We start from the raw sequence: 57,671 nt of genomic DNA on the forward strand, positions 1-57,671 counted from the left end.
AGAGCGAAGTATGACGAATATTTATTGATAAAAATAAATCATCGATACCCCACGTTACTATGATAAAAAAATATCATCTATTGAACCCTATTATACTGATATTATTACTATCTGATTTTAAGAAACATTTCCCCTTTGCTATTTTTCTAATGGTGTCTCTCATGGCGCAAGTGTCACGGGCAAGAAGCCTTGGCAAGTATTTTCTTTTGCTTGACAACATGTTGGTTGTTCTAGGCTTTTTTGTCGTTTTTCCGCTTATTTCTATTCGTTTTGTTGATCAACTGGGTTGGGCCGCTGTGGTGGTTGGTTTTGCCTTAGGACTTCGTCAATTTGTTCAACAGGGTTTAGGTATCTTTGGCGGTGCTATCGCTGACCGATTTGGTGCGAAGCCCATGATTGTCATTGGAATGCTATTACGTGCCAGTGGTTTTGCGGTGATGGCGGTGGCCCATGACCCTTGGGTTTTATGGCTATCTTGCGTACTTTCGGCACTGGGTGGAACCTTGTTTGATCCTCCACGAACCGCATTAGTTATTAAATTAACTCGCCCGTATGAACGTGGTCGTTTTTATTCTTTGCTGTTAATGCAGGACAGTGCTGGTGCAGTTATCGGTGCTTTGATTGGTAGTTGGCTACTACAATATGACTTCCATTATGTCTGCTGGGTTGGCGCTGCGGTGTTTATTATTGCTGCTATCTGCAATGCTTGGTTATTACCTGCTTATCGAATCTCAACCGTCAGAACCCCCATTAAAGAAGGCATGGGACGCGTACTGAAAGACAAACGTTTTGTAACTTATGTGGTCACATTGGCAGGCTATTTTATGTTGTCAGTACAAGTGATGCTTATGTTTCCTATTGTTGTCAATGAATTAGCAGGCACACCCACTGCCGTCAAATGGATGTATGCGATTGAAGCAGCGATATCTTTAACATTGCTTTATCCCATTGCGCGTTGGAGCGAAAAACACTTTCGCCTTGAACAACGGCTTATGGCCGGGCTATTTTTAATGAGTCTCAGCATGTTTCCGATTGGCATGACAACCTCTCTCAATACGCTATTCGCCCTTATTTGCCTATTTTATTTAGGTACGGTAACTGCAGACCCAGCGAGAGAAACATTGAGTGCCTCTCTTGCTGACCCTCGAGCCCGAGGCAGCTATATGGGGTTTAGCCGCTTAGGCCTTGCTTTAGGTGGAGCTGTCGGTTATACCGGCGGCGGCTGGATGTACGATATTGGTCACCAATGGAACTTACCTCAACTTCCATGGTTCTTATTAGGAATCATCGGTTTTATTACTTTATGGGCGCTACATAAGCAATTTAACCGCAAAAAAATTGAAACAGTCATGTTGAGTGGGCAGTAATGCGCTAAACTAGCGGTATTACTGTAAAAGGAGTCTCTATGAAGAAGTTTTTAATCGCCGCTATGGTAGGCTTTCTCACTCTCTTATCGGGTTGTAGTCAATTATCTGAGTTTAGTATTAGTGAGTCACAAATTAATAATTACCTTGCTAATAAAGTAAAATATGACCATAAGGTCGGTATTACGGGCTTTGCTGATGCGGATATTCAACTCGCTAATTTAAAATCAGAAATTGGCCGCAGTGAACCAGGAAAAGTTGCTTTAACGGGGGATGCAACCGTTAAATTAGACTCGCTGATTGGTAAAGCAGAAGCACAAATTAACCTGACACTCACTGCTCGCCCTTATTTTGACGCCAAAACAGGTTCAATTTACTTAAAAGAGTTGAATATTAGCAGTTACAAAGTGATGCCAGAAAATATGGATACAGCGATGTCAGCGGTTATTCCTTACTTGAATAGTTCCCTTGAAACTTTCTTTGAAACTCAACCTGTTTATGTGTTAAATCCTGATAATGGCGCGGCTGAAGCAACCGCGAAAAAACTCGCTAAAGGGCTTGAAATTAAACCGGGTAAACTGGTCATTCCATTAGTTGATTAATTTTAACCATAAATAATTTCGATTGATAAAAGCATTAAAGGCAACAGGAAAATCTGTTGCCTTTTATATTCAATCAAAATTATTAATCAATAGCGCTAACTAAAACATCAGTAACATCACCATAAAAAGTGACAGTGTCACGATTATTCAGTTTCTGAGTCAAGCTCATCACGCAGAGCAATGACTGCATCACGCGTAATTTGAGCTAAAGTACGGTAAAAGGTAGTGGTTGCATGCGCTTCAACTTTACCTAAAAAGCTGCCATACCAACTAAGAATATAGCTATCAAATAATTCTTCTTGAGCGGCGGTTTCATCTTCTGCCGCTTGGTCTTCTAACCAAGAAGCCGCGAGTAGCAACGCGCCAAAAGCGTCAGCAGGCGCATTCGTCAGGGACATTCCTCTAACGGTTAAAAATTCGCGAACTTCTGCTTCTGTAATTTCAGAATCGTAATCATTCGCTAACATTGAAACTGCAGGAGATTCCCCCGCAAATAGGGCTTGGTAATCCGCATTAACTGCATTGACATCGAGGTCTTTTGCCATGCGTGACCACAACTCATCTTGTTCCAATGGCCATGATGCTTTTAATTTATCTTGAGCAATCATATCAATAAGCGGTTTTACGAGGCTATCAGAGGGACTACGTTGAAATAGTGTCCCCAAAATACGGCAGACGATTGAAAATTCGTTCATATATTATCCTATTTTACAGATTCAGTAGTCACACCTCGTGACCAAAGCAGTTACTTTCAGTATATCGAAAAAATAGGAAAGATATTAGGGGGAGGTAATTGCAAGTGGTCATAAAGACCACTTGCAGCAAAGAAGTGACTAATAACCGCGTTGCATATCAACGACACCAGCAGGCGCTTGCCCTGCTTCGATACGTTGGATGTTGCTGACAATCATATCCATAGCTTCTTTCGGTTTTGTAAAAGCAGCAACATGAGGGGTGATAGCGATGCGGGGATGTGTCCAGAACGGGTGCATTTGCGACAACGGCTCACTGGCAAAAACATCAAGTGCAGCACCTGCAATTTGTCCTGATTCGAGGGCTAAAAGCAAATCCTGTTCAATCAGATGGGCGCCTCGTGCAAGGTTGATAACATATGCCCCTTGCTCTAACTGGCTAAATAGTTGCTGGTTTAAAATTCCCACCGTTTCTGGAGTACTTGGTAACAGATTAATAATTACACGGGTACCAGAAAGGAAATTAGCTAGCTGGTCATGACCAAAATAACTTTTTACGTTATCAAGTTGTTTTTCAGAGCGGCTCCATGTTCTTACATGAAAACCAAAGCTGACTAAGCGCTTTGCAACTGCTTGCCCTAATGCCCCTGCGCCCATCACTCCAATAACAAAATCTTCATGTTGGTAGGCTGGTAACTGCTTCCATTGGCGCTGTGATTGTAATTGGCGATATTCATCCATACGACGAAAGTAACTTAACACTTTTGCACAAGCGTATTCTTCCATTTGAATCGCCATACCCGTGTCTTCCAGACGCATTACGGGAACCCCAGCTGGCAGGGTCCCTGGTTTATCTTGTTCTTGTTTTAAGATAGCATCCACACCCGCGCCTAAAGCGAAAATTCCTTTTAAATCACTGCGACCAGCGAGACATTCATAAGGCGGTAACCAAACCATGGCGTAATCCGCACTTTGGTTATCCCCTTTTTCCCATTGGCGAATATTCACTTGTGGTAAGCGTGCTTTCATGCCGTCAATCCACTGTTTTGAATCAAAAAATGGATGGTAAAATAAAATATTCATGGCAACTCCTCTTTGGTTTCTAACAGAGTGTGCCGAATGGGATTTCTTTTCAAGTTAATCAAGCCGATACACTGTACACAATCAGAATTTTGTTAACTAGCTAACGGTTTTTACTTCTGTGACTTGCCGTTTTAAATTAACATTAAAAGTATTATTAACCTTAGCCGATAACATTTGAGATTAGATAATAATCAAATTGTTTTTTATTTAGCTAAACAGCAACAAAAGTCGGAAAAAGGATAAATAGGGAGTTGACGTAAGACGCTATTTTCCCTATAGTAGCGCCCCGTTGCAGAGCAGGTTTTTATTCCCTACTCCACAACAGATTTAGAAAAACGGTGAGGTGTCCGAGAGGCTGAAGGAGCACGCCTGGAAAGTGTGTATACGGCAACGTATCGAGGGTTCGAATCCCTCCCTCACCGCCATTTTTCTTCTAGTTTTTACCCTCTTCTTCTTGATATGCCATCCCTTTATTTTGTTTCTCTTTCGGTTCTATACCTATTCCTTGCGCATGGTATTCACGGCTAATATCTTCCCAGAGTTCTGCATTTTCTATTCCGGCCACTTTCGGGTCAAACACTGGATCAACACCTAATTTTTCCTGCCGTTCAAAGTCACGCAGTGCCCGTAGCGCCGGTTTTGACAAGAAGACAATGGCGATAAGATTAAGATAACTCATACTACCGAACCCAATATCGCCAAGGCTCCACATTAAACTGACTGACTGAACACTTCCCATAAAAACAATAATCAAAAATACAAACTTCAGTATCAGTTTTAGAATGGGGTAACGTAATTTTCTATCAAGGTAAACAATTGTGGTTTCTGCAATATAGTAATAGGCCATCAATGTTGTGAATGCGAATAAAAATACGGCGATTGAGACGAATCCCGACCCTGCGGAAGTAAAGACTGTTGATACCGCCATTTGTGTCCATGCGGTTCCCGCAGCAACCCCAGGAACGTATTCGACTAAGGCCGTTGCCGAACCGTCTGGAAAAACGTTATACATATTCGTGACAAGGATCATTAGACCCGATGCTGTACACACAACAACAGTATCAATGTAAATTGAAAATGCTTGAATTAACCCTTGTTTTACAGGATGGCTTACTTCGGCTGCCGCAGAACTAAATGTAGCTTCACCCGCACCTGCTACGTTGGAAAAAACCGCGCGGCGCACCCCCCATGAAACAGCCGTACCAATAATACCGCCGAATACGGCATCCATTCCCATCGCGCTACGGAAGATTAAACTGAACATTCCTGGCACTTGTTCGTAATGGCTACCCAAGATGATCACCATCATGACGATATAAGCTAACGCCATAATTGGTACGATTTTATCCGCAGCACTCGCAATACGTTTTACACCGCCAAAGATTAGCCATGCCATCAGCACTGTCACAATGCCGCCTGTCGCAATTGGAGGTAAGTTGAATGAAGTTTGAAAGGAGTCAGCTATAGTATTGGCTTGAATACCCGGAACTAGTACGCCATAAGATAGGCAAATAACAGCAGCTACCATAATGGCAAATGGCTTCAATTTTAACCCTTTCTCGATATAGTAAGGCGAACCGCCACGGTATTGACCATCAGAGCGCTGCTTGTATATTTGAGCGAGTGTTGATTCGATAAACGCACTTGCTCCACCTAATAACCCCATGACAACCATCCAGAAAATCGCGCCAGGACCACCCGCAGCAATAGCTGTCGCTACACCGGCGATATTCCCCACCCCAACTCGTCCTGATAATGCTAAACAGAATGCTTGGAAGGAGGAAATTCCTTCTTTTGACGCTTTATTTTCCTTTAACAAACAGACCATTTTAATGAGATAGCGAAACTGTACACCGCGAGTTGCTAATGTAAAATAGAGCCCAACACCTAGCGATAATACCACTAATGCATTACCCCAGATGTAACCAACGATTGTATTAACGATGGCTTCCATTTTGTACTCCTTCGTTATTGTAATTGTTTATTTGTATTTGCAGGGTAAAAAAAACCGGAGTCCACTAGGGGACTCCGGCCAACGTTTTATTGATGGATAAACCAGATAACCTTCGTTTGAGTATATTGTTCAAATGCCTCTAAGCCGTTGTCTTTACCGCCAAAACCTGATTGACGAAAACCACCAAACGGCGTTGTAATATTGCCCTCACTAAAGCCATTGACTGAAACGGTACCCGCGTTAATACGCTGTGCATTTTGCATGGCTCGGTGAATATTTTGGCTATAAAATGAGGCGGCTAAGCCATATTGAGTATCATTGGCTAAAGCGACCGCTTCATCATCAGTTTTAAACGATGTGACGGCTAAAATAGGGCCAAAAACTTCATACTTAAATAGCGACATTTCAGGCGTGACTTCATCAAAAATTGTCGGTTCGATATACCATCCAGCCCCCAATTCATGATGAATTTTTCCACCCGCAACTAATTTTCCTCCCTCTTTTAACGTGATATCTAAAAAGGATTTTACTTTCTCAAAATGAGCCTGTTCGACCATTGGCCCAATTGAAATATCTGCTTGCCTTGGGTCTCCGACTTTCCATTCTTTAATGGCGACGGCAAGCTTCTCTAATAGTATTTTTTTGATGCTTTCGTGCACAATTAAGCGAGAACCACAGCTACAATTTTCACTCATATTCCAGAAAGCCGCCGCCATAATATGTGGAATTGCCGCCTCAATATTCGCATCTTCAAACACTACTTGAGGACTTTTACCGCCACATTCGAGTACAATTTCTTTTAAGTTACTTTCGGCGGAATATTTTAAAAATAAGCGTCCCACATCTGTTGAACCAGTAAATGACACCATATCAACATCATGATGGCGGCCAAGCGCTTCCCCGACTTTTTCACCTAATCCACAAACGAGACTTAAAGCGCCTTTAGGAATACCGGCCTCATAGGCCAGCTCTACCATGCGATGCGCACTTAATGAGGTCAATTCGGCCGGTTTCACTATCACCGAGTTGCCTACAGCAAGAGCCGGAGCCACTTTCCACGCAAACATTTGAGCAGGGAAATTCCACGGTAATACCGCGCCCACCACACCAATAGGCTCATGCACTATTAACCCCAATTCTTGATGACTTGTTGGTGCAATTTTGCCAAACAGTTTATCAATCGCTTCGGCATACCAATAAAAGGTGTCAATCGTTGCAGGTAAATCAGTATTTAAGCATTCAGTGATAGGCTTACCTGCATCAATACAGTCTAGCGCTGCAAGTTCTTCACTGTGTTTTTCAATCAGATTAGCCCATTTAAGCATGATAGCTTTACGTTCTTGCGGCGATAACCCGCGCCATTCACCTTGATTAAACGTGCTACGCGCCACCTGTACCGCGACATTAATATCGTTAGCATCGCCATCTGCAATAAAACCAATAATGCTGTTGTCGATTGGGGTACGGTTTTCTAATCTATTTTGCTGTTCTGGGTGCCCTGCAATTAAATTGCCTGCCCACAGTTTTCCTTGTTTTGCACGTTCAAATACCTGCTGCTGGGTAAGAGTCATATTTCCCCCTAGCGCTTAATTAATTTAATAAAGTCATCGCGTTCTTTAGACGCTATATTTGACAGAGGCAAACGAACCGGACCTACATTGAATGTGCCATTCAAGCAACCCGCCTTGGCTTTTTGGTTATAATCCCCTGATTCCATTGAGTAAATTGCAGGGTAAATTTCATTCATAATCTGCTTGGCTTGTTGCCAGTCACCCGCTTGTGCAGCATTAAAAATAGCAACTTGCTCTGCTGGAAATACATTACCCGCTCCCGCAATCCAACTTTTGGAACCCCAAAAGAAGAAATCCACTGGTTGATCATCGCAACCACAAATGACCTCAAAATTTTTGAATGGTGTTTGTAATAAATGCAGTGCTCGACTAAAGTTCCCACTGCTTTCTTTGATAGCGACAATATTGTCAATTTCGGCTAGCTTAATGACCGTTTCAATGTCAATTTCAATACCAATCCGAGCTGGGAAATTGTACATAATAATGGGTAATGGTGTTGATTTTGCGACTTTTTCATAGTGGGCATATACCCCTTGCTGGTCCGGCAAACTATATGGCGGTGGCGACAGCATTAACCCTTCATAACCGAGTTCTTGAGCTTGTTTCGCACGTGCAATTGCCCCCTCGGTTGATAAATCATTAATACCCGCAATTAATGTCACTCGTCCTTTGGCAATTTTGCAAACGGTTGACAGCACGGTCTTACGTTCATCTTCGTTTAATGCGTAATACTCCCCTGTTGTCCCACAAACCACTAACCCCGTCACACCCCGCTCAATAAGTTTTTCAGTTAATTCAGCAAGTGCACTGATATTTAATGTTAAATCATCATGAAATGGAGTCACTAACGGAACAAGAATGCCATGGAAATTCATTTGAATTCTCCTCAAAATTAAAGAAATCGTTCAATGGAAAAAGGAGTACAGTCGATACTTGTCGGCTGATGATGGATAAAACTATTCACAATATCTGCGGTGATCGCCGCTTGGGTTAATCCCAAGTGTTGGTGACCAAATGCAAAAATATAAGGACCTTTATGGTCTAAAACAGGCAATGAATCAGACGTAGATGGGCGAAATCCCATCCATGATGTAGATTGTTGGCTATTTAATGTTTTCTTTAGCATGGGTTGCGCTAATGGGAGAAAATGTTGAGCTCGCTGCATATTTGCAGGACGTTTTAACCCTGCGTATTCTACGGTTCCTGCGAGGCGTAACCCTTGAGACATTGGCGTCATAATAAAACGCCTATCCATACTTGATACTGGTATCGATAATCGACCTAACTCATGGGGCAACATCAAATGATAACCACGCTCAGTTTCAAGTGGCACTTTGATACGACTCACCATTTTGACTAGCGATTTAGAGAATGCGCCCCCTGCAATCACTATTTTTTGTCCTGTAAACAGCCCTTGAGTGGTTGTCAATATCGCTTGTTGATTCGACGTTGATGTAATTTCTGTTACTTCACAGTGGGTTAATACTTGCCCACCCGCATCGATAAAAGCTTCTGTCAGTTTTTTGTGTAACACACATAAATCCACAACATGGCCTGTATCGGGGTAAAAAATGCCACCAATTTGGCTTTCAGATAAAGCAGGTTCGCGCGTTAATAGCGCATCTTGATCAATCAATTGATTAGTCACACCAATACTTTGTAGATACTCACTGTGCTGGCTTAGCTTATCGAGCGTCTCTTTTTTCTCTGCCACCAATAGTGACCCCTTCATTTTGACAAGGTCATTTAATTGCCATTTCTGAATAAATGCTTGCCATGAATCGAAAGCGGCACTATTTAGTGTCATCAATGTGTGATGAATATGGGTAAAAGGCTTATGGCGCATGTTACCCAACAATTTTATTAACCAAGGTGTTAGCGGTAATAAATAACGCCAGTCCAGGCGCAGAGGGCCCAGTGGGTCAAGTAACATTTTCGGAATTGATTTTAAAACGCTCGGATCCGCAATCGGAAAAACCTGTTCTGTCGCAATATGCCCTGCATTGCCAAATGAGGCTCCTTGGCCAATTTCATGTTTATCAAGCAACAGCACTTGTGAGCCATTAGCTTGCACTGTCAGTGCAATACTCAAGCCAATAATGCCGCCACCCACTACAATCACTGGATATTTGCGTTCCATTTCATTCCCCTATGCCACTGAAATTCCAAAACGAAATGGATCTTGTTCATCTATCAATAAGGTATTTTTCCCACTGATATAGGCATGACCACGAATAGTTGGAATAATGCCGTTTTCATCAGCCTGTTGATAACTGGCCTGAAATTGGCTGCCAATCACACTGGCTTGATGCCAGATGTCACCAGCCGCCAGCTTTTTATCCGCGGCTAAACAGGCAAGTTTGGCACTTGTTCCTGTTCCACAAGGGGAGCGGTCATAGGCGCCACCAGGGCATAACACAAAACTTTGGCTATTGGCCTCGGGGTGTGAACCGAATAATTCGATATGGTCAATTTCTTGGCCATCTTTACCGCAAATACCTTGATCAGATAAGGCTTGCTTAATCTTTAAACTGACTTCTGTCAGTAATTTAATATTTTGGTAATCAATAGCGACTGGTGACTGCTCAACAAGAAAGAACCAATTTCCGCCCCAAGCAATATCCCCGGTAATGGTGCCGAGTTCTGGAACATTAACTTGTACCGCTTTGCGATAACGATATGAATAAACATTCTGAATACTCACACTGCCATCTTGATGCAAATGAGCCGTGACATCTCCTACCGGGGTTTCGATAAGATGTTTACCGAAAGTGATATGGCCGAGAAAATGCAATGAAGCCACTAAACCGATAGTGCCGTGGCCACACATTCCCAAGTAACCTTGATTGTTAAAAAAAATCACACCGGCTGTTGCTGCTGGGTTTTGTGGTTTACACAATAGAGCACCCACTAAAATGTCATTGCCTCGTGGCTCTAAAATGGTGGTTTTACGCCATACATCATGTTGATGGCGTAATATCTCCAGTCTTGATGCGATGCTTTGCTGCCCTAAATCAGGGAATCCGTCGATAACGAGCCGAGTTGGCTCGCCTGCAGTATGGGAATCGATAACTTCAATTTTGTTATATTGATATTGCATTGGTTAGCACCCTATCTATTATCATTGTTAATAGAATGCTTGATTTTTGTTAACAACTCTTGATATCTTTCCAACAAACTTATGCGCTTTTCTGCACAATCTAAAAATATTTAACAGAATTAGTAAAATTAATTTAATATTTCGGAGCGCAGCATGATCAATCTAAATAAATTGTTATTGATTAGTCAGGAAAATATGCTGTTTCCTGTTGATAATATTGATGTTCTATTAAATCATTTAGGCTTAGTGATGCCCCTCATTAATACCTTGCCGAATGTGACTTTCTTTGTGAAAGACCATAATGCAAAGTATGTGTTGGCCAATGATAATTTAGCCACCCGTTGTAAAATCGATAGCGTTAATCATCTAGTTGGTAAATGTGCTGAGGATATATTTCATTCAGAACTAGGCCAAAGCTATAGTTCTCAAGATTATTTAGTGATGGAGAAGAAAATTAGCGTCATTAATAAACTTGAACTTCACCTGTATAAAGCGGGTTTGTTGGGATGGTGTTTAACGACTAAGGTTCCTATTTTTAATACACGTAACCAAGTTATTGGAGTTGCAGGTATTTCAGTGGATTTACAAGATGTGAAATCGGTCAGCCCTAAGCTAAACAACCAACTTAGCCGTGTTGAACGTTATATTAGTGAGCATTTCGATACCGCAATAAAAATGACAACTCTGGCTGACATATCTGGCCTCTCGCTTTCTCAATTGAATCGCCAGTTTAAAGCTATTTTTTTGATAACCCCTCAACAATATATTCAAAAAATGCGCCTTGAACATGCAATTGAACTACTCGACGATGATTTTTCAATTACTGAAATTTCCAGTAAGTGTGCTTATGCCGATCACAGCGCTTTCTGTCGAAAATTCAAAGAAATGACCACCATGACACCTAGCCAATTTAAACGAATGCGTTCAAAAATCGATAAACAGAGGATATTGGCCTGATCGAGTATCATATTGGTTAATCAGTTTTTCCTTAATACCAATAAATCCATTCTCTTTAGCTTTTATGACGTATTTTTTGCTTTTCTATTCAAATAGTTACCGTGGCATCGTCGATGAAATTACTAGATAACGTCCCTTGGTTATTTCCTAACTTAAGATAGCTCTTATTGCAGACATCCATCAATCGGGTATTGATATATCCCAATGCTGCATCTAAGTGCAGTGATGAGAAAGGAATACTCAATGACCATTTACGATCTGAAACCTAAATTTCAAGATCTTCTTCGTCCAATTGTTCGTAAGCTATTTAGTGCGGGTGTTACGGCTAATCAAGTCACTTTGGCAGCTTTACTTTTGTCTGTGATCTGCGGAATGCTATTACTGTTCATTCCAAACCCACACCTGTTTATTTTATTACCTTTCGTACTGTTTATTCGTATGGCACTCAATGCGATAGATGGCATGTTAGCAAGGGAGCACAACCAAAAAAGCCACCTTGGTGCAATCTTGAATGAGCTTGGTGATGTTATTTCAGATATCGCACTATACCTACCATTTGCGGTTATTTTCCCTCAAGCATTTTGGCTTATTTTATTCATTCTATTTCTTACGCTACTAACTGAATTTATTGGTGTTATCACTCAAACAATTGGTGCGTCTCGTCGCTATGACGGCCCTATTGGTAAAAGTGATCGAGCCTTTATTTTCGGTGCGTTAGGGCTGCTTGTGAGTATTTTTCCACAAATCATATTTTCTAGTTGGGTAAGTTATCTGTTTATCCTTTTAACTTTGTTGCTGTTTTATACTTGCTATAACCGTATTCGTCGTGCACTTTGTGAATTATCTGCATCGGCGAATAATAATTAAGGAAGAATTATGAACGCTCAGACAGATTATCTGACGCAACGTCCCGTTATTGAGTCCCAATTTACCACCAGTGACCATACTTCTCTTTTTTATCGACATTGGCCAACAGAGACTTCGACCAACAAAGCGATTATTTTATTTCATCGTGGCCATGAACATTCTGGCCGTGTCGCCCATTTAGTCGATGAACTCAATTTACCTGACTATGCGATGTTTGCATGGGATGCCCGTGGCCATGGTAGAAATGATGGCCCTCGAGGTTATAGCCCTTCACTAAGCACGTCTGTCAATGATGTCGATGAATTCGTACATCACATTTCCTCCCAATATAATATTCCCTTAGAAAATATCGTTGTTATCGGGCAAAGTGTTGGGGCCGTCCTTGTCTCCGCTTGGGTTCATGATTACGCCCCCAAAATTCGTGGAATGGTACTCGCCTCTCCTGCATTTAAGGTTAAATTGTATGTTCCATTTGCCCGAGCAGGGCTTGCTTTAATGCAAAAGGCTCGCGGTTTGTTCTATGTGAATTCCTATGTCAAAGCTAAATTTCTGACTCATGATGAACAACGAATTGATTCGTTTAATCGCGACCCATTGATCACTCGCCCTATTGCCGTCAATATTTTACTTGAATTATATAAAACAGCTGAACGTATAGTGGCCGATGCAGGTGCAATTACCTTACCAACTCAATTATTTATTTCAGGTAGTGACCACGTTGTCCACCATCGACCTCAACATCAGTTTTTTGAAAAATTAAATACCCCAATAAAAGAAAAGCATATATTGCCCGGTTTTTATCACGACACGCTAGGTGAAAAAGAACGCCATATCCCAATTGAAAAAATCCGTGATTTTATTGGAAAATTATTCGCCTTACCGCGCTACCAACATAATTATCAATATGAGGATATCTGGAGTGTCAGTGCTGAAAAATATCGTTCGCTCATGACTCCTTTGCCTAAATGGTGCCCTAAAAATCTTGCTTATAAAATTATGGGCAAATCAATGAGCACACTAGGCAAAGCTTCTGAAGGTATTCGCATTGGTTATGATAAAGGGTTTGATTCAGGTTCAACTCTCGATTACGTATACCGCGACGAAGCCCAAGGTAAAGGCTTATTTGGCCGTGTGATTGATAGGCAATATCTCAACAGTATAGGCTGGCAAGGAATACGCCAACGCAAAGTGAATATTGAAAATATTATTCGGCAAGCGATTCGTGACCTCACGGAGACAGGTACCCCTGTTCGAATTATGGATATTGCCGCAGGCCAAGGTCGTTATATCTTTGATGCAATTAATGATTATAGCAAAGTTGAGTCTGTCCTATTAAGAGACTATAGCCCTATCAATGTTGAACAAGGACAGTTACATATTAAGGAACGTTACCTTGAAGATAAAATTCAATTTACTGAAGGTAATGCTTTTGACGCCGATGATTTAGCCGCGGTTTCACCATCTCCAACAATTGGCATTGTCAGTGGTTTGTATGAACTGTTCCCCAGTAATGAAATGATAAAAGCTTCATTAAATGGACTTTCTCGAGCTATCCCATCTGGCGGGCTATTAATTTATACTTGCCAGCCATGGCACCCTCAAGTTGAAATGATTGCTCGGGTACTACCAAGCCACCAAGGTGGCCAAGCATGGGTTATGCGTTGTCGTAGCCAAGGCGAAATGGATACTTTAGTTGAAGACGCGGGCTTTGAAAAACTAAACCAATCAATTGATAACTGGGGCATATTCAGCGTATCCATAGCTAGACGACGTTAGTCTATTTATCTCGCATTGTGATTGATGCCACATTGTTGACATCAATCACTAACTTCAACTTTAGGTGATAGCCATTGTTTATTGCCCGCAAAGCACCTATGCTGCTTAGCGTTATTTATTTCCCTAATCATTTACTGATATCACCGCCAGTTCGTTGCCATTTAAAGGAATAGGATAAAGGATGATAACTGCAACCCGCAAACCTCAACAGGCTGTATCTCGACGCCAAATAATACGCTCTGGTTTGCTATGGCTAGTTTTTCTAGCACCTTTTTTCTTCCTAACTTATGGCCAAGTCAATACGTATACCGCAACGTTAAATCAGGTTCCTTCTATCGTTTTTTCTTGGGAAACCCATATTCCATTTCTCCCTTGGTCTATCATTCCCTATTGGAGCATTGATCTTTTTTATGGGTTATCTTTATTTATTTGCACAACCCGTAAAGAACAAATGATCCATGGCTTACGGCTCATCACGGCTTCGATTGTCGCTTGTATTGGTTTTTTGCTATTTCCACTTAAGTTTAGTTTCCCTCGACCAAGTACTGATGGCCTATTTGGCTGGATGTTTGACAGCCTAGAGCTATTTGACCTCCCCTTTAACCAAGCTCCTTCATTACATATTATTTTATTGTGGATCTTATGGTTACGTTTTCGAGCACATACACCAACAAAATGGCGCTGGTTGCTTCATAGTTGGTCGATACTCATTCTCCTGTCCGTATTGACGACTTGGCAGCACCACTTTATTGATGTCGTCACCGGCTTTGCCGTTGGCTTATTAATTAGTTATTTACTTCCTATACAAACTCACTGGCAATGGCATTACACGGGGTCACCTCGCAGTTTTAAAATGAGCAAAAATTATGGCATAGGTTCTCTTGTTTGCTTTATTCTTGCGTTTATCTTCCAAGGATTCGCTTGGTTACTGTTATGGCCCGCTATCGCTCTCTTTTTTATTACCCTTGGTTATTTAGGCGCTGGTGCTAGCGTTTTCCAAAAAACACCGGAAGGGAATATTTCCCCTTCTGCCGCTATTTTATTACTACCATACCGGCTGATTGCTTGGGGAACCTATCATTACTTTGCTAAGCACTGCGCACAACCCAGTATTGTGAATAAACACATTGTTTTGGGAGGGCGCCCACTTTACGCTTTGCAAACTCAAGCTGTGTTAGATATGACTTGCGAATGGCCTCGCAATTCTTACAGCAAAGGGCTTAAATATTGTAGCCAACCGCAAATTGATTTGTTACCACTAAGCGCGGAAGATATCGAAAAGTCAGTCCATACTATGGATGCACTGGTAAAACATGGGGCGGTATACATTCATTGCAAATTAGGTTATTCACGAAGTGCGACTGTTGCTGTTGCATGGTTGGTACATCATGGCGATGCTAAAAACACAGAAGAAGCCGTAGCATTAGTTGAACAAGCTCGCCCACAAGTGATTTTAAATGCAGCAACGATACAACAACTGAATAATTGGTATGCCGATTACCATCTAAGTCGAGTGAATAATGAATACATTGATGAATAAACAACAAGGTGAAGTTATCACTATTTTAACTCATAGTTGGCGTTATTTTGCGACTGGGTCTGTATTGGCATTATTTTGTCAATTCGCTTTGTATTTCCATTCTAATTACCCTAAATATATTTTATTCGCCAATATAATTATATTTATAACTTGCCAGTATTATATATATCGCCTATGGCTCGATAACCATTTTTTTAAAATTATCTACACACATAATGAAACAGAACATTTTGATAATGCATTAAATTTTTTATTTCCAAACAAAATCAAACATCACACAATGCAGCAAAGGTGGTCAGGGACTAAACGTCTTTTCACTCATGCTCTTGGGTTAATACTCGTGCAATGGATAGGGTTATTGGTAGCAATAATAGCAAGTTGATTGATTAAGTATTAGTCAATACTATTATTTATATTTACCGTTCAAAAAATAAAATTGCTATTACATATATGTAGCCTAAAACTAAAAAGCAGCTATATAAAATGTATTCTAATTGTTTTTCTTTATAATATAACGGTTTTTTACTTTTGTTACTGAAAACGTTATGATAATTGCAGATTCATTGATACATAACAGATTTTTTTCAGATTGCTAAGCGTATCCTTATAGGTACATCTTTCGTTTATTTTTCACCCTGTTATTTGGTAGGGTATAATGAGTACAAAAAAAATTAATAGGTTGCGCCCTTTTAGTGCGCTAATAGATTCTTGTTGGAAAGAAAAATATACAGCTACTCGCTTTATTAAAGATTTAATTGCGGGTATTACCGTGGGTATTATCGCTATTCCGCTCGCAATGGCTTTGGCTATTGCAAGTGGTGTTCCGCCGCAATATGGGCTATATACCGCGGCTATTGCAGGGATCGTCATTGCGATAACAGGTGGGTCTCGCTATAGCGTTTCTGGCCCCACAGCTGCATTTGTAGTGATCCTCTACCCTGTTTCACAGCAATTTGGGCTCAGCGGGTTGCTGGTTGCGACAATGATGTCAGGGGTTATCCTGCTTGCGATGGGCTTTGCTCGGTTCGGTAAATTCATCGAATATATCCCTGTATCTGTTACATTAGGCTTCACTTCCGGTATTGCCATCACCATTGCCACAATGCAAATTAAAGATTTCTTTGGTTTGCAAATGGTGCATGTCCCAGAAAACTATGTTGATAAGCTAATTGCTATTGGTAATACATTCCCCACGTTTCAATACAGCGACACACTAATTGGGCTTTCAACTCTTTTGGTGCTTATCTTCTGGCCTAAATTAAAATTAAGATTTCCCGGCCATTTACCTGCCCTGATTGTCGGGACTTTCGTCATGTGGGTGCTTTCATTATTTGGCATGGAAGTCGCGACTATTGGTTCTGAATTTAGCTATTTATTGCCTGATGGCTCTGAAGGTAATGGCATTCCCCCTATCCTACCGCAGTTTATTTTGCCATGGGAGCTCCCCGGAAGTGCGCCAATTAACTGGGCGATGATCACCGCATTAATGCCTGCTGCATTTTCTATGGCAGTGCTTGGTGCGATTGAATCACTACTATGTGCCGTAGTATTGGACAACATGACGGGAACCAAACACCATTCCAATAGCGAACTTATTGGCCAAGGAGTGGGGAACATTGTAGCACCTTTTTTTGGTGGTATCACCGCAACTGCCGCAATAGCTCGTTCTGCGGCTAACGTCCGCGCAGGCGCAACATCGCCCATTTCTGCCATTATTCACTCAATATTGGTGATACTCACATTATTGGTTCTGGCTCCAATGCTCTCTTATTTGCCATTAGCCGCCATGTCTGCATTATTATTGATTGTAGCTTGGAACATGAGTGCGGCGGGTAAAGTCGTTTATTTGATTAAACGCGCGCCAAAAGATGACATTATTGTATTAGTACTATGTATGTCTCTAACCGTTCTATTCGATATGGTTATTGCTATCACTGTCGGGATTGTTCTCGCGTCATTATTGTTTATGCGACGAATTGCCAATATGACCCGTTCAACACAACTAGCGGAAACAGATGAAGAGCGAAGCCGTTTAGTCGTAAGAATAAATGGCCCATTATTTTTCGCTGCTGCTGAGCGTATTTTTGATGAATTACGTGTCAAAAGCGCAGGTTATGAAACCATCATTATGCAATGGGACGCAGTACCGGTCTTAGATGCGGGTGGCTTAGAAGCTTTCGAAAAATTCATCGATGCCGTACGCAAAGATACCCATGTCTTAGTTTGTGACATTCCGTTCCAGCCATTAAAAACGTTGGCAAGAGCAAAAGTTACACCGATTGAAGGCGTGTTAAGTTTTTATAATTCAATGGATCATGCACTTGAAGCTGTTAAGGCTATCGAACAGGCGGGTTCTATCGACACAGAAAAGGCAACAACAGCGTCTTAATTAAGTCCCTTAACTAAACCGCCATGTTATTTTACATGGCGGTTTAACTGTTACTCATTGAAGCAAAACATCTCATTCCCCGCTTCTTTCCCTTTTTCGCAGGCTATTGCCCTTAATTTTTTTGCTTTTACTGGGTCGATAGCCACCGTTCCTGTGTTATCTTCAGAAAATCTAAATGCTGCCATCCATTCTGCATACCCTGGATAAGTCATCTCATTTGCCTTATCAAACCATTGTTGTGCTTGCTTTTCATCTTTTGCGACACCTTGGCCATCTAGGTAGATAACGCCAAGCAAAACTGGAGCAATAAAAAAGTCTGGGTTATTTAGCACGTTAACTTCCTTTAGAAGTTCTATAGACTGTTGATAATCCGTTTTACCTGCAATTGGGTTTATCAATGACTCTGCTAAACTGATTTTTCCCCGTGTACTGCCCATTTCAACCGCTTTAATCGCGTATTTACGTGCATCAACCAATTCCTGTGAAAAGTAACTATCACTTAATAGATTGATATCCGCCAATAACGCATAACCATCTGCATTACCATTTTTTGCGGATTCGTTTGCCCATAAACGCGCACTATTAAGATTTTGTAGAACACCTAAACCGGAAAAATACATTTGGGCCAGCTGATACTGAGCAAGGGCATCTTTCTTCGTTGCTTTTTGGTGAGTTTGTACAAATTTTTGTTTATCTTCAGGGGTAATATCAAGTTGAGCAATAGCTTGAAAAGAAAACGTAATTAGGGATGAAACGATAATAGCTTTAAAAAAGTTTGGTTTCATAATTGTTCTCATTAAAGAAGTCAAAGCGCAGAGCCTTGGCCTCCCCATTTTAAGAAGTATTGATATAAGTTATTCATTCCTACCCAATGGTTTTCACACCAGCTCGGGGCGAGTAACGTCGGTTTTCTGGCACTGGCACTAATACGGTGGTAGACAATGTCAGTTGGAGTATGACGCACCATTTCACCGGCAATTTGGGTATATTCATCAAGAGAAAGTGTTGCCAAGCGCCCTGCTCGCCAACTTTTTGCCATTACACTACCTTCAACAATATGTAGCGGGTGAAGTTTGATGCCATCCGTTCCACACTCAAGTACTTTATCCAATGTTTGCATATTCATTTGGGCATTTTCACCGGGTAGCCCACAAATCAAATGCGTACAAACTTTTAATCCAAGGCTACGAGCTTTTTGCGTTGTTTGTTGGTATGCATCAAAACCATGGCCGCGATTAATACGATGTAGCGTTTTATCATGAGCACTTTGTAAACCTAGCTCAAGCCATATTTCATAACCTTGTTGTTGGTAACAACTCAATAAAGATAATACCGCATCAGGAACACAATCAGGGCGCGTTCCAACACACAAGCCAATAATATCAGCCTGTTGTAAAGCGTCTTCATAGAGCTGCTTTAGCAGACTCACTTCTGCGTAGGTACTGGTATAGGCTTGGAAATAAGCTAAATAACGTTTTGCGCGGGAAATTCGGGTAATCTGTTGGTGAATTTGTTCACTGATGGTTTGAGATGATTGGCTTTCATCGGCAAAAGAAGCCACATTACAGAAGGTGCAGCCGCCTCGCCCAAGGGTGCCATCACGGTTTGGGCAATTAAAACCACCATGTAAGGTAATTTTATAAATTTTTTCACCATATCGGCGCTGTAAATCAGCGCCGAACATAGAAACGACTTCAGTGAGTTGCATAAACCGCCTAACTTAGCGACTTGTATCTAACTCAGGGAAGCTTTTTACAACTTCGTCGATTGCTTTCATTTGTTTTAAGAATGGCTCTAGCTTATCTAATGGTAATGCTGATGGACCATCACAACGCGCGTTGTCTGGGTCTGGATGGGCTTCAAGAAATAACCCTGCGATCCCAACCGCCATTCCCGCTCTTGCCAGCTCAGCAACTTGACCACGACGGCCACCAGATGCTGCACCAAATGGGTCGCGGCATTGCAATGCGTGGGTTACGTCGAAAATGACAGGACAGCCTTTTGATGCTTGAACCATGACATTAAAGCCAAGCATATCAACAACTAGGTTGTCATAACCAAAGTTTGCACCGCGGTCGCAAAGAATAATTTTATCGTTACCACCTTCGATAAATTTCTCAACGATATTTCCCATTTGTCCTGGGCTGATAAACTGAGGTTTTTTGATATTAATTACCGCATCTGTTTTAGCCATTGCTGCAACTAAGTCCGTTTGACGGGCTAAGAACGCTGGTAATTGAATGACATCAACAACTTCGGCAACAGGGGCAGCTTGTGCTGGCTCATGAACATCCGTAATGATTTTTACGCCAAATGTTTGTTTCAGCTCTTGGAATATTTTCATTCCTTCTTCAAGACCTGGACCACGGTAAGAGTGAATTGATGAGCGGTTAGCTTTATCAAATGACGCTTTAAATACGTAAGGGATCCCCAACTTTTGTGTCACTGTGACATAATGCTCACACACTTTCATCGCCATATCACGGGATTCTAATACATTCATCCCACCAAATAACACAAACGGCAAGTCGTTCGCGACATTGATATCACCAATATTGACTACTTTCTGTTGCATACTCTTACCTTTAATATTGAAACAGGAAAATTGGCCTGTATGTTAATTAATGTAATACGACTGGATGGTTATCCAGCGAATAAATTTGTATTTTAATCATTTCAGAGACTGGGTCTTCTGGGCAATGTTCAATAAAATAATTGAGATCGCTCAATGCCACATGATTACAATCTAAATGCGCAAGAATTAACCCTCTGTCACGAATTTCGTAAGGGTCTTCAGGATCAAGAGTCAAAAGCGTTTCACAAACCCGTAACGCTAACTCCATCTTTTTTTCTTCCATTAATGCAGCTTTGAGCGTGTCAAAAATTTTACGAATAACAATGCTGTTTTCTGCTGCCTCAAGTTGGTCGTAGTAAAACTCAGAAAAAGGATCAACGGTTCCTTTGAGCCACAAATTTAACGTGTGTAATGATAAAGACTCACCATTAACAGGGTTAATTACCCATTGGCTGCCATCATTTCTTTCACTAACAAATAATAATTGAGTAGGGAAAATAGCGGGATAAATCGCAATATCAAGGCGTTCGGCAATATATAAAAAAATAGCACCGAGTGTCACAGGCGTACCTTGTTTAGATGACAATACTTTGTCTAGCCACAGCATATCCGATAACAAATAGATCCCTTCAGCTGCGCCAAACGACCACTCTTGGTAAAAAAGTGAGGCCAATTGCTGAATTTTTGTTTCGTTATCAGCGGTTAAATCGATACGAGACTTGGCTGATGAGACTAAGCTATCTAACTGAGCTTGCACTTTCATCAGCGGGAAATCATGACGGATACATTGTGAAACAGTCATGATCCCTTCACTTAAAGGGAGTTGATTAAATTCTATATTCGCTATGGTTTTCATTACATTCCCACTGCTATGCCACTTAACCATTCCATTGACCGAGTGAAATTCGCTCTCTTCCACCATAATCAAGACAGGTCTCAATTTTGGTGTACCCATGTACTTCAAATAAATCACGCACCGCAAGACCTTGTGTCCAGCCATGCTCAAGAAGCAACCACCCTTGATTTTTAAGATATTTTTTAGATTCTTGAATGATATGCATTAAATCAGCTAAGCCTTCATCCTTAGCCACTAGAGCGGTTAACGGCTCAAATCGCACGTCACCTTCGCTGAGATGCGTATCATTTTCATCAATATAGGGTGGATTACTGATAATCATATCAAATTGTTGAATTGATAGTGAAGCAAACCAATTACTTTGTATAAAATTGACATTTGAAATATTCAAACGCTGCTGATTTCGTTGTGCTAAAGCAACTGCATCAGGGTTAAAATCAACACCGATAACCTGACTTTGCGGCATTTCAGATGCCAAGGCTAGTGCAATTGCTCCTGTCCCAGTACCTAAATCTAAAATTTGATTTTTTTGCTCTGTTAACCTAGATAAGGCTTGTTCAACAATGCATTCGGTATCAGGCCTAGGTATTAATGTCGCAGGAGAGACGTAAAGAGGAAGGGACCAGAACTCACGTTCACCGATAATATAGGCAATAGGCTCACCTTTCTCACGGCGTTGCAAAAGACATTCAGCTTGTTGGCATTCTTCGGCATTGAGTTCTGTCTCACCAAATGCAAAAAGATAGGTACGGCTGCGACCTGTGACATGTTCCAGTAAAATTTCAGCATCTCGCTTCGCGCTGTCACTTGCAGACAGTCTGTTGACTGCCTGCTTGACCCATTCGATATACTGCATTATTCCTGCTCAGACAACGCAGAAAGTTGGTCTGCCTGGTATTCATTGATGATAGGTTGGATAAGTGAATCCAATTTCCCTTCCATCACTTCATCCAAACGATATAACGTTAAGTTAATACGGTGGTCAGTCACTCGGCCTTGTGGAAAATTATAGGTACGAATACGGTCAGAACGGTCACCGGAACCTAGCAGATTACGACGCTCAGATGCTTCTGCGGCTTGGCGCTTATCCATTTCGGCTTGGCGAATACGCGCACCTAATACAGACATCGCTTTTGCTTTATTTTTATGCTGCGAACGTTCATCTTGGCACTCAACAACAATGCCCGTCGGAATATGGGTAATACGTATTGCTGAATCTGTGGTGTTAACGTGCTGCCCACCCGCACCCGATGAGCGGAAAGTATCAATACGTAAATCCGCAGGGCTGATCTCAGGTAATTCAGCTTCTGGCAGTTCAGGTAAAATCGCTACAGTACAAGCGGATGTATGAATACGGCCTTGAGACTCCGTTTCGGGAACACGTTGAACACGGTGACCACCTGACTCAAATTTTAAGCGACCATAAACGCTATCACCGGAAATTTTCGCGATGACTTCTTTAAAACCGCCATGTTCGCCATCGCTCGTGCTCATTAATTCAACGCGCCAGCGGTTGTTTTCTGCATAACGGCTATACATACGGAATAGATCACCCGCAAAAATTGCCGCTTCGTCTCCCCCGGCACCCGCACGGATTTCAACGAAACAGTTATATTCATCATCAGGATCTTTCGGAAGCAGCAACAATTGTAATTGCTGTTCGAGCTCTTCATTGCGCGCTTTGGCTTCTTTAAGCTCTTCTTGAGCCATTTCTTTCATTTCAGGATCGTCTAACAACATTTCAGCTGTTTCGATGTCATCCTGTACTGTGCGCCATGCGCTAAAGCATTTAGCGACATCAGACAATTGGGCATATTCTTTTGATAAAGCACGAAAACGGTCTTGATCGGCAATTACACCTGCATCAGCAAGGTGCGCTTCAATTTCTTCGTAGCGTTCTTGTAATGCTTCTAATTTTGCGACAATAGAAGGCTTCATTCGTTATATAAGACCTATGATTAAAATGTGGTTATTGATGGTCCAGCCCTAGGCTGTCCCTAAGTAGATTTAGACGCTCGACATCCCCATTACCTGCAGCTTGCTGCAAAGATTTGGTTGGAGCGTGAATAAGGCGGTTGGTTAATTGTTGCGATAATTGCATGATCACTTGCTCAGGGTCTGCGCCTTGACGGATAGCGGTCAACGCTTTTTCAGTCATGTTTGCCCGAATGGCCTCAGCTTGTTCTCTATAATCGCGAATTGTAGACACTGCCGCTTGTGAGCGCAACCAATCCATAAAGTGGCTACTTTCTTGCTCAACAATATATTCAGCTTCAACGGCTGCGGCTTTTCGCTGAGCAAGGTTCTGTGCAATGATAGATTGCAAATCATCCACAGTATAGAGATAAACATCTCTTAATTTTTCAACATCTTGTTCGATATCTCGAGGAACGGCAATATCAATTAATAACATCGGCTTACTACGACGTATTTTCATTGCACGTTCGACCATCCCTTTCCCTATGATGGGTAAAGGACTCGCCGTTGAGCTAATGACAATATCTGCTTCCGCTAAGCGGTTATCAATATCCGATAACGAAATGACTTGTGCATTGACCTCATTGGCCAATAATTCCGCCCGTTCACGTGTTCGGTTAGCTATCATCATTTTTTGTACGCCATGTTCACGTAAATGACGCGCCACAAGCTCAATTGTTTCCCCTGCACCCACTAACAAGATGTTTAAATGTTTGAGTGATTCAAATATTTGGCGAGCAAGTGTACAAGCTGCAAATGCGACAGAAACTGCATTCGCACCAATATCGGTTTCTGTGCGCACACGTTTTGCAACAGAAAACGATTTCTGGAAAAGACGCTCAAGTTCGCTCGATAACGAGTGGTTACCTTGTGAAAGCGCAAACGCCTTTTTGACTTGCCCTAATATTTGTGGTTCACCCAAAACAAGTGAATCCAAGCCACTAGCGACACGCATTAGGTGACTAACCGCGCGGTCGTCTTGGTGCCAATAGAGACTCGGCTGTAAATCTTTTTGGGTTATACCATGAAAATCACACAGCCATTTTACTAGCTGTTCTTGAGCTCGTTCTTGCGATTCAAGGCTCAAATAAAGCTCAGTTCTATTACAGGTAGACAGCACAACGCCACCATTCACTTGAGGCTGTTTGAGAAGTTCCTCAAGTGCATGGTCAATTTTTTCAGGACCAAAAGTCACCCGCTCACGCAGGGCTACTGGTGCTGTTTTATGGTTGATGCCTAAGGCTAATAAGGTCATTGTGCTTTACGACTTGCTCACATTGCTTACAGTGCTAATTATTTTCAGTTATGCTCGATGGGTATTTCCTACCAATTAGCATGACTGTTATTTATATTGTTCTATTGTAGATGATCCGCGTCTCTCTTTCTACGGTTTGCATAAGCCTATCCTTCAGAAAGATGACCCACGCCAAAAAATAAACCGAAATAACAGACGTAATGGCGATTTTATCAGTCAAAACTGATCGTAATTTTATCGTTTATTTATACTATATAAAACTGATTATCAGCCATATCATTATTAACAATGATAAATTAACTGCAATAAGATGCATAGAGGATGCAATTATTTCGCACAGAAAGCAAATGGTGACAAGCTTAGGTTGGTCTAATAATCACTTTAGAAAACCATTCCTGCTGTCAATGCACTATGTTATTTGTATACAAACAGTAAATCACTTACAGATTTTTATCGGTTAGGTATATCATCGAGTGCAATAGATGACTCAGATAGCCATATCGCGCTAAACTAAACCTCTTTAAATGCAAGTAACTCAATAGAGACTGCTATCAGCGCCCAATACAACTTTGAGATTTGATATGCAATTAACTCAAGCTTTACCGTTTATGCACATAAATAAGCACTTTTTTCGCCTATTGCCACTTTCATGCGTCTTGCTAACTGCTTGCGTGACAACGTCACAAACAACCACGAAAGGAACTAGTTCCGCATCGAATGCTAAGTGGAAAGCACATCAACAAGAATTAAGTCAGCTACGTGATTACCAAACACGAGGCTCCTTTGCCTATAACGGAGGAGAAACAAAAACGTACGCTAAGTTTTTCTGGCAACAATATACACCGGAAAAATACCGTTTATTGTTAACCAACCCATTAGGTAGCCGTGAGCTTGAACTTACCGTTGAACCTGATTTAGCTCGATTAACTACCAAAGATGGTCAAACCCATATGAGTGACGTACCGAGCGAGTTGATTTATCAGCTCACTGGTATGGAAATCCCAATTGATGACCTAACCGCTTGGTTAACAGGTTCGCCCGGACGTGCAACAGACTTCACCTTAGATGAAAACCACCTGCTAAAAAGTGTTACGTTTAAAAGTAATGGTGAAACATGGCAGCTCAACTATATTTCCTATGACAGCAAAACAACACCAATGCTGCCAAACTATCTCGAGTTACGCCAAGGGGATAGACTTATCAAATTGAAAATGGATAGTTGGACACTGAAGAAATGACGTTAACATGGCCTTCTCCGGCAAAATTAAATCTTTTTTTGTACATCACAGGCCAACGCCCTGATGGCTATCACGAGTTACAAACTCTATTTCAATTTGTCGATTATGGCGATGAAATCACTATCACAACACGTGATGACGATCAGTTGAATTTATTGACGGATATGCAAGGGGTTCCCCCCGAAAAAAACCTAATTTTACGGGCTGCTAGATTATTACAATCCTATTGCCGTGATACGTTGCAACACAGTGGCCCACTAGGTGCCGATGTCGGTATTCATAAAATATTACCGATGGGCGGAGGTATTGGTGGAGGCTCATCAAACGCAGCAACCACCTTAATTGCGCTTAACGAACACTGGAAAACACAGGTTTCTGATGAAGTCCTTGCGCAATTAGGCGCATCATTAGGAGCAGATGTTCCTGTGTTTGTTCGCGGGCATGCTGCTTTCGCCGAAGGGGTTGGTGACATTTTAACCAAAGCTTCCCCTAAAGAGAAATGGTATCTGGTGGCTCATCCCGGAATTGAAATATCAACCCCGATGATCTTCACAGATCCACAATTAAATCGAAATTCTCCAAAACGCTCCCTAGCCGCATTATTACTGGCTCCGTACGCAAATGACTGCGAACCAATCGCAAGAAAACGTTTTCGTGAGGTTGAACAGCTTGTTTCTTGGCTGTTAGAATATGCTCCGTCTCGCCTTACAGGAACAGGCGCATGTGTTTTTTCTGAATTTGAAACACAAGCGGATGCCCTGCTGGTGTTAAATAAAGCCCCATCGTGGGTGCAAGGGTTCGTCGCTCAAGGCGTTAACGTTTCCCCACTGCACAAGTTCCGCGCTGGGATAACCCGTGTATTGCACCAATAAGCCTTGTCGCTGTTGGTCAACAATATCTCTCTGGACGCAAGCCTGAGGTTTTTCTCGTGCCCGATATGAAGCTTTTTGCTGGTAACGCTACACCGGAACTAGCACAACGTGTTGCTAACCGCCTTTACACTAATCTTGGAGACGCGGCTGTTGGTCGTTTTAGCGACGGCGAAGTCAGTGTTCAAATTAATGAAAATGTTCGCGGTGGTGATATTTTTATCATCCAGTCAACTTGTGCACCAACCAACGATAACCTGATGGAACTGGTTGTTATGGTCGATGCCCTACGCCGTGCATCTGCTGGTCGTATTACCGCTGTTATCCCTTACTTCGGTTATGCAAGACAGGATCGTCGCGTACGTTCTGCCCGTGTACCAATCACCGCTAAAGTTGTTGCCGATTTTCTGTCAAGTGTAGGTGTAGACCGTGTGCTCACTGTCGATTTACACGCAGAGCAGATCCAGGGCTTCTTTGATGTTCCTGTGGATAATGTATTTGGTAGCCCTATTCTTCTGGAAGATATGTTACAGAAGAATTTGGAAAACCCAATCGTTGTATCTCCAGACATCGGCGGCGTGGTACGTGCTAGAGCTATCGCAAAACTCCTGAATGACACTGATATGGCCATTATTGACAAACGCCGCCCACGTGCGAACGTTTCTCAAGTCATGCATATCATTGGTGATGTTTCAGGTCGTGATTGCATCTTAGTGGACGATATGATTGATACCGGTGGTACTCTGTGTAAAGCAGCTGAAGCACTGAAAGAACGTGGTGCGAAACGTGTATTTGCATACGCAACACACCCGATTTTCTCAGGTAATGCTGTAGACAACATCAAAAATTCAGTCATTGATGAAGTCATTGTTTGTGACACTATTCCTCTTTCTCCTGAAATCAAAGCGCTGAGCAATGTTCGCACTTTAACGCTTTCAGGTATGTTAGCTGAAGCTATCCGTCGTATTAGCAACGAAGAGTCAATTTCAGCAATGTTTGAGCACTAATTCTCCAATATTGGGTTTTAGCGTTCAACCGTGATGAAAAAGTCACAATAAAAAATATAAGCCCCTGCAATATCATTTGCAGGGGCTTTATGATTTTGGCAGGGAAAAAACCACTGGTGCTTATTTTTTTATTTTATCGCCGATCATAGTGGTGACTTCACGTTATGAAACGACAAAAATAGCCATCTAAAATAACGAACAATATTCACGACAAAAGAGCAAAATTCTTTGGAATTTCACTCTTATTAATGCCTAATTATCAAACTAGTTCACCATTATCAGCAATTAATTGCTCTAGACTATTTATGGATAGCGGTGATTGTCTCTGCGTGAATGATATTGTTGTTTCAATTGCCAGTAACGGTCTGCAACTTTTTCACGGCCGCCGATCCTAGCACCGACTAACCATACCATCGCACCGATAAAAATGCCGAATAAGGAACCGTTCGTGATGAGTTCTGAAAGGCCTAAGTTAACGATATGAGAGAATAAGTTGACACCGATACTTCCGATCATCAACACCATTCCGATTCCCATGAAGATATTACCTAGAAGATGAGCGCTTTTCCGTTTCATATATACCTCCAGTACCAGTAAACTGATAAGCAAGCATGTGTAAATAAATTCGGTCATACTTTATATTTATGTAATGATTATAGTGCATTAAGTAAAATTTTTTGCGATAGACATCACAAGGAAGGAAGTTAGCAAGAATATCTGTACAAAAAATGCTTTTTATCAAGAAATCAGAAAATCCGAATAGTTTATTCAGCAATTATAAACATAGTTACTTTATCCATCACAATTTTGTACATCCTGCATTTCACAAGGTAAACTAGGGCATTATTTTTCATAACTGATAGTGAAATCACCACCGTGAGCAAAATTAAGTTAATTGTTGGACTTGCCAATCCGGGTGCTGAATATGCACAAACGCGCCATAATGCAGGTGCATGGTATGTTGATTTACTGGCTGAGCGCCATAATCAGCCATTGAAAGAAGAAGCGAAGTTTTTTGGTTATACCGCACGTATTAATATGGGTGGTAATGACATCCGCCTGCTGGTTCCAACCACATTTATGAACCTAAGTGGTAAATCAGTTGCCGCTATAGCCAATTTTTATCGCATCAATCTCGATGAAATTTTAGTCGCCCATGATGAACTCGATTTACCTCCCGGTGTAGCTAAAATGAAATTAGGGGGCAGTAATGGCGGTCACAATGGGTTGAAAGATATTCAAAGTAAATTCGCCAATAACCCGAATTTTTATCGTTTACGCATTGGTATTGGCCACCCAGGTGATAAAAACAAAGTCGTTGGCTTTGTTTTGGGTAAACCGCCGTTATCTGAGCAAAAACTCATTGATGATGCGATTGATGAAGCGGTCAGGTGTACTGACATTCTACTAGCTGATGGTATGGACAAAGCAATAAACCGCTTGCATGGCTTTAAAGCAACTGCATAAGAGTTCATTTCATCCAAATCGACTTTTTGTGTATAATCAGCGCCAATTTCTAAACATTGGGTGCAGCGCATGTCTGCCCCTCGCTATTAAGGTGAGAAACATATGGGTTTTAAATGCGGTATCGTTGGTCTGCCTAACGTGGGTAAATCCACTCTGTTTAATGCATTGACCAAAGCCGGCATCGAAGCAGCCAACTTCCCTTTCTGTACAATTGAACCAAACACGGGTGTTGTGCCAATGCCAGACCCACGTCTTGATCAATTAGCTGAAATTGTGAAGCCACAGCGTATTTTACCAACTACGATGGAGTTCGTGGATATCGCGGGCTTAGTAAAAGGTGCATCTAAAGGTGAAGGCCTAGGTAACCAATTTTTAACGAATATCCGTGAAACCGAAGCCATTGGTCACGTTGTTCGTTGTTTTGAAAATGACAATATCATTCACGTTGCAGGCCAAGTTGACCCTGCCGCAGATATTGAAGTCATTAATACTGAATTAGCACTTGCTGACCTTGATACCTGTGAGCGCGCTATCCATCGTGTCCAAAAACGCGCAAAAGGTGGCGATAAAGACGCAAAAGCAGAATTAGAAGCATTAGAAAAATGTTTGCCGCACCTAGAGCAAGCAGGTATGTTACGCACATTAGAGTTATCTAATGAAGATAAAGCCGCTATCCGCTACTTGAGCTTCTTAACATTAAAGCCAACGATGTACATTGCTAACGTTAATGAAGATGGTTTTGAAAATAACCCCTTCTTAGATGTGGTGTATAAAATTGCAGAAGCCGAAGGCTCTGTAGTTGTTCCCGTCTGTGCAGCGATTGAGTCCGATATTGCAGAACTTGAAGACGAAGAGCGCGATGAGTTTATGGCTGATTTAGGTATTGAAGAACCGGGTCTTAACCGTGTTATTCGTGCTGGTTATCAGTTATTAAACCTGCAAACTTATTTTACTGCAGGGGTTAAAGAAGTGCGTGCATGGACTATCCCTGTCGGTGCAACGGCACCACAAGCCGCAGGTAAAATCCACACTGACTTCGAAAAAGGCTTTATTCGCGCACAAACCATCGCATTTGATGATTTTATCCAATACCGTGGCGAACAAGGCGCAAAAGAAGCCGGTAAAATGCGCGCAGAAGGTAAAGACTATATCGTTAAAGACGGCGATGTGCTGAACTTCTTGTTTAATGTGTAGCCTATACTTTAGATTTACACCCAACTAAAAAATATCATTAATCAAAAAACAGCATAATATTTAATTTATAAATATAATACTATGCTGTTTTCTCTCCTGTTATATCATAAAAACTCACTATTGGTTCTCCTTCTCTTTCTAAATAAATAGAATCTAGCTTACTTTCATAACAATTTGAATGTACAGGCTAACAAAACCAAGTTAAAAAATATCAGACTAATGACCGCCCTAAGTCATATCTTAAAATAAAACATTATGGTAAAAAACGACACATATCCGTACTTGTTTACTACTCTGCAGTAACTCTCTTACTAGATATGAAGTAAGCTAGAAGAGCCCGTAACAAAAAATTAAGTCGATAGAACCCTATAGTATCTCGGCTATGGAGGTATAAATATTTAGATAAGTAAGGCTATTGATGTAATGAAAAGAAGTCACACATCATCTCTGCTAGCTACTATAATGATTTAATTGTATTTTTTTGTAGATTTTTACTCTAAATGAGAGTATTGATTAATCATTTGATTTTATTGATTTTTTTATAAAGTCTTTCATTTTTCAAATTGCATAATCACTCCTTATGTGTGTGTTTTTGATTGAAATCAAGTTATTCTGTTACAATTCAAGAGAATTTATTAAAATTTGTTAATTTCAGATAAAAATACTTTTTTTTATATCAAACCAAGCCTAATAGACTAACAAGCTAACTTCTAAATTTGATTTTAAAAAAATTGTTAAAAACTTTGAATGTTTATAACTTATTGTTAGATAAGTAAAACAACTGAATTGTAAAAAATGTAAATATAAGCTGTTAATTAGACTTGATTCTTTTTAGTGGTTTGATTTAAAAAAATCTACTCATTATAATTGTAATCACTTAAGGGGAATACATAAGAGTAAAATAAATTATTGAATTATTAAACTGAGACCTTGTTATTAATTATGAGTAAAGTTAATAGAGTCATATCCAAATATGAAACACAAGATAATCTATTTTCTATTTACTGTGGATTAGTTATAAGAAAAATACGCAAAGAGAATGGTATTACAGCTTGTGACCTAGCCAAGAAAGTGAATGTTTCACAGCAACAAATGTCACGTTATGAACGTGGAATAAATAAAATTAGTATTGATATGTTATTTAATTTAAGCGTAGCACTCGACTGTCCATTTGAAAGAGTTATTAAGCTTATTATTGCAGAAGTTCAAAAGTCCCCTTCGGATGATGTAATTTCTTTAAGAAATAAGATATCAGCCTCTGATACAATTTATTTTTATTAATCCATTTAAATATATTTATTTAAATATATTTTATTTAAAAGATGCATATAAATATTTATATGTATACCTATACTTATCGTTTGAGGAAAAAATGAAAAAAATTATTTTAGCAACTATGATTTCTGGTTTAATGAGTACATCTGCTTTAGCTGTTGATGCCGGGAGTGGTACGGTAGCATTTTCTGGTTCTATTATTGACGCACCATGCTCTATTGCTCCCGGTGAAGAAAATCAAGAGATTCCATTAGGCCAAGTATCTAATGTGACTTTAGATAATGGTGGTGAATCATCAGCGCAGCCGTTCCAAATTAAGTTAGAAGGCTGTAACCTGAAAGGTGATAATCAAGTTGCTGTCACTTTCAAAGGAACTGAAGCAGGGAAAAATACAGGCTATTTACAGATTACAGGTGATGCTACTGGTGCCGCAGTAAAGATCATGAACTCATCAGGTACTCAAATTAAAGTTAACTCTAGCGCAAAACAAAATTATGTTGAAGGAAATAATACATTAAAATTCCAAGCATCATTAATTGGACTTCAGCTAGTTGATGCACAAAGCAAAGTTATTCCAGTAACACCAGGAAAATTCCAAGCAGTTACTAACTTTACATTAGCATATAATTAAATAATTTTTTTATAAAATGCTATCTCACCACGAGATTAATAAATCTCGTGGTGTATATTTTATATGGTTATAATATGATAACAAAGAAAAAAGAAACTATTTTGTCATTGTGTTTTTTCTTACTATTACCCTTTTTTAAATGTGCTTTTGCAAAGAGTTCAATGGATTTGATAATGCAAGGTAGCATTATGGATACAGCGTGTAGTATTGATACCGGTTCTTATGAACAATCCATTGATATGGGGATATTACCACTGTCATTAATACAGCAAGAAGGGCAAGGACAGGCACAGGATTTTTTTATTACATTAATTGGTTGCAGACTAACATCTTATACAGGCGAACTTTGGAAAACATTTGAAGTTTCATTTGATGGGCCTGTTAATGGGGATTTTTTTTCGGTATTGGGTTCTGCACAAGGGATAGCATTATTATTAACTGAATCGAATGGAGAATATATTTACCCGGGAAAAAAAACATTACCGAAAAGTATAAAACCCGGGAAATACATTTTGAATTATCAGTTAAAAGTTGTTTCAAATGACACACCGTTACGTGCTGGACAGTATCAGACATCAATCCGTTTTAAATTGGATTATTACTAAATAATAAATAAATTATTGCTATATTTTAGGAATGTTTTTATGTCTTCGTTACCTAGTTACACACCAAAATTAAAATTGTTAAGTATTCTTATTGGGTTAACAGTCAGTTGTGTGACTTTAACGACCAATGCGAATAATTATATTGAATTCAATACTGATGTTTTAGATTTAGAAGACAAAAATAACATTGATTTAAACCAATTCTCTCGCGCCGGTTACATTATGCCCGGGGTTTATAATTTCACTTTAAAAATTAATAATGAACAAATATCTGATATTAACATCCCCTATTATTCTGGTGAGCATGATCCTGAAGATAGCCAGCCTTGTTTATCTCCTGAAATAGTTAAGCTGCTAGGGCTTACTTCAGCGTCGCAAAAAAAATTAACATGGTGGCATGAAGGGCAATGCCTTAGTGAGGATAGCTTGCCAGGATTACTACTGCGCGGTGATTTAGCTACGTCATCTTTATATGTCAGTATTCCTCAAGCATACCTAGAATATACATCAGAAAACTGGGATCCCCCTTCTCGCTGGGACAATGGAATATCAGCCTTGCTTATTGATTATAATGTAAATGCTAATTCCACCAATTCCTATAACGGAGGAGCGAATTCATCTTCAGTGAATAGTAATGGTGTCGCTGGTATCAATTTAGGTGCTTGGCGGTTTCGAGCTGATTGGCAAAGTCGTTATAACCATACGACAGGAAGCCAAGGACGTTATCAATCTGATTTCACATGGGATCGTTTTTATGCCTACCGAGCTCTATCTGAATTAAAGGCTAAACTCGTACTGGGTGAAGACTATTTGTCCTCAAATATTTTTGATGGTTTTAGATTTATCGGTGCCAGTTTACAATCTGAATTAAGCATGATGCCACCAAACTTACGTGGATATGCCCCTGAAATAACAGGAATAGCACAAAGTAATGCTACAGTGACAGTCATGCAGCAAGGACGGATATTATATGAAACTCAAGTTGCGCCAGGCCCTTTTCGTATCCAAAATTTAAGTGATGCTATAACCGGAACGCTAAATGTTGCCATAAAAGAGCAAGATGGTTCTATTCAAGAATTTCAAGTTGATACTGCAAACTTGCCATATCTAACAAGATCTGGACAAGTTCAATATAAATTTGCACTAGGCCAGCCAACGAATATTGATCGCCAAAGTGAAGGGGAAAATTTCATTACAGGTGAATTTTCTTGGGGCATAAGCAATGGTTGGTCTTTAATTGGTGGTAGCTTAAATAGCCAAAATTATAATGCGTTATCAATGGGATTTGGGCGAGATTTGCTCGCATTCGGTGCTCTTTCATTTGATATTACTCAGTCTATTGCCCGTTTACCCGGTGAAGGAACATTAAGTGGGAGCTCATACCGAATAAACTATTCTAAACGATTTGAAGAATTCGATAGCCAAATACAGTTCGCTGGTTATCGTTTTTCAGAACGAAGTTATATGAGTATGAGTGAATTCTTAAATACCCAAAAAACAGGACTACGTAATTATGGGAGTAAAGAGCTATACACCATATCAGTCAATAAAAACTTCCAGGATATAGGATTATCATTATATTTAAATTATAACCATCAGACGTATTGGGACAAAAAAGATAATGACTATTACAGTTTAATGCTGTCCAAATATATGGATATTGGCCCAATAAAAAACATGAGTATTAGCTTATCTGCAAATCGCAGTTTTTATAACGGTGTGACAGATGATAGCGCTTATGTATCACTATCTTTCCCACTAAGTAACGGGGCGAATGTCGGTTATTCGATGAATACAAGCCGCTATGATACGACCAATCGTGTTTCTTATTATGACAGATTGGATGATAGAACAAATTATCAGGTCAGTGCGGGCGCAAATCGAAAAGGAGGAACTGCAAGTGCTTTTATTTCACATCAAGGAGATAGCGCTCGCTGGTCAGCAAATGCGAATCATGTAAATAACCAATATAGTGCTTTTGGTCTTTCCACTTCTGGTGGTTTGACTTTGACAGGAAAAGGTATTGTTGCCCATAGAATAAATAATCTTGGTGGAGCTCGTATATTAGTTGATACTGATAATGTTTCAAATATTACAATTCGCGGTATTGGTGTTCCTGTTGAATCAAACCGATTTGGGAAAGCAGTTATTTCAGATGTCAGTAGCTACTATAGAAATAAAGCACAGATTGATTTAAATAAACTGCCTGATGACATTGACGCCCAACAATCCGTTATTCAAGCAACATTGACTGAAGGTGCCATTGGATATCGCTCATTTTCAGTTATTTCAGGTCAAAAAGTTATGGCTGTTATCGTACTTACTGATAGTTCTCATCCACCATTAGGGGCCCAAGTAACAAACCATAAAAAGCAAAATGTCGGGATTGTAGGCGATTTAGGTAATACTTATATTAGTGGTGTTCATCCTTCAGAAACAATGAATATAACATGGGGTAAAAATATGTCATGTGAAATAACTTTTCCTTCTGAATTAATGAATCGAGAAATTCAAGACAATTTATTACTTCCTTGTAACTAGGTAGTAAAAAACAAACAAATAATTATTTAATTTAAATAGATGAAATTAATGTATAAAGGTAATAACCAAGTGAATATCAAAAAAATATTAACAAATGTTTTTTTAGGGTCATTAGCCCTAAGTAGTTTTTCAGAGGCTGCAGTTTCATTAGATAGAACAAGAGTTATCTTTGATGGAGAGAACAAGTCAATCTCTTTAAATATTAATAATAATAATAAGCAACTTCCTTACCTTGCTCAAGGTTGGATTGAAAATGAAGAAAGTAAAAAAATAACATCACCATTGATTGTATTACCACCGGTTCAACGATTAGAACCAGGGAAATCTAGCCAAATGAAAATTGAAGCTTTACCTGATATAAAAAATTTACCTCAGGATAGAGAATCATTATTTTATTTTAATATGCGAGAGATCCCACCGAAGAGTGATAAACCAAATACTTTACAGATTGCATTACAAACAAAAATAAAATTATTTTATCGTCCAGAAGCAATTGCACCACAGCAAAACAGTGCACCATGGCAAGAAAAAATGCAGCTTGAGAGAAAAGGAAGTGTTGTTTTTGTTAAAAACCCAACACCTTATTATATCACAATAATTAATGCAGGGGCTCATGAAAATACAGATGCAAAAGAATTTACTCCAATTATGATTGCACCCTTTAGTGAAATCAATATTGGAATGACAAATGAGCAACTAGGTAACACTCCCATAATTACTTATATTAATGATTATGGTGGTCGTCCAAAATTAGCCTTTGATTGTAAAAATACAATCTGCTCTGTTACTAAAAAAGATCATTAAATAAATAGTAAAGGAATATAAAGCTAAATGAGGACATATTTATGAGCTTAAGAATATACCACTGGCTACGTTCAAAACATGTGGTCATTTCACTTTGCTTAGCCACAGTATTGCCGGCAACTGCTGGCAATAATAATCTGTTTAGGCCTACAGATGGTTGGGAGGTTGATGGCCAGCATGGAGTCATTCATGTTTCAGGTTCTTTAACTGAAAACCCATGCGAATTAGCCATGAAATCTACTAACCAATCAATTTCACTAGGAAATATATCATTCAGTGATTTAAATTCTTCTGAGCAAGTGATGCAGCCTATTCCATTCCAAATTGAGTTGTTAAATTGCCTGCAAGTTCAAAGTGAGCTTCAAAATTTCCAAACTGGAAAAACGGTATGGAGTAGCACACAGCCTGCGGTCAAAGTTAAATTTCTAGCAGTAAGTGAACCTGAATATTCGAATATTATTCGAGTCAATGGAGCATACGGCTTTGGGTTGCAAGTAGCAAATTCAGCAGGGAAAATATTACCAATAGGTAAAGAAAGTAACCCAACGTTAATTGCATCAGGCCAAAATAACTTAACTTATTATGTCTCAGCTATCCGAACGTCCGGCCCACTCATACCTGGTGCTTTTTCTGCATTAATTGCTTTTGAAATGCTATATGATTAACGTCATAACATCGCAATAATAATTTATAAAAATTGATAGGTAATAGCGTAATGCTAAAAAATAAAAACATTTATCTTATAAAAATATTGATGCTAGCTTTACTATTCATAATTAATAGTAAAGCTAATGCAAGCCCATTAAATCCTAACAGTATATATACGACAAGTATAAAGCATCCACTAATTAGTGATGCATACAATGTTATACCAAAAACGTTAGGCCCTTATTTTTTGTATATTCCAGATGAGATCAAAAACAGCACAAATACTGAGTGTAATATTACAGTTATTGCAACTGGTCGCTCATCGACAGGCTCTATACACGCTATGGCAACACCAGATATTACTCTACTATCTGGGTTTAGTAGTATATATAATCTAGGTGTAGTTAAATACTATTCAGTCACACGAAACACACCTAAGCACTGTAGTGAGGTGCTACCTGATTTTGGCGTGAAATTTGGGCAGTTTAATGTTAGATATATCAATTTCTTCGATTATTCTGCATCTGCAACAGGTTATGCAGATACCTGTTTACAAATAATTGTGAATGACAAAACTGTAGGAACAACCTGTTCAGTTAATGTTCCTGAAATCCCTGTATTGCCTTCTTGCAATGTATCTATGCCATTAACTATATCTCATGGTAATGTCAATTCAAATAATATAAATGGAAATATTGCAAATATTGACGGAAGTATATCATGCACTGGCGATATGAGCGCCACATTCCAATTTTTACCTGAAAATAAAATTGATTTATTACATGGTGTAGAAAGCCAATTAGATGTATGTGTCTCAGGAAAATGTATGTCAAATAATTTAGTTCAAACTGAGATTAAAAAAAATACTAACTTACCATTCTCCATTAGCTCAACTCTATCTGCATTGGGAAATCCTGAACCAGGTTCGAGGGTTGGAAATGCTATTCTATCTGTTGTAATTAATTAATAAAAATAAATTTAAATTATTTAATTTATTGATTGGAGTATAAATAATTATGATATTCTTAATTCAAATAATAAAAGAAAGATTACTTTTACTATTTGCAATACTCACGAACACACTGATTATTTTTTTTAGTGGATTTTGTATTGCAGAAACCTATACATTAACAATTAAGGTAGATGTTATTGAAAGCACTTGTGATGTATATGGTGAAAATGGCCCTGGGCAACCTATTGAGGTCTCATTTGGTGAAATAAATCTAAATAAGTTTACCAGTGAGCGCTATACAAAAAATATTGACTATCATTTGGATTGCGGAAATAAATCATCCAGTAATCCAAATCTTAAATTAAAGCTTGAAAGCTCTAGTGCTGGCTTTAATACTGATTTAGTTGAAACATCCAACCCTAATTTAGGTCTAAAAATTCAAGCAGATAATACACTTTTATTACCTAATGAATACCGTAATTTCACTTATCAAACACAGCCAGTATTAACTGCGACACCCGTATTTCATGAAGGAAAAGAAATTGAACTAGGCTCATTTAAGGCTACTGGAATATTAAAAGTTGAATATCAGTAATAGTTTATTTAATTTTAACAAAAAAATGCTGCTTTATTTGATAGATTTAATTAAATGAACATACCTTTGAATACAAAATAAATCATTAAATATAAATATGTTATAAATCAATAAAATAAAAATAATGGTTTACTGTATAACACATAACCTAACATTAGTTCGCTCTAAGTACCATAAGTGTATTGAAACAGCATAAAGCTCAGGTGTTACCTTGGTTTTATGCTGTTTTTTTATATTAGCCTATCACAAGGTTAATTTGTGTTTCTATCTTCCATAATCATCGCTGCGGCGCGTTCTGCAATCATTATCGTTGGTGCGTTGGTATTGCCACTTGGAATTTCAGGCATTACAGAACAGTCCACGACACGTAAGTTTTCAATACCATGTACACGTAACCGCAAATCAGTCACTGATGTTGTGGTATCCGTTCCCATACGGCAAGTTCCCACAGGATGGTAAACTGTTTTACAAAAATTTCGGACAAACTCTTCAAGTTGAGCGTCATCATGACGTACAGAAGCGGGTGGCATTAAAACTTCTTTGCTTAGCGCTTGTAATGAAGGGGAATCCAATACTTCTAAGCCAAACTTAACTGCGCGCTTGCAACCTTCCATATCTTCAGGTGAGGCAAGATAATTAGCGTGAATTTTTAGTGGGGCTTGTGGGTCTGTGCTGCGCAATAAAATTTCACCTCGAGACTTAGGTTGTAAGTAGCCGACCTTTAATGAAAAGCCGTGTGCGGCGGGCAGAGGCTCACCAGGAACGTCATCCCAACTATCTAAAATAGGTAAAAAGTGAATTTGTACATCAGGGCGACCTTGGTTGCAGCTGTCTTTAAATGCAGCGCCTTCTAAAACGTTAGAGGTGAGCAGTCCACTGCGAAATGCCATCCACTCAACCCCGTGTTTAATCGCATTTAAACCTTGGTCCGCGCCGAATAAACTTATTGGCTGCTTAGTTGTGACGTTAATTGACATATGTAGGTGGTCATGAAAATTTTTGCCAACAGGTAGATTCACATGCGTATGGATCCCCAACGAAGACAAATGCTCCTCTGGCCCGATCCCTGATAGCATCAATAATTTTGCAGAGCCCATCGCACCCGAGCAGACCAATACTTCGCAACTGGCAAATGCTTCAACTTCATGGCCATTTTTTCCTTGATAGGCAACACCAATCGCGTGGTTATCGCGGATGATAATACGGTTCACTTGAGTGCTAAGCTTTAATGTCAAATTATCACTCTTTTCCACTGATTTTAAATAGGTTCTTGATGTACTGGCTCTTTCTCCATTATGTGTTGTCGTCTGGTAAAAGCTTGTTCCTTGTTGGCTTTCTCCGTTAAGGTCATTGACATAAGGAAGACCATGCTCTTGCGCTGCACGAATAAATGCCATTGATAATGGGTGCCGGTATCTATTTTCACTGACAGGAAGTGGGCCTTCTGTTCCATGGTATTCTCCTGTCAGGCTTTCATTACTCTCAGCTTTTTTAAACCATGGCAATACATCTGAGTATCCCCAGCCTTCACATCCGTAATTTAGCGCCCAATTATCATAATCTTGTTTCTGGCCTCGGATATAAATCATTCCATTGACAGAACTACTTCCCCCCAACACTTTCCCTTGGGCAATTTGCATTTTACGGTTATTCGCGTGAGGCTCTGGCTCAGTTTCATAAGGCCAACTTTTTTGGGCAATAATTTTCGCCACGCCAGCTGGCATACGAATAAACAAGTGGTTATCGCTACCACCCGCTTCAATAAGTAATACTTTGGATTGCGTCTCTTGGATCAACCGAGCAGCAAGAACACAACCGGCAGAACCTGCACCTACAATAATATAATCATAATTTACTGCGCTCATTTGTCACCCCGCCAAATAAAATAAACAATTTGTTTTCATTTTTTTAACAATAGCGCTTTTGATTCATTAATGTATGAACAATATTCTGCATATGTGATTTAAATCAAAAATAATTTCTCATGTAATTATTATTAGTTCTTAATAAACATTGTTTATTAAGAAAAATTTCAAGCCAAGTCAATACTCAAACCTCACTCAATCTTTATTAATAAATGAATGTTTATAGCTAGTTAATAAGTAATCTGTTATATAGAAATATCCTATTTTATTGTGTTTAAGCGAGTCAAAATCCCCTTCGATGTTATCAGCGACTATAACGCTTATTTCCAAGCAGGAGTTGCAAGATAATCGATGAATGCTATAGTAATGACCGATTAATATTCTTTCGGCTTGAGGACGACCTCAAGTGCGTATCAGCAACAGGGACGGCCCTTTCTTCTAAAGGAAAACAATATGGGGCGCTTCTGTTTCAATAGTTCACTCATCCCGTTAACAACTTGGTGTCGGTTAATTGGCTCTTGGTTAGTCGTCATTTTCTTTATCTTAAGTGGTGAAACATTACTTAATGACAGCCTTTCTGCATTTAGTGCAACTTGGATTTTTTTACTGCTATTCATTACGATTCTAACCGCTTCCTTCGGCGTCGTTAAAGAGGCTGACCATCTTGCTCAACAATTGGGTGAGCCATACGGAACGCTGATCCTGACTTTATCTATTGTCTTAATTGAAGTCATTCTTATTGCCTCGGTTCTACTAGGTCCCGGTGATTTTCCAACCATTGGCCGTGATTCAATATTCGCCGTGATGATGATTATCATGAACCTCGTCGTAGGTATCTGCTTACTCGCAGGTTCAGCTAGAAATGGTGAACAAGAATATAATACGCAAGGGGCAAACAGTTATCTTTCAATGATCGTATTACTGACTGGTTTAGCGTTAGTCCTACCAAATTATACCTCTAGCCAAGAGGAGTATTCCTATACGCAAGCCATTGGTATTTCGGGTATTACTATACTTATCTATGGTGCTTTCTTGTGGATGCAGATGCGAGGCCATCGTCGGTTTTTTATCCAACCGCCTAAAGGGCTGATGAGTGTCCCAGAACAATACATTTCAGCTAACAATGTTTTGACAGACAATAATATCGAAAAGAAAGATAACCACTCTGAGTCAAACAAAAAAGCCATTATCATTCGTTCTTGTGTGTTAATTGGGCTGATACTCCCTATTGTCTTACTTGCGCATTACTTAGCCATCGTGACTGATTACGGAATTGAAGCTTTAGGAGCACCAGTAGCAGTCGGTGGTGTCCTGATCGCCATTATCGTATTTACGCCTGAATCAATCACAGCGGTAAAAGCGGCAATGAATAATGAAATGCAACGAGCGATAAACCTTTGCCAAGGTGCATTTGTCTCAACCGTAGGTTTAACTGTGCCTGCAGTATTAATTATCGGCATTATTACCGGTAAACAAGTCATTATGGGGATTTCAAACGCGGAAATTGTTTTATTCGCAATCACCATGTTACTGACTATGCTTTCATTTAATGGCCAGAAAACATCCCCTATTCAAGGCTGGATGCACCTTGCCATCTTTGCTGTATTTGGGCTTATTCTATTTTATCCGTAATGACTGATAAAACGTGAAGGCTGCATAAGAAAATACCCGATTGGGTATCAAATTTTATGTAAGCCTCGCTTACTCTTTTCTTATTCTTAACATATCCAAAGCCAAATCATGCCATGCTTGTGCACGACGGCTTTGGTGGTGACTTTTTACTGTCGCTAAAGCAATGTCATAAGCCAATGTTGGCTCAATAACTGGAATAACGGATAATCCCACTGAACTGGTGTTCTGCCACATACTGTCCGGAAGTAGCGTTATCCCTACCCCGGCTCTTACCATAGCAGTCACCAAATCTAAATGACTACTGCGCCCAGAAATAGTGGGTTTTTTACCATAAACACCGCAAGCACTAACAACAAGTTCATTAATTAGAAAATCATCAGAAAAGAAAATAAAAGGCTCATCGGCTATTTCACTAAATTTAACAAATTCACGTATTGCGAGTGGATGCTGATTGCTGACCAATAGTATTAATCGGTCGGTTGAAAAAGGGTGTACTTCAAAGTGGTCATCTGCAAATGGTAACATCACAGCTGCAGTTTCAACTTCGCCATTTAACATTGCCTCACGCATTTTGCGCGTACCCAACTCAAGAATTTTCAGTTCCACCTGTGGATAACGTTGGCTAAAAGCCATAATAATATCAGCAAAATAGGTCGATGCTATCACGGGTGGTAGCCCCACGGGTAGTACTCCAGATATAGGGCCTGACCTTTCCAGTAACGCTTTTTTCATACTGCCAAACTGTGAAAGGATTTGCTTCGCATGAGCCAATAAAATATAGCCTTCCTCTGTTAATTTAACGCCATCGACTTCCCTAATCAGCAAAGTATAACCAAGTTCATCTTCTAATTTTTTAATACTGCGGCTAATCGCTGGTTGCGTGACAAATAAACTTTCTGCCGCGCGGCTAAAACCATTGAGCTGCACAACTTCAACAAAATAACGTAATGAACGAATGTCCATTTCGCCCCCTATGATTTTTAGTTATAGATAGAATGAGTTTAAGTGATTTCCTTTAAAGCATAATAAACGATAAAAATAATTCAACTTAGAATTATTAGCTAGGCAATTAATGGAGATCAGCATGATGAATAAGACGGTTATCGAGTACGTATTAGATCAACTTTACCAAATCGGTATTCACGATATTTTTGGTGTTGCTGGTGACTACGCATTTCCTATTGAAGATGCAGTATGTGAAAGTGAAAATATGCGCTGGATTGGTAACTGCAATGAACTCAATGCCTCATATGCTGCGGATGGTTATGCTCGTGTGAAAGGTGCTGCGGCGTTATCAACCACTTTTGGTGTCGGCGAACTCAGTGCTTTAAATGGTATTGCCGGCGCTTATGCTGAACATCTTCCCATTTTTCATCTTGTTGGTATGCCAGCAAGTGGGGTTCAGAAAAACCACCGTTTAGTTCACCACACCCTAGGAAATGGTGATTTCGATGTGTTTTATCAAATGAGCCAACATTTAAGCTGTGCTCACGCTATTTTAACGCCTGAAAACTGTATTGCCGAAACAGAACGTTTAATTACAACCGCTTTACAAGAATCTCGACCCGTTTATTTAGGTTTCCCTTCTGACTACGCTGTTATGCCAATTAAAGCAGATGAAACACCTGAAACTATCACTATAAATAAAAGTCACAGCAAGTCATTATCAGCTGCGGTTACCGCTATTGTCGAAAAGCTCACATCGAGTACAAAAGCCTGCATTATTCCTGGGATTTTAACGGCTCGTTTCGGCTTAACGACTGATGTTGAGGCTATTATCCAGAAAACTGGCCTGCCTTATGCCACCATGTTTATGGATAAAGGGGTATTAAGCGAATCTAACGCTCAATATATGGGGATTTATAATGGAAAACTAATGAACCCTGATGTGCGAGAATTTGTCGAGAGTTGTGACTGTATTATGGGGATCGGTGCAGTATTAACGGACTTCAACTCCGGTAGCTTCACCGCAACGATTGACCCTGAAAGCTGTATTAACATCCTTTCTGACCATGTGAAAGTGGGTTCCGCTATCTACCCAAATGTATTGATGAAAGATGTGTTAGATAAATTAAAAGAACTTGCGCCCTCACTTAACCATGTTGGGCTCAAAGCTCAAGGATTAGGATCACCACAGCAAGGTGAAAATGGCCAAATTACCGCCTCATATTTGTACCCTCGCCTAGAAAAAATGTTCCGTAAGGACGACATTATTATTGCAGAAACGGGGACAGCATCTATGGGGTTAGGTTTTGCTTTATTACCTGAAAATGCACAATTTCACAATCAAACATTATGGGGATCTATCGGCTGGGCTACTCCTGCAGCCTTTGGTGCAGCAATTGCGGAGCCACAGAAGCGAGTTATTTTAGTGACTGGGGAAGGTTCTCACCAACTCACGGCCCAAGAAATTAGCCAGTTTGCCCGCTTTGGTTTAAAACCGATTGTTTTCGTCCTAAATAATGATGGCTATTTAATTGAACGACTTCTGTGTAAAAACCCTGAAGCCTATTACAACGACTTACCCCAATGGAATTATGCACAGCTTCCCGCCGCATTAGGTTGTAATGATTGGTATTGTCAGCGTGTTACCAACTGCAATGAATTAGACAATGCGATTAAGCAGGCCGAACTATCGAACCATGCGGCCTATATTGAGGTAGTTATGGACAGATATGCAGCATCTGAGCTTGCTGAAAAACTGGGGAAATCAGTCGCATCCTTATATTCATATTAGATTGACAAATTATGGCAGCCATTGCGCTGCCAATGTCTTTATGATTCAAATACCAGCCCTACATCGTCTCGTGACTGATGCAATATTTTTGAGACAATTAATGCTAATTCAAGCAATTCATCGCATTTAGCACGGTTTTTACTGGCGACTTGCTCACGAAAGAATGCAAACTCATAGACCATATGATTGATTGCTGCATCCCGAGATACGTTGGATATTTCCCCATCAATACAAACCTCAACTGACTGGCACAGGCTTGGGGCTCCCGTGATACAAATATGCCCTTTAGTACCTTGAATAATAAAGTAACCGGGGCTCGCCGAATCTTTCGCTCCCACACACGATGCAACTGAATGCTCAAAATGGGCTGTTAGTACCCCTGATGTATCAATTCCATTAAACCCTTTATTACAAATATAGTGGCTACTATCGGGTGCTCCCATCAAGGCCGATAACAAATAAATGTTATATAGATTAATATCATAGAGAGCGCCACCTGCTTGCTGTGGGTCAAAAGCGGCATGAATACGGCCTTGCAAATAGTCATTGTATCGACTTGAATATTGGGAATAATTACCGTGAATCACTTTGATTTCACCTATTTTATCAATATGTTGCTTGATAAAATGAAATTCAGGGGTATGAATAGACGTAATGGCTTCAAACAAAAAAAGCCCCCTAGTCTGTGAAATGGAAATTAACGCCTGCAACTGTTGCCAATTTGGTGTAAACGGTTTTTCGCATACCACATGTTTGTCAGCCATCAATGCATCAAAGGTATACTGATAATGCAAATGATTTGGCAAACCTATGTATATCACCTCAACATCCGGGTCTTGTAACAACTTTTGATAATCAGTATATAAGTTTGCTATACCAAATTGTTGGCAAATATCCTGCCCCTTTTCAATACTTTCCGCCCGAACACACAGTGCGACTAGCTCTATCCCCTGCACCTGTATTAAAGCATCAAGAGCCGACATGATTATTTTTCCAGAACCGACCAGCGCTAGTTTCATCTCTGTTATCCATTAAGAAAAGTGAATTTCATTCTGCCATAAGGCTCATTATTTAAGAAATGCCTTCGATGCTTTTTTGATAACCGCTGCCATTTCCGAATTTTTCCCCTTAAAAATTCAATAAAAACGACGTATTTTTTCGCTGGAGGTTCTTTTATTTATTACTGGTGTACGAATCAATTTCACTAGGTGAACCAAATAACCACCATAAATGACGACTAGCTTTCCATTTACAATAATTTCTATTCATGTTCCCATCAAAACTTTCTCGTTTTATGTTTTATGTAACCAATTGTTTTATCTTATAAATATTTCATTTCTCTTTTTTTCACTGGCAGAAACCTTTTTAAAACCCTAACTCACCTCACAATTTATTAACAACTCTCTTGAATCATTTTTTATTATTCCCCATGCTAATTTTATTAAATAAACCAATGGTTTACTGTATAAACCAGTCGAGGTTGAGATGAAAGAGAATATTGTCACTGCCGTTGATGATGCTTTATTGCTATTGATGCTATTAGGTGAAAAAAACAATCTTGGATTAAGTGAACTTGCACGCTTATCTGGCATGAATAAATCCAAGGTATACCGCTTATTATGCACATTAGAAAACCGTCATTTCGTGCAAAAAAATGAAAATCCAGTGACCTATAATTTAGGCCATCAATTATTAAGCTTGGGGAATTGCGCTCGCCAGCAAATAAACTATATCCAAGTCGCGGAAGTTGAAGCAGAGCAACTCCGTCAACGTTTTGATGAAAACATTCAAATGCGTATACGTGACAACGGTGAAATTTTACAAGTTCTTCATAAGCCATCAGGGCAATCACTTCAAGTACGCAGTGAAGCTGGCAATCGCCGACCGTTAGGATCTGGAGCGTCAGGCAGAGTACTATTGGCTTACTCACCTAAAGATGTTCAAGCACATTTTATTGAAAAGAACCCCTCAATTGAAAAATCAATTGCCACCATACGCTCACAAGGTTTTGCCATTACCCGAGGTGAATTAACCGCAGGTATCGGTGCTATTGCCGCACCTATCTTTTCACAACACGGGGAATGCATTGCTTCACTGAGCATTAGCTTACCACTAAGCCGTTTTTCTGATGAAAAAGAACAAGATATGACTGAACAACTGCTTCTGTCTGCTTTACGCATATCAAGGCAGCTCGGTTACGACTCATAATTAATACAATAAAAGAGACAACACCATGCAACCAACAAACAACACCATACAAACTCCATCGTCACCGCCAGGCTGGCAAATGAACCCAGTTTTAGTAATGTTAACTATTGTTATCATTGCCTTTTTAATGACTTATTTTGTTAATTCAGGCCAATATGAACGCGATGGCAAAAAAGTCATTCCTGACTCTTACCAAACTATTACTAAAGACATCACGTTAGAGCAATTATTAGGCACTGAAAAATCAGCAGAAGGTACTGCCGCGCCCGTCAGTTTACCTCAACTGTTTAAAGCGATCCCCGAAGGAATTGTTAAACAATCACCGCTTATTTATATGGTGCTATTCATCGGAGGAATGTTTGGAATTCTCAATAAAACAGGGGCAATAGAATCAGGGTTAGAACGATTGCTTCACGTCACCCGAGGCAATATCTATTTGTTGATCCCTTTCTTAATGATTGTATTTTCCATGGGAAGTACCTTTATGGGGTTAGCCAAAGAGTATCTTTTAGTTATTCCCATGGTTATTGCCTTAGTGAAACGCGTTGGCTTGAATGAACTTATTGGGCTTGCCATTGTAGCGATTGCAGTTAAGGTAGGATACCTCGCCTCCATCACCAACCCATATGCGCTTTCTATAGCACAACCGCTTGTTGGTTTACCCGTTTTTAGTGGTTTAAGTATGCGAATTGCGGCGTACCTTATTTTTATTACACTCGGAATTTTATTTGTTTTCTATAGCATTCGTAAAACGACACTCACAAGCTATGTGGTTGAAGAACATAATCAAGCCACACGATTAACCCATCGCCATAAACTTATGTTAATTGTCTTAGCTATCGGTGTTGCATTTTTAGTCTATGCCTCTAATCGCTGGCATTGGAAAAATAATGATTTATCTGCTTACTATTTATTCTTAAGTGTCATTTTAACTTTTTGTAGTGGTTTAACCGCAAGTGCCGCTGCTAACGCATTTGTCAGTGGAATGAAAAAAGTCCTTATCGCAGGGGTGTTAATTGGGTTAGCGACTGCGGTCGAAATTATTCTTTCTCAAGGTAAAATTCTCGATACCATTATTCATCAATTAGTTGGATTAGTCGGTAATCACGGTCCTTATGTTTCATCATATAGCATGTTTATTTCTCAACTATTATTAGACATTGCCATTCCATCTACTTCTGGGCAAGCCGCTGTCACAATGCCAATTTTAGGCCCCGTTGGTGAAATTTCTGGTGTCTCCCCTCAAACAACTGTTTTTGCATTTTTAATGGGTAATGGGCTGACTAACATGATCACACCAACATCCAGTGGGTTATTAATCTTCTTAGCTACGGCAGGCGTAAGTTGGACTACTTGGGCGAAGTATATTTTACCGCTATTTTTAATTTTTATGGCGATCAGTATCGGCTTACTGACCATCGCCGTGACCATAGGGTATTAATAAGATGGATATGAAGAATTACCGGATAAAAATGCGTGATGGAATAATGCTATCTACCGATGTTTACTTTCCACAAACTCAATCAACTGCGTCTTTTCCCGTTATTATAGAGCGAACCCCCTATGATAAGAGCGCACCTTCTCGTTCGGAAAAAACAGTATCAGGCCAGCAAATAACACGCCAAGAAATGGCGAAATACTTCAATGAGTATGGTTTTATTGTTGTGTATCAAGATTGCCGTGGACGCTATGAGTCCGAAGGAAAGTTCACAAAATATATTAATGAAGCCGAAGATGGTTTTGATACATTACAATGGATTATGGAACAACCCTGGTGTAATGGCAAAATAGGTTCAATGGGCCTCTCTTATGCCGCGCATACACAATTAGCAATGGCGTGTCTAAACCCACCAGGCTTACACACGATGGTGCTGGATTCCGGTGGATTTGCCAACGCCTATCAATGTGGGATCCGTCAAGGAGGCGCTTTTGAACTCAAACAAGCTACTTGGGCATTTAAACAAGCTAAATTAAGCCCACTCGCCCAGCAATCTCCCGATATTTTAGCTGCACTCGAACAAGAAAATATCCATGAATGGTTCACAACAATGCCATGGTATCAAGGACAAACATTGCTTAAACACGTCCCTGAATATGAATCGTATTTATTTGAACAATGGGAAGAAGAGTGTTTTTCCGATTATTGGCAGAAAATAGGCATCTATGCTGAAGGCTACTATGACCAAATACCTGATATCCCAGTATTATTCATGTCCAGTTGGTATGATGCCTATGTCAGTTCAACATTAGATAACTATCATGCATTTGTTACTAAAAAACAATCACCTCAAAAATTAATCATGGGCCCTTGGCTCCATGGTGACCGCAATATCACTCATAGTGGTGACGCAGAGTTCGGTGATATCGCCGCATTTGATAATAATGTCAGTGAAAATTGGCTTTCTTGCCGGTTAAACTGGTTTGAAGCTCACTTAAAAGATGAAGACTCCAAAAACAATCATGAAGATGTAACGATATTTATGATGGGTGGTGGAAGCGGTAAACGTGACCGACAAGGGCGTATAGAGCATGGTGGAAAATGGCTTAACTGCCATCAATGGCCTTTAGCAAATACTGAAAAAACTGCATATTATCTGTGGCCAGATAACAAATTATATCTTCACCCCTACACTAAAACAGCCTCAATATCCTATTGTTATGACCCTAAGCACCCTGTCCCTACCATTGGCGGTGCCTTAACTTCAGGCCAACCGATATTTTGGGGAGGAGCTTTTAACCAACGTGAATTACCGCAATTTTTTGGTAGCAAACAAAATAACCTACCTCTTTCTGCACGTAGTGATGTCTTAGTTTTCGAAACCGAAGAATTGCAAACAGATGTCTGTTTAGCCGGTGAAATAGAGGTGTCGCTTTGGATCAGTAGTGATGCTTTAGATACGGATTTTACTGCAAAGCTTATTGATGTTTACCCACCTAGTGTCGATTACCCACAAGGATATGCCATGAATATTACAGATGGCATTATTCGCTGCCGTTTTCGGCATGGATATGAGAAAAAGGAATTATTAACACCGAATGAAATTGTCGAAGTGAGAATTAAGCCCTTTGCCTGTGCAAATCGTTTCGCAAAAGGACACCGTATCCGATTAGATATTTCCAGTAGCAACTTCCCTAAGTATGACTTCAATACAAATACGGGTAAAACTATCGCAGGTGACAGAACGTGGAAAATAGCCTGTAATAGCCTACATTTTTCTAGTGAGCACCCGTCAAAAATTATTTTGCCAGTGATCAACGAAGCTTAAACTCTTATTAGCTAATAAACTATTTGCCCGCTTTAGCTGCCAACAGCACTAAAGCGGGCTACATGAGAAGATAATTATTGCGCTTGAACCCAAAACACACCATCACCGTCTAAGGCAGTGAACGTTTTATGTAAGTAATCGCTATCCGCTTGCGGATCAAGGTCTGCAAACAGCTCCGGATGGATGAATTTTGCAATTGCTTCCACTGCAATAATATTGAATGGCGTATCATAATATTGCTGATAGAGCGCCAATACTTGCTTGTTTTTGAAAGCAGATAATGAACGAAATTTAGGGCGATCCATTAGCTTATTCAGTCTAGCCAAAGAAGTTTGTTTATTTCCGGTATAACCTAGTGGTACAGAGGCGCTACCTTTACGAGTGTTATCCCAATCTGCTGCCGTCATTAAATAGTAGTCTGGGTTGCTGTGAATCAGTTGTTCTTCACTGATTTCACCCCCCATTCCAATACTGAACCATTGGGAACCGAGGTTATTTCCACCAGCGGTTTCAACAAATTCACCAAAATTGCCATTACCAAACGTTTTACAGCAATAATCTTCCCCTTGGATACCAGCGGCTCGTTCAATAAATACGCTTGGGCGTTGCTCTTGACTAAGTTTAGCCACTCTTGAACGGATTAAGTCTAACTTTTGCTGGTAAAACTGATTAAATGCTTGCGCTTGTTGTTCCTCACCAAATACTTGGCCCAATAACGTCATACTCGGCAAAGTGTTTTTCAGTGGATATTGTCTAAAATCGATAAAAATGACAGGTAAGCCACTTTTTTCCAATAATGATAGAGTGCCACTTTCTGTGAGCTTACTCTTTAAGCCAATATCAAAAATGAGTAAATCTGGCTGTGCAACCAACGCTTTCTCAACGCTAAAGTCCGTTGTATACGGGTTTGGGAAAACAGGGATCTTGCTTAATTCTGGGAATTTTTTGCTATAAGCCACACTCAGGTCAGGCGCTTTTTTTATTAACGCATCATCCCAAGCAATAATCCCTTTTAGTGGTTCTTGTGGATGTAATATATTCAGCGCAACTAAGACACGGCTATCTGCCAGCATCACTCGAGATACTGGCGCATTGACGGTTACGTCCCTACCCGCAATATCCTTCACCGTGATAGGTGCAGATAAGCTACTAGCCGAAAATAGTAGGCTAACCGTACCAAGAACCAGCACGAATATATTGATAAGTTTTCTCATTATCATTGTTCTGCCTTGTATTTATTAAAATTTTACAGATGCTTGAACATAGTAAGTTCTTGGCTGCCCCACATAGATACCATAATTATTATCCGTAGAACGCGTAAAATAGGTTTGATCAAAAAGATTTTTAATACCCGCTGATAGCGTTAAATCAGACAAACTTTTACCAAAATGGTACTCACCTCGTGCATCCCATACCATATAACCGGGGATTGTTCCGTATCGACCATCCGCACTGGGCTTTGTTACATAATGGCTTGATGTCCCTGGCGATTCTTGGGTAGATTGCGCATAGGTATTTAAGTTCCATACCCAATTCCCCGTTTCATAACGGCTACCTGCGGTAAAGATCTGCCGTGAATAAAACGGTAAATCTTTATGGGCAAAGTCACCTTTTTTACTGACCGCTTTCGTGTAGGTATAGGTGCTGTATACGCTGATACCCTCCAATTTATCGCTCAGGTCAGACAGGTTATACCTTGCAGCCAATTCCACACCTTGGTGAGTCGTGGCGCCCAGATTTGTCCAACCCGTTGTATTTTCAACATAAAGTAGTTGGTCATCAAAGTCGATATAGAATAAGGTCGCCTCAAGGGATAGCGCTGTATTATCGTATTTAGTCCCCACTTCATAGTTATGTGCTTTTTCTGCACTTAACCCATTCGCAGGGGAATTCCCTACCCCTTTAGTATTCAACTGGAAATACTGTAAACTGCCGAATGACGTACTCGCATTAGCAAATAGTTTCCATTCATCATCAATATGATAGATCACGGCTAACGCAGGAAGTGGTTCGCTATATCGCTTACTTCTATTTTGGTTTTTAAAGCTATCATTTAAATGAATATTAATGTTTTCATAGCGAATACCCGGAATGATAGTCCAGTTACCGACATCAATCGTGTCATCAAGATAAATCGCATGGGCTTCTGTTCCACCCGATGTGTGTTGATAATAATCATTGGTACTCGGCCGCGAACTTTGAGTGCCCGCTTGGTACCAATTTGAACGGTAAGCTTTTTCGTCTGCGGTCTCATTTAAATAACGATACCCCACTGTCACTTCGTGTGAAATATCATTAAAACGGAATAATTGTGAGTAGCTAGGCTCAATGGCATAAGCGGTATAGTGGCGAGGGTAAGAAACTAAGCGTCTTTCATTGGCTTTATCTTTGTGGTCACTTTCTATGTAACTACCCCGATAACTTTTACTAAACCATGTCATTAACTCAAATTGCTTGTCATCTTCTTCATGTTTGTATTTCAATGACATATCTTGTCGATTGCCTTCAAAACGGTCATAAGGCCGTGTTGATTGGAAGGGGTCAGTATTATATTGCGCTTGAGTCAACCCTCCAGGCATACCTGACATCGCATGATAGTAATGAAAATTAGCCAGTAGCTCGTCGTTATCTGTTATGGCATAACGGGTTTTTAAAATCAGGTCATCAATATCAGTATTATCATTGCTTTTACGGTAGCCTTGCCCGTGTAACCCTGAATACAGCAATAGCGCTCCCGCTGAATCATCCGCTTTTGAACCCCCTACGGACGCATCCACCAATGTCTTTAACCCACCCGTTTTAGCTCCTTGAGTTTGTAACGAAACACCCCCAGAAAAGTTTTTCGGAATAGGCTTAGTCACAAAGTTAATTACACCACCCACATTTTGTGGTCCATAACGCACAGAAGCCCCTCCACGGATCACATCAATAGATTCAATACTACCTAGTGATAATGGTGACATCGACAATTGAGGTTGACCATAAGGCGCAGCGGCTAGTGGCATACCATCGAGTAAAATCGTTGAACGCGGTGAAAGACGTGAGGTTAACCCTCGTACCCCTACATTTAAGGAAACATCGCTTCCCCCTGTCCCATTACTTTCGCGTACCTGCACCCCTGGGATCCCTTTTAAAGCATCCCCAATGGTTTCACTGCCTAATTCTTTAATTTGCTGTTGAGATCTTACTGTCCGAGCACCTGGGTGATTAAATACCACCTCACCATCTTCAGTATTTTCAAGCCAATTACCTGTAACTGTAATCTGATCATTTTTTGAATTTTCAACAGCGAAAACATGATAAGGCGCTAATGCAGCTGAAATTGCTAATGGTATTAGTAACTTGCTAGTTTTTAAATTCATAAGGGATACGTAACAAAGGAGATTAAGAGCAATAATGATAATTAGAATCATTACAGATAATCAACTTAATTTACTATTTATTTTGAAATTACTCTAGCTTAATTCCTTATTATATAAAGGGTTATTGTTTTTGATTTAGAATGAAAAGCACTGAAGAAAACTAAAAAATCCGAGGGAAAATTTCCCCTCGGAGCATATTACTTAACGACATCATATGGTTAAAAGCAAAACAAATAATATTTTGCTTCTAATAAGAACTAACCGCCTAGTGAGAAAAACACTACCCGACCAACTCCCTCGCCAACAAAAATACAGAGTGTTGCCAGTGACATCACGAATGTTGCATTCACATTGTGCCCATTTTTTTGACACAGTAAACGACCAACAAACAATACCCCTAATGCAATAAGTATGATTCTAACAATACTTAAGTTCACTAAACCATCAGGGAGTTCACGTGGCGTCATTCCCATATAAATCGGCTCTCCCATATTCCCTAGTAGAGATAATGCGCCCAGTAACATGAGTAAAATTCCTATAACACCAATACCTAGCGCAATTTTGACCACACGTTTTAATTGCGCTTCTTTGCCATGGCGACGTAAAGAACCTACCAGTAATAATGCCGCAACTACACCACCAAGCAATAACACCGCGCCAAAGAAACTGGCGTAGGTAAATAAGCCATTCCAGAGGTTAAACAAGGTATTAGCGTATAACGCTGACATTGCATACATATAGATAATACCGGCTAACGCACTCAGCGACAGTAACAGCGCATTCGCATTTTGTTTAAGTAATAGCAGTGCAATACTGAAAAACAAGAGCGCCATATAGATTGCCGTCGCCCACACTTCACGGCTCATCCATGAGGTCGACACATGCAACATGGTGTAAAACATGTGTAGCGGGTTCCCCATATGAAATAGTGAGCCTAACAACCCAACACAACCCAAAACAAAACTCGCTAAAATAGGCAGTTTAATAAACTGGACACTTTGTCGGTTATTTCCGCCTTCAAGTACACGAAAATAGCACACCAATGAAACTAGCAAGCACCCTACAGAAGCTTGCATAAATAAGGTGAAAACCACCAATGGAAATTCATGCATGATAATTATCCTTATCCTTTTGTACCGACAACTAGGTTCGGTTTGGTAATACTTGAGCTAGGTAACCCTGCAATATCTGCATTCGAGCCATATTTTTTACGTAACTCACTAATTAGACCGAATTCAATCGCACGCATAGGACAAGAATCAACACACATTGGATTCCCGCCTTTTTCACGGAGATCAAGACAAGTGTCGCACTTAGTCATCATTCCAATACTGGCATCGAATTGAGGTGCCTCGTATGGACAAGCCCATGTACAATAGCGGCACCCCACACATTTATCATGGTCGACTAATACAACCCCATCTTCTTCTCGTTTATGCATTGCGGTGGTAGGGCAATGGCTGACACATTGCGGATCGTCACAATGGTTACAGGCAATAGACAAATGCCAAGTCCGAGGACGTGGAAATTCACCAACTTCAATATCATACACACGACGAAAGTTGCGCCCGACCTCGAGATCATTTTTGTCTTTACATGCAACAACACAGGTTTTGCAACCAATGCAAGTGGCAACATTAATATAAAATCCAACTTGTTTATCCATTTCTTATTGCCCCCTAAAAAATAATACGCTGTGGAATTGCAGCATCTGGAACTAGCTGGTCACCATGCCATTTTTCAATATTACATAGCATCGTGTTCCACCCTGACGTCCCAAGCCCTGTAGGGACTTGAATGGTTAGCGTATTATCAGCTCCCGCCATATCTATTCCTGTTTTTTCATCAACATCTGTCCAACTTCCATGTGGTAATGCCACAACACCCGGTTTCATAGTTTGTGTGACTAAAGCAGGACGCACAATTTTCCCCTGTGGGCTCGTTATCAACACAGTTTCACCGTGTTTAATACCCAAGCGTTTCGCATCAGACGCATTGATATAAATTGGGCTTGGCCACTGCTCACGCAGCCAAGGCACGTTATCAAGCGTACTGTGAGATCGACGTAAATAGTGTGGGTTATAGATTTGGAATGGATAATCCCCTTTTTCCTTCTTCGAGAAGTCGCTAAAACTTGCCTCATAACCGCTTGCGGACGGGATATATTCAGGAATTGGCGGTAATTTCGTCCAGCCACATTCATCGGCTTTTTCGACTAATTTTTGGCAGTAAATTTCGAATTTACCACTCGGAGTTGGTCGTGGATTGGCTTGAGGGTCGCGAATAAAATCTTCATAGGCAATATAACCATAGTTATCACCAGCAGTACGCTTGACTTGGTATTTCCCAACAGTAAGAAATTCATTGAGGGTAATTCGGCCTTGCTGTGGCTTACCTGTTATTTGCCATTCATCAATATCTGCTTGGGTAATGGTGATTAATGGCTCTGTCGTCTTACCGTCTTCACCAATAATTGTTGCGCCATTGAGTTTATTAAAAAATTGTTGTTTTTCCGAAACAGGGAAAACTTCATCGACATTAATACCCAAACGTTTACCTATTTCTTTGGCAATCCACTGGTCACTTCTCGCCTCATAAAGTGGCGGAGTTACATTCACCGCAGCTATAATAACTTCGCGGTTACTTGGATTTAATATGGTTCCTTCGCGTTCCCACTCTGTCGTAACGGGTAAGACGATATCCGAATATTTAGCACAAGTATGTGGAACATATGCTGCAGTTACAACCAACTCTACATCTTTACGATAAGCTTCAACACTTTGCGAAATATTAGCTCGCGTTTGCAGTGTCGCATTAAACGGGTGAATGATCATTTGGATATTTGCATCGACATCCCCAACACCACGTTGGCGGAATTTTTTCTCTAATAATGCACGGTTAAGCTCATTGTGATTAATTTTCAAGCTAACTGGATTTGGTATTGAAGGTAACCCACTGGCTCCTGCCATTACGAGCCGTGTGCCATTATTTCCAGCAGCGAAGTGGCAACTAACCCCAGTCATGCGACCAGGCCTTCCCATATGGCCAGTCATAAAGCCTAATGTTGAGAATGCTTGTACCCATCCTTCACCATTATGGATCCGAGCAGGCGCCCAACCGGTAAGCAATGCGACTCGGTTAGTACCGCCGATTTCACGCGCTAACTTGCGAATATCACTGGCTGACAGACCACAAATATGAGAGGCCCACTCTGGTGTTTTCGGCTCCCCCGTGTAGGTGCCTAACAGATAATCTTTGAAGTTACCTTTTGGATCAGCGCCAGCTGGCATATTATTTTCATCAAAACCAACCGTGCAACGACGTAAGAAATCCCAATCAATCAATGGGTTGTCAGGGCTATCCATTTCTAATAACGCAGACATGATACCCAGAGCTAAAGCATGGTCAGTACCGGGGTTGATAGGGTACCAGTCTGCATCCATTAACTCTGCCGTGGTCGTATAACTTGGGTCAATACTAATAAAGCGCGCTCCCGCTTTTTTCGCTTGATAGTAATTATAGGTTGGGCTACCAGGGCTGCTCCACGCTGGGTTTGCTCCCCACATTACAATTAACTGGGAGTTACGCATATCAAAGCGATCATTGGTACCAAACGTATAAAACCCTTCAAGCAATCCTAAATGAGCTGGTGTTTCAAACCATGCCCCCCATGAGGTTGTTCCCCAATCGCCAACAAATCCCCCAGCTTTCGCATAAACGTTTTGGATATCAACACCATTACCGCCAGTGATCCAAATCGATTCATTCCCATATTTTTCTTTAATACGTTTCGATTCTGATGCCACAATATCTAATGCTTCATCCCAACTGATGCGTACCCATTGGTCTCGGCCTCGCAAGCTTTTATCTCCACCACCGGGAGCCCAGCCTTTACGTTTCATTGGATATTTTAAGCGATCTGCGCCAAAGACTTGTTTACGTTGTGAACGGCCACGTAAACAACCTCGTTGTTGTGGGAAATCAGGTGAGTCCGCAACCACATCATCGGTTTTTTGCCTAACAACCACGCCATCAACCACCAGTGCTTTATTAACACAGCGGCCACCACAGTTATGCCAGCAGGCCACGGGCTTCCATTTCCCTTGAGTGACCGCATCTGTTGCTTGCTCAACCGCTTTTTCTTCCTCTGGTGTTGCCGCATATAATTGCTTACTCAGCGGTAACGTAGCCATCACTGATGCCGCTGATGTCCAAGC

The 57,671-nt window shown here is 40.2% G+C and carries 48 protein-coding genes and 1 tRNA gene (1 of these 49 running past the window's edge); 26 read left to right on the forward strand and 23 right to left on the reverse strand.

Features of this window, described 5'->3' with window-relative positions:
• Positions 1-161 precede the first annotated feature (161 nt).
• Positions 162-1,367 carry a multidrug efflux MFS transporter MdtH gene (gene mdtH / locus PSF09_RS00005; protein WP_272683297.1) on the forward strand — a complete coding sequence of 402 codons (1,206 nt, stop codon included), beginning with the start codon at positions 162-164 and terminating at the stop codon, positions 1,365-1,367.
• A 38-nt stretch (positions 1,368-1,405) separates the two neighbouring features.
• On the forward strand, positions 1,406-1,966 hold the full coding sequence (locus PSF09_RS00010; protein WP_115167312.1) for a lipoprotein: 561 nt from the start codon (positions 1,406-1,408) through the stop codon (positions 1,964-1,966).
• Between the two features lie 143 nt (positions 1,967-2,109).
• Here the strand turns inward: PSF09_RS00010 and PSF09_RS00015 are convergent, their stop codons facing one another.
• Both PSF09_RS00015 and ghrA read right to left on the reverse strand, forming a co-directional pair.
• On the reverse strand, positions 2,110-2,661 hold the full coding sequence (locus PSF09_RS00015) for a TorD/DmsD family molecular chaperone (protein WP_115167313.1): 552 nt from the start codon (positions 2,659-2,661) through the stop codon (positions 2,110-2,112).
• Between the two features lie 138 nt (positions 2,662-2,799).
• Positions 2,800-3,741 carry a glyoxylate/hydroxypyruvate reductase GhrA gene (gene ghrA / locus PSF09_RS00020; RefSeq protein ID WP_272683298.1) on the reverse strand — a complete coding sequence of 314 codons (942 nt, stop codon included), beginning with the start codon at positions 3,739-3,741 and terminating at the stop codon, positions 2,800-2,802.
• Between the two features lie 337 nt (positions 3,742-4,078).
• Here ghrA and PSF09_RS00025 point away from each other — a divergent pair.
• Positions 4,079-4,166 (forward strand) — tRNA-Ser (locus PSF09_RS00025).
• An 8-nt stretch (positions 4,167-4,174) separates the two neighbouring features.
• On the opposite strand, the gene PSF09_RS00030 is transcribed toward PSF09_RS00025, so the two are convergent.
• The 5 genes from PSF09_RS00030 to PSF09_RS00050 all read right to left on the reverse strand — a co-directional run bounded on the left by PSF09_RS00030 (position 4,175) and on the right by PSF09_RS00050 (position 10,366).
• On the reverse strand, positions 4,175-5,695 hold the full coding sequence (locus PSF09_RS00030) for an alanine/glycine:cation symporter family protein (protein ID WP_272665002.1): 1,521 nt from the start codon (positions 5,693-5,695) through the stop codon (positions 4,175-4,177).
• A gap of 86 nt (positions 5,696-5,781) precedes the next feature.
• Positions 5,782-7,266: an aldehyde dehydrogenase gene (locus PSF09_RS00035; protein WP_272665003.1), complete on the reverse strand. Its 1,485-nt coding sequence runs from the start codon at positions 7,264-7,266 to the stop codon at positions 5,782-5,784.
• 8 nt (positions 7,267-7,274) lie between these two features.
• Positions 7,275-8,141 carry a 4-hydroxy-tetrahydrodipicolinate synthase gene (gene dapA, locus PSF09_RS00040; protein ID WP_272665004.1) on the reverse strand — a complete coding sequence of 289 codons (867 nt, stop codon included), beginning with the start codon at positions 8,139-8,141 and terminating at the stop codon, positions 7,275-7,277.
• Between the two features lie 17 nt (positions 8,142-8,158).
• Positions 8,159-9,406 carry an NAD(P)/FAD-dependent oxidoreductase gene (locus PSF09_RS00045; protein ID WP_272683299.1) on the reverse strand — a complete coding sequence of 416 codons (1,248 nt, stop codon included), beginning with the start codon at positions 9,404-9,406 and terminating at the stop codon, positions 8,159-8,161.
• Between the two features lie 9 nt (positions 9,407-9,415).
• Entirely contained in the window at positions 9,416-10,366 is a 951-nt protein-coding gene (locus PSF09_RS00050) for a 4-hydroxyproline epimerase (RefSeq protein ID WP_272683300.1), read from the reverse strand.
• A 153-nt stretch (positions 10,367-10,519) separates the two neighbouring features.
• Between PSF09_RS00050 and PSF09_RS00055 the strand changes: the two genes are divergently transcribed.
• The 5 genes from PSF09_RS00055 (at position 10,520) to dauA (ending at position 17,895) form a co-directional block, all read left to right on the forward strand.
• Entirely contained in the window at positions 10,520-11,323 is an 804-nt protein-coding gene (locus PSF09_RS00055; RefSeq protein ID WP_272665007.1) for a helix-turn-helix domain-containing protein, read from the forward strand.
• A 243-nt stretch (positions 11,324-11,566) separates the two neighbouring features.
• On the forward strand, positions 11,567-12,190 hold the full coding sequence (locus tag PSF09_RS00060; protein WP_272665008.1) for a CDP-alcohol phosphatidyltransferase family protein: 624 nt from the start codon (positions 11,567-11,569) through the stop codon (positions 12,188-12,190).
• A 9-nt stretch (positions 12,191-12,199) separates the two neighbouring features.
• Positions 12,200-13,966: a bifunctional alpha/beta hydrolase/class I SAM-dependent methyltransferase gene (locus PSF09_RS00065; protein ID WP_272665009.1), complete on the forward strand. Its 1,767-nt coding sequence runs from the start codon at positions 12,200-12,202 to the stop codon at positions 13,964-13,966.
• A gap of 181 nt (positions 13,967-14,147) precedes the next feature.
• Positions 14,148-15,506: a phosphatase PAP2/dual specificity phosphatase family protein gene (locus PSF09_RS00070; protein ID WP_272683301.1), complete on the forward strand. Its 1,359-nt coding sequence runs from the start codon at positions 14,148-14,150 to the stop codon at positions 15,504-15,506.
• A 655-nt stretch (positions 15,507-16,161) separates the two neighbouring features.
• A complete protein-coding gene (gene dauA, locus PSF09_RS00075; protein WP_272683302.1) occupies positions 16,162-17,895 on the forward strand; it encodes a C4-dicarboxylic acid transporter DauA in 1,734 nt (577 codons plus the stop codon).
• A gap of 50 nt (positions 17,896-17,945) precedes the next feature.
• On the opposite strand, the gene PSF09_RS00080 is transcribed toward dauA, so the two are convergent.
• The 7 genes from PSF09_RS00080 to hemA are packed head-to-tail and all read right to left on the reverse strand — an operon-like array spanning position 17,946 to position 24,558.
• Positions 17,946-18,680 (reverse strand): tetratricopeptide repeat protein, encoded by a 735-nt coding sequence (locus PSF09_RS00080; RefSeq protein ID WP_272683303.1) that lies wholly within the window; start codon positions 18,678-18,680, stop codon positions 17,946-17,948.
• Between the two features lie 20 nt (positions 18,681-18,700).
• Positions 18,701-19,603 carry a TIGR01212 family radical SAM protein gene (locus PSF09_RS00085; protein ID WP_272658371.1) on the reverse strand — a complete coding sequence of 301 codons (903 nt, stop codon included), beginning with the start codon at positions 19,601-19,603 and terminating at the stop codon, positions 18,701-18,703.
• 12 nt (positions 19,604-19,615) lie between these two features.
• Positions 19,616-20,470 (reverse strand): 3-deoxy-8-phosphooctulonate synthase, encoded by an 855-nt coding sequence (gene kdsA / locus PSF09_RS00090; protein ID WP_004255137.1) that lies wholly within the window; start codon positions 20,468-20,470, stop codon positions 19,616-19,618.
• Positions 20,471-20,516: 46 nt separating this feature from the next.
• Positions 20,517-21,326 carry an invasion regulator SirB1 gene (gene sirB1, locus PSF09_RS00095; protein ID WP_272665012.1) on the reverse strand — a complete coding sequence of 270 codons (810 nt, stop codon included), beginning with the start codon at positions 21,324-21,326 and terminating at the stop codon, positions 20,517-20,519.
• Positions 21,327-21,348: 22 nt separating this feature from the next.
• Positions 21,349-22,182, reverse strand: a complete 834-nt coding sequence (prmC, locus tag PSF09_RS00100; protein ID WP_272665013.1) for a peptide chain release factor N(5)-glutamine methyltransferase — start codon at positions 22,180-22,182, stop codon at positions 21,349-21,351.
• Entirely contained in the window at positions 22,182-23,264 is a 1,083-nt protein-coding gene (prfA, locus tag PSF09_RS00105; RefSeq protein ID WP_004264135.1) for a peptide chain release factor 1, read from the reverse strand. The genes prmC and prfA overlap by 1 nt, the downstream gene beginning before the upstream one ends.
• Positions 23,265-23,295: 31 nt before the next feature.
• The gene (gene hemA / locus PSF09_RS00110; protein ID WP_272665014.1) at positions 23,296-24,558 is read right to left on the reverse strand and encodes a glutamyl-tRNA reductase; all 1,263 of its coding nucleotides are present in this window, start codon (positions 24,556-24,558) and stop codon (positions 23,296-23,298) included.
• 581 nt (positions 24,559-25,139) lie between these two features.
• On the opposite strand from hemA, the gene lolB reads away from it, so the two are divergent.
• From lolB to prs, 3 genes are read left to right on the forward strand one after another with little or no spacing between them, the layout of a single operon-like run.
• Positions 25,140-25,796 (forward strand): lipoprotein insertase outer membrane protein LolB, encoded by a 657-nt coding sequence (lolB, locus tag PSF09_RS00115; protein WP_272683304.1) that lies wholly within the window; start codon positions 25,140-25,142, stop codon positions 25,794-25,796.
• Positions 25,793-26,668 carry a 4-(cytidine 5'-diphospho)-2-C-methyl-D-erythritol kinase gene (gene ispE / locus PSF09_RS00120; RefSeq protein WP_272683305.1) on the forward strand — a complete coding sequence of 292 codons (876 nt, stop codon included), beginning with the start codon at positions 25,793-25,795 and terminating at the stop codon, positions 26,666-26,668. The genes lolB and ispE overlap by 4 nt, the downstream gene beginning before the upstream one ends.
• Before the next feature lie 56 nt (positions 26,669-26,724).
• Complete coding sequence (prs, locus tag PSF09_RS00125; RefSeq protein WP_004910604.1) at positions 26,725-27,672, forward strand: ribose-phosphate diphosphokinase; 948 nt, start codon at positions 26,725-26,727, stop codon at positions 27,670-27,672.
• Between the two features lie 303 nt (positions 27,673-27,975).
• Here the strand turns inward: prs and ychH are convergent, their stop codons facing one another.
• Positions 27,976-28,248: a stress-induced protein YchH gene (ychH, locus tag PSF09_RS00130; RefSeq protein ID WP_115167325.1), complete on the reverse strand. Its 273-nt coding sequence runs from the start codon at positions 28,246-28,248 to the stop codon at positions 27,976-27,978.
• Between the two features lie 300 nt (positions 28,249-28,548).
• Between ychH and pth the strand changes: the two genes are divergently transcribed.
• The 10 genes from pth (at position 28,549) to PSF09_RS00180 (ending at position 38,384) form a co-directional block, all read left to right on the forward strand.
• Complete coding sequence (pth, locus tag PSF09_RS00135) at positions 28,549-29,139, forward strand: aminoacyl-tRNA hydrolase (protein ID WP_272665015.1); 591 nt, start codon at positions 28,549-28,551, stop codon at positions 29,137-29,139.
• Between the two features lie 102 nt (positions 29,140-29,241).
• On the forward strand, positions 29,242-30,333 hold the full coding sequence (gene ychF / locus PSF09_RS00140; protein ID WP_004910600.1) for a redox-regulated ATPase YchF: 1,092 nt from the start codon (positions 29,242-29,244) through the stop codon (positions 30,331-30,333).
• A gap of 942 nt (positions 30,334-31,275) precedes the next feature.
• Positions 31,276-31,614: a helix-turn-helix domain-containing protein gene (locus PSF09_RS00145; RefSeq protein ID WP_166265137.1), complete on the forward strand. Its 339-nt coding sequence runs from the start codon at positions 31,276-31,278 to the stop codon at positions 31,612-31,614.
• Between the two features lie 91 nt (positions 31,615-31,705).
• Positions 31,706-32,239 carry a fimbrial protein gene (locus PSF09_RS00150; protein ID WP_272683306.1) on the forward strand — a complete coding sequence of 178 codons (534 nt, stop codon included), beginning with the start codon at positions 31,706-31,708 and terminating at the stop codon, positions 32,237-32,239.
• A 188-nt stretch (positions 32,240-32,427) separates the two neighbouring features.
• Complete coding sequence (locus PSF09_RS00155) at positions 32,428-32,844, forward strand: fimbrial protein (RefSeq protein WP_272683307.1); 417 nt, start codon at positions 32,428-32,430, stop codon at positions 32,842-32,844.
• Between the two features lie 39 nt (positions 32,845-32,883).
• Positions 32,884-35,385, forward strand: coding sequence for an outer membrane usher protein (locus PSF09_RS00160; RefSeq protein ID WP_272683308.1), 2,502 nt, complete (start codon positions 32,884-32,886; stop codon positions 35,383-35,385).
• 48 nt (positions 35,386-35,433) lie between these two features.
• Entirely contained in the window at positions 35,434-36,189 is a 756-nt protein-coding gene (locus tag PSF09_RS00165; RefSeq protein ID WP_272683309.1) for a fimbria/pilus periplasmic chaperone, read from the forward strand.
• A gap of 41 nt (positions 36,190-36,230) precedes the next feature.
• Positions 36,231-36,854: a fimbrial protein gene (locus tag PSF09_RS00170; RefSeq protein WP_272683310.1), complete on the forward strand. Its 624-nt coding sequence runs from the start codon at positions 36,231-36,233 to the stop codon at positions 36,852-36,854.
• Positions 36,855-36,904: 50 nt separating this feature from the next.
• Complete coding sequence (locus PSF09_RS00175; protein WP_272683311.1) at positions 36,905-37,804, forward strand: hypothetical protein; 900 nt, start codon at positions 36,905-36,907, stop codon at positions 37,802-37,804.
• 49 nt (positions 37,805-37,853) lie between these two features.
• Positions 37,854-38,384, forward strand: a complete 531-nt coding sequence (locus PSF09_RS00180) for a fimbrial protein (RefSeq protein ID WP_272683312.1) — start codon at positions 37,854-37,856, stop codon at positions 38,382-38,384.
• 251 nt (positions 38,385-38,635) lie between these two features.
• On the opposite strand, the gene PSF09_RS00185 is transcribed toward PSF09_RS00180, so the two are convergent.
• Positions 38,636-40,249 carry a GMC family oxidoreductase gene (locus tag PSF09_RS00185; protein WP_272683313.1) on the reverse strand — a complete coding sequence of 538 codons (1,614 nt, stop codon included), beginning with the start codon at positions 40,247-40,249 and terminating at the stop codon, positions 38,636-38,638.
• A gap of 453 nt (positions 40,250-40,702) precedes the next feature.
• On the opposite strand from PSF09_RS00185, the gene PSF09_RS00190 reads away from it, so the two are divergent.
• The gene (locus tag PSF09_RS00190; protein ID WP_272683314.1) at positions 40,703-41,881 is read left to right on the forward strand and encodes a calcium:proton antiporter; all 1,179 of its coding nucleotides are present in this window, start codon (positions 40,703-40,705) and stop codon (positions 41,879-41,881) included.
• Between the two features lie 69 nt (positions 41,882-41,950).
• On the opposite strand, the gene PSF09_RS00195 is transcribed toward PSF09_RS00190, so the two are convergent.
• Complete coding sequence (locus PSF09_RS00195) at positions 41,951-42,844, reverse strand: LysR family transcriptional regulator (RefSeq protein WP_272665019.1); 894 nt, start codon at positions 42,842-42,844, stop codon at positions 41,951-41,953.
• 124 nt (positions 42,845-42,968) lie between these two features.
• Here PSF09_RS00195 and PSF09_RS00200 point away from each other — a divergent pair, with 124 nt between their 5' ends.
• Complete coding sequence (locus tag PSF09_RS00200) at positions 42,969-44,618, forward strand: alpha-keto acid decarboxylase family protein (protein ID WP_272683414.1); 1,650 nt, start codon at positions 42,969-42,971, stop codon at positions 44,616-44,618.
• Positions 44,619-44,656: 38 nt separating this feature from the next.
• Here PSF09_RS00200 and PSF09_RS00205 read toward each other — a convergent pair whose 3' ends face one another.
• Complete coding sequence (locus PSF09_RS00205) at positions 44,657-45,637, reverse strand: Gfo/Idh/MocA family protein (protein ID WP_272683315.1); 981 nt, start codon at positions 45,635-45,637, stop codon at positions 44,657-44,659.
• Between the two features lie 466 nt (positions 45,638-46,103).
• Here PSF09_RS00205 and PSF09_RS00210 point away from each other — a divergent pair, with 466 nt between their 5' ends.
• The 3 genes from PSF09_RS00210 to PSF09_RS00220 are packed head-to-tail and all read left to right on the forward strand — an operon-like array spanning position 46,104 to position 50,092.
• Positions 46,104-46,826 carry an IclR family transcriptional regulator gene (locus tag PSF09_RS00210; RefSeq protein WP_272665021.1) on the forward strand — a complete coding sequence of 241 codons (723 nt, stop codon included), beginning with the start codon at positions 46,104-46,106 and terminating at the stop codon, positions 46,824-46,826.
• Positions 46,827-46,851: 25 nt separating this feature from the next.
• On the forward strand, positions 46,852-48,267 hold the full coding sequence (locus tag PSF09_RS00215) for a YfcC family protein (RefSeq protein WP_272683316.1): 1,416 nt from the start codon (positions 46,852-46,854) through the stop codon (positions 48,265-48,267).
• Positions 48,268-48,271: 4 nt separating this feature from the next.
• Positions 48,272-50,092 (forward strand): CocE/NonD family hydrolase, encoded by a 1,821-nt coding sequence (locus tag PSF09_RS00220; RefSeq protein WP_272665023.1) that lies wholly within the window; start codon positions 48,272-48,274, stop codon positions 50,090-50,092.
• 74 nt (positions 50,093-50,166) lie between these two features.
• On the opposite strand, the gene PSF09_RS00225 is transcribed toward PSF09_RS00220, so the two are convergent.
• From PSF09_RS00225 to PSF09_RS00245, 5 genes are all read right to left on the reverse strand, one after another.
• Positions 50,167-51,312: an ABC transporter substrate-binding protein gene (locus PSF09_RS00225; protein ID WP_272665024.1), complete on the reverse strand. Its 1,146-nt coding sequence runs from the start codon at positions 51,310-51,312 to the stop codon at positions 50,167-50,169.
• Positions 51,313-51,330: 18 nt separating this feature from the next.
• Positions 51,331-53,454 carry a TonB-dependent receptor family protein gene (locus PSF09_RS00230; protein ID WP_272683317.1) on the reverse strand — a complete coding sequence of 708 codons (2,124 nt, stop codon included), beginning with the start codon at positions 53,452-53,454 and terminating at the stop codon, positions 51,331-51,333.
• Positions 53,455-53,711: 257 nt separating this feature from the next.
• Positions 53,712-54,566, reverse strand: a complete 855-nt coding sequence (locus PSF09_RS00235) for a dimethyl sulfoxide reductase anchor subunit family protein (RefSeq protein WP_272683318.1) — start codon at positions 54,564-54,566, stop codon at positions 53,712-53,714.
• Positions 54,567-54,577: 11 nt separating this feature from the next.
• Positions 54,578-55,120 carry a DMSO/selenate family reductase complex B subunit gene (locus tag PSF09_RS00240; protein ID WP_210835542.1) on the reverse strand — a complete coding sequence of 181 codons (543 nt, stop codon included), beginning with the start codon at positions 55,118-55,120 and terminating at the stop codon, positions 54,578-54,580.
• 13 nt (positions 55,121-55,133) lie between these two features.
• On the reverse strand, positions 55,134-57,671 hold the 3' portion of the coding sequence (locus PSF09_RS00245) for a molybdopterin-dependent oxidoreductase (RefSeq protein WP_272683319.1). Its footprint extends 45 nt past the window's final position; only the last 2,538 of its 2,583 coding nucleotides appear in the window; its start codon lies beyond the right edge, outside the window; it ends in the stop codon at positions 55,134-55,136.

The organism is Providencia sp. PROV141 (genome assembly GCF_028481645.1).
GTDB lineage: Bacteria > Pseudomonadota > Gammaproteobacteria > Enterobacterales > Enterobacteriaceae > Providencia > Providencia rettgeri.

Excerpts from the sequence above, each read along its gene's own strand:
- PSF09_RS00190 (WP_272683314.1), top strand. The coding sequence starts at position 40,703 with ATGGGGCGCTTCTGTTTCAATAGTTCACTCATCCCGTTAACAACTTGG.
- ispE (WP_272683305.1), top strand. The coding sequence starts at position 25,793 with ATGACGTTAACATGGCCTTCTCCGGCAAAATTAAATCTTTTTTTGTAC.
- PSF09_RS00065 (WP_272665009.1), top strand. The coding sequence starts at position 12,200 with ATGAACGCTCAGACAGATTATCTGACGCAACGTCCCGTTATTGAGTCC.
- PSF09_RS00055 (WP_272665007.1), top strand. The coding sequence starts at position 10,520 with ATGATCAATCTAAATAAATTGTTATTGATTAGTCAGGAAAATATGCTG.
- hemA (WP_272665014.1), bottom strand. The coding sequence starts at position 24,558 with ATGACCTTATTAGCCTTAGGCATCAACCATAAAACAGCACCAGTAGCC.
- PSF09_RS00015 (WP_115167313.1), bottom strand. The coding sequence starts at position 2,661 with ATGAACGAATTTTCAATCGTCTGCCGTATTTTGGGGACACTATTTCAA.
- PSF09_RS00200 (WP_272683414.1), top strand. The coding sequence starts at position 42,969 with ATGAATAAGACGGTTATCGAGTACGTATTAGATCAACTTTACCAAATC.
- PSF09_RS00180 (WP_272683312.1), top strand. The coding sequence starts at position 37,854 with ATGATATTCTTAATTCAAATAATAAAAGAAAGATTACTTTTACTATTT.
- prfA (WP_004264135.1), bottom strand. The coding sequence starts at position 23,264 with ATGAAGCCTTCTATTGTCGCAAAATTAGAAGCATTACAAGAACGCTAC.
- PSF09_RS00080 (WP_272683303.1), bottom strand. The coding sequence starts at position 18,680 with ATGAAACCAAACTTTTTTAAAGCTATTATCGTTTCATCCCTAATTACG.
- PSF09_RS00145 (WP_166265137.1), top strand. The coding sequence starts at position 31,276 with ATGAGTAAAGTTAATAGAGTCATATCCAAATATGAAACACAAGATAAT.
- PSF09_RS00070 (WP_272683301.1), top strand. The coding sequence starts at position 14,148 with ATGATAACTGCAACCCGCAAACCTCAACAGGCTGTATCTCGACGCCAA.
- PSF09_RS00220 (WP_272665023.1), top strand. The coding sequence starts at position 48,272 with ATGGATATGAAGAATTACCGGATAAAAATGCGTGATGGAATAATGCTA.
- PSF09_RS00215 (WP_272683316.1), top strand. The coding sequence starts at position 46,852 with ATGCAACCAACAAACAACACCATACAAACTCCATCGTCACCGCCAGGC.
- PSF09_RS00150 (WP_272683306.1), top strand. The coding sequence starts at position 31,706 with ATGAAAAAAATTATTTTAGCAACTATGATTTCTGGTTTAATGAGTACA.
- PSF09_RS00050 (WP_272683300.1), bottom strand. The coding sequence starts at position 10,366 with ATGCAATATCAATATAACAAAATTGAAGTTATCGATTCCCATACTGCA.
- PSF09_RS00035 (WP_272665003.1), bottom strand. The coding sequence starts at position 7,266 with ATGACTCTTACCCAGCAGCAGGTATTTGAACGTGCAAAACAAGGAAAA.
- mdtH (WP_272683297.1), top strand. The coding sequence starts at position 162 with ATGGCGCAAGTGTCACGGGCAAGAAGCCTTGGCAAGTATTTTCTTTTG.
- prmC (WP_272665013.1), bottom strand. The coding sequence starts at position 22,182 with ATGCAGTATATCGAATGGGTCAAGCAGGCAGTCAACAGACTGTCTGCA.
- PSF09_RS00205 (WP_272683315.1), bottom strand. The coding sequence starts at position 45,637 with ATGAAACTAGCGCTGGTCGGTTCTGGAAAAATAATCATGTCGGCTCTT.
- PSF09_RS00030 (WP_272665002.1), bottom strand. The coding sequence starts at position 5,695 with ATGGAAGCCATCGTTAATACAATCGTTGGTTACATCTGGGGTAATGCA.
- PSF09_RS00060 (WP_272665008.1), top strand. The coding sequence starts at position 11,567 with ATGACCATTTACGATCTGAAACCTAAATTTCAAGATCTTCTTCGTCCA.
- PSF09_RS00165 (WP_272683309.1), top strand. The coding sequence starts at position 35,434 with ATGTATAAAGGTAATAACCAAGTGAATATCAAAAAAATATTAACAAAT.
- ychH (WP_115167325.1), bottom strand. The coding sequence starts at position 28,248 with ATGAAACGGAAAAGCGCTCATCTTCTAGGTAATATCTTCATGGGAATC.
- PSF09_RS00155 (WP_272683307.1), top strand. The coding sequence starts at position 32,428 with ATGGATACAGCGTGTAGTATTGATACCGGTTCTTATGAACAATCCATT.
- PSF09_RS00235 (WP_272683318.1), bottom strand. The coding sequence starts at position 54,566 with ATGCATGAATTTCCATTGGTGGTTTTCACCTTATTTATGCAAGCTTCT.
- PSF09_RS00045 (WP_272683299.1), bottom strand. The coding sequence starts at position 9,406 with ATGGAACGCAAATATCCAGTGATTGTAGTGGGTGGCGGCATTATTGGC.
- lolB (WP_272683304.1), top strand. The coding sequence starts at position 25,140 with ATGCAATTAACTCAAGCTTTACCGTTTATGCACATAAATAAGCACTTT.
- dapA (WP_272665004.1), bottom strand. The coding sequence starts at position 8,141 with ATGAATTTCCATGGCATTCTTGTTCCGTTAGTGACTCCATTTCATGAT.
- ghrA (WP_272683298.1), bottom strand. The coding sequence starts at position 3,741 with ATGAATATTTTATTTTACCATCCATTTTTTGATTCAAAACAGTGGATT.
- PSF09_RS00195 (WP_272665019.1), bottom strand. The coding sequence starts at position 42,844 with ATGGACATTCGTTCATTACGTTATTTTGTTGAAGTTGTGCAGCTCAAT.
- PSF09_RS00175 (WP_272683311.1), top strand. The coding sequence starts at position 36,905 with ATGCTAAAAAATAAAAACATTTATCTTATAAAAATATTGATGCTAGCT.
- PSF09_RS00230 (WP_272683317.1), bottom strand. The coding sequence starts at position 53,454 with ATGAATTTAAAAACTAGCAAGTTACTAATACCATTAGCAATTTCAGCT.
- ychF (WP_004910600.1), top strand. The coding sequence starts at position 29,242 with ATGGGTTTTAAATGCGGTATCGTTGGTCTGCCTAACGTGGGTAAATCC.
- sirB1 (WP_272665012.1), bottom strand. The coding sequence starts at position 21,326 with ATGAAAACCATAGCGAATATAGAATTTAATCAACTCCCTTTAAGTGAA.
- PSF09_RS00170 (WP_272683310.1), top strand. The coding sequence starts at position 36,231 with ATGAGCTTAAGAATATACCACTGGCTACGTTCAAAACATGTGGTCATT.
- PSF09_RS00210 (WP_272665021.1), top strand. The coding sequence starts at position 46,104 with ATGAAAGAGAATATTGTCACTGCCGTTGATGATGCTTTATTGCTATTG.
- kdsA (WP_004255137.1), bottom strand. The coding sequence starts at position 20,470 with ATGCAACAGAAAGTAGTCAATATTGGTGATATCAATGTCGCGAACGAC.
- dauA (WP_272683302.1), top strand. The coding sequence starts at position 16,162 with ATGAGTACAAAAAAAATTAATAGGTTGCGCCCTTTTAGTGCGCTAATA.
- PSF09_RS00240 (WP_210835542.1), bottom strand. The coding sequence starts at position 55,120 with ATGGATAAACAAGTTGGATTTTATATTAATGTTGCCACTTGCATTGGT.
- PSF09_RS00185 (WP_272683313.1), bottom strand. The coding sequence starts at position 40,249 with ATGAGCGCAGTAAATTATGATTATATTATTGTAGGTGCAGGTTCTGCC.
- PSF09_RS00225 (WP_272665024.1), bottom strand. The coding sequence starts at position 51,312 with ATGATAATGAGAAAACTTATCAATATATTCGTGCTGGTTCTTGGTACG.
- PSF09_RS00160 (WP_272683308.1), top strand. The coding sequence starts at position 32,884 with ATGTCTTCGTTACCTAGTTACACACCAAAATTAAAATTGTTAAGTATT.
- PSF09_RS00085 (WP_272658371.1), bottom strand. The coding sequence starts at position 19,603 with ATGCAACTCACTGAAGTCGTTTCTATGTTCGGCGCTGATTTACAGCGC.
- PSF09_RS00010 (WP_115167312.1), top strand. The coding sequence starts at position 1,406 with ATGAAGAAGTTTTTAATCGCCGCTATGGTAGGCTTTCTCACTCTCTTA.